At 47.0% G+C, this 57671-nt stretch carries 48 protein-coding genes and 1 pseudogene (1 of these 49 running past the window's edge); 33 read left to right on the top strand and 16 right to left on the bottom strand.

The features are described from left to right. The 8 genes from IEX62_RS04735 to IEX62_RS04700 form a co-directional block, all read left to right on the top strand. Positions 1 to 588 carry the 3' portion of a TerD family protein gene (locus tag IEX62_RS04735; RefSeq protein ID WP_188774268.1) on the top strand. Its footprint begins 696 nt before the window's first position, so the window shows 588 of its 1284 coding nt (coding positions 697-1284); the start codon falls outside the window, past its left edge; its stop codon occupies positions 586 to 588. 368 nt (positions 589 to 956) lie between these two features. After that, complete coding sequence (locus IEX62_RS04730; protein ID WP_188774267.1) at positions 957 to 2165, top strand: HpcH/HpaI aldolase/citrate lyase family protein; 1209 nt, start codon at positions 957 to 959, stop codon at positions 2163 to 2165. Then, positions 2107 to 3564 (top strand): phosphoribosyltransferase family protein, encoded by a 1458-nt coding sequence (locus IEX62_RS04725; RefSeq protein WP_229685616.1) that lies wholly within the window; start codon positions 2107 to 2109, stop codon positions 3562 to 3564. Before IEX62_RS04730 ends, IEX62_RS04725 begins: the two co-directional genes overlap by 59 nt. Then, the gene (locus IEX62_RS04720) at positions 3557 to 4723 is read left to right on the top strand and encodes a cysteine protease StiP family protein (RefSeq protein WP_188774266.1); all 1167 of its coding nucleotides are present in this window, start codon (positions 3557 to 3559) and stop codon (positions 4721 to 4723) included. The genes IEX62_RS04725 and IEX62_RS04720 overlap by 8 nt, the downstream gene beginning before the upstream one ends. Next, positions 4723 to 5562 (top strand): HAD family hydrolase, encoded by an 840-nt coding sequence (locus IEX62_RS04715; protein ID WP_188774265.1) that lies wholly within the window; start codon positions 4723 to 4725, stop codon positions 5560 to 5562. Before IEX62_RS04720 ends, IEX62_RS04715 begins: the two co-directional genes overlap by 1 nt. After that, positions 5549 to 6604, top strand: a complete 1056-nt coding sequence (locus IEX62_RS04710) for an ATP-grasp domain-containing protein (RefSeq protein WP_188774264.1) — start codon at positions 5549 to 5551, stop codon at positions 6602 to 6604. Before IEX62_RS04715 ends, IEX62_RS04710 begins: the two co-directional genes overlap by 14 nt. Positions 6605 to 6722: 118 nt before the next feature. Beyond that, positions 6723 to 7532 (top strand): hypothetical protein, encoded by an 810-nt coding sequence (locus IEX62_RS04705; protein WP_188774263.1) that lies wholly within the window; start codon positions 6723 to 6725, stop codon positions 7530 to 7532. Between the two features lie 223 nt (positions 7533 to 7755). Continuing rightward, a complete protein-coding gene (locus IEX62_RS04700; protein WP_188774262.1) occupies positions 7756 to 8868 on the top strand; it encodes a toxic anion resistance protein in 1113 nt (370 codons plus the stop codon). Between the two features lie 250 nt (positions 8869 to 9118). Here the strand turns inward: IEX62_RS04700 and IEX62_RS04695 are convergent, their stop codons facing one another. From IEX62_RS04695 to IEX62_RS04685, 3 genes are all read right to left on the bottom strand, one after another. Next, the gene (locus tag IEX62_RS04695; protein WP_188774261.1) at positions 9119 to 10327 is read right to left on the bottom strand and encodes an S-layer homology domain-containing protein; all 1209 of its coding nucleotides are present in this window, start codon (positions 10325 to 10327) and stop codon (positions 9119 to 9121) included. Between the two features lie 246 nt (positions 10328 to 10573). Then, the gene (locus IEX62_RS04690) at positions 10574 to 11305 is read right to left on the bottom strand and encodes a hypothetical protein (RefSeq protein WP_188774260.1); all 732 of its coding nucleotides are present in this window, start codon (positions 11303 to 11305) and stop codon (positions 10574 to 10576) included. Next, positions 11302 to 11865, bottom strand: coding sequence for an RNA polymerase sigma factor (locus IEX62_RS04685; protein WP_229685615.1), 564 nt, complete (start codon positions 11863 to 11865; stop codon positions 11302 to 11304). The genes IEX62_RS04690 and IEX62_RS04685 overlap by 4 nt, the downstream gene beginning before the upstream one ends. 324 nt (positions 11866 to 12189) lie before the next feature. On the opposite strand from IEX62_RS04685, the gene IEX62_RS04680 reads away from it, so the two are divergent. Continuing rightward, entirely contained in the window at positions 12190 to 15261 is a 3072-nt protein-coding gene (locus IEX62_RS04680; protein ID WP_188774259.1) for a glycoside hydrolase family 3 protein, read from the top strand. 393 nt (positions 15262 to 15654) lie between these two features. Here IEX62_RS04680 and pstB read toward each other — a convergent pair whose 3' ends face one another. From pstB to IEX62_RS04660, 4 genes are all read right to left on the bottom strand, one after another. Beyond that, positions 15655 to 16410 (bottom strand): phosphate ABC transporter ATP-binding protein PstB, encoded by a 756-nt coding sequence (gene pstB / locus IEX62_RS04675; RefSeq protein ID WP_188774581.1) that lies wholly within the window; start codon positions 16408 to 16410, stop codon positions 15655 to 15657. An 88-nt stretch (positions 16411 to 16498) separates the two neighbouring features. Further along, positions 16499 to 17434, bottom strand: coding sequence for a phosphate ABC transporter permease PstA (pstA, locus tag IEX62_RS04670; protein ID WP_188774258.1), 936 nt, complete (start codon positions 17432 to 17434; stop codon positions 16499 to 16501). Then, positions 17431 to 18357, bottom strand: coding sequence for a phosphate ABC transporter permease subunit PstC (pstC, locus tag IEX62_RS04665; RefSeq protein WP_188774257.1), 927 nt, complete (start codon positions 18355 to 18357; stop codon positions 17431 to 17433). The genes pstA and pstC overlap by 4 nt, the downstream gene beginning before the upstream one ends. A 208-nt stretch (positions 18358 to 18565) precedes the next feature. After that, positions 18566 to 19510 carry a phosphate ABC transporter substrate-binding protein gene (locus IEX62_RS04660; protein ID WP_188774256.1) on the bottom strand — a complete coding sequence of 315 codons (945 nt, stop codon included), beginning with the start codon at positions 19508 to 19510 and terminating at the stop codon, positions 18566 to 18568. Positions 19511 to 19750: 240 nt separating this feature from the next. Between IEX62_RS04660 and dcuS the strand changes: the two genes are divergently transcribed. From dcuS to IEX62_RS04645, 3 genes are all read left to right on the top strand, one after another. Further along, the gene (dcuS, locus tag IEX62_RS04655) at positions 19751 to 21346 is read left to right on the top strand and encodes a DcuS/MalK family sensor histidine kinase (RefSeq protein WP_188774255.1); all 1596 of its coding nucleotides are present in this window, start codon (positions 19751 to 19753) and stop codon (positions 21344 to 21346) included. Then, positions 21347 to 22057 (top strand): response regulator, encoded by a 711-nt coding sequence (locus tag IEX62_RS04650; RefSeq protein ID WP_188774254.1) that lies wholly within the window; start codon positions 21347 to 21349, stop codon positions 22055 to 22057. It begins immediately after the preceding gene. A gap of 341 nt (positions 22058 to 22398) precedes the next feature. Continuing rightward, positions 22399 to 23766 (top strand): 2-hydroxycarboxylate transporter family protein, encoded by a 1368-nt coding sequence (locus IEX62_RS04645; protein ID WP_188774253.1) that lies wholly within the window; start codon positions 22399 to 22401, stop codon positions 23764 to 23766. A 318-nt stretch (positions 23767 to 24084) separates the two neighbouring features. On the opposite strand, the gene IEX62_RS04640 is transcribed toward IEX62_RS04645, so the two are convergent. The 3 genes and pseudogenes from IEX62_RS04640 to IEX62_RS04630 all read right to left on the bottom strand — a co-directional run bounded on the left by IEX62_RS04640 (position 24085) and on the right by IEX62_RS04630 (position 26818). Further along, positions 24085 to 24444 (bottom strand): YtxH domain-containing protein, encoded by a 360-nt coding sequence (locus IEX62_RS04640; protein WP_188774252.1) that lies wholly within the window; start codon positions 24442 to 24444, stop codon positions 24085 to 24087. A 115-nt stretch (positions 24445 to 24559) separates the two neighbouring features. Continuing rightward, positions 24560 to 25338, bottom strand: a pseudogene (locus IEX62_RS04635) (manganese catalase family protein). Between the two features lie 382 nt (positions 25339 to 25720). Continuing rightward, positions 25721 to 26818: an AI-2E family transporter gene (locus IEX62_RS04630; protein WP_188774251.1), complete on the bottom strand. Its 1098-nt coding sequence runs from the start codon at positions 26816 to 26818 to the stop codon at positions 25721 to 25723. 424 nt (positions 26819 to 27242) lie between these two features. Between IEX62_RS04630 and IEX62_RS04625 the strand changes: the two genes are divergently transcribed. From IEX62_RS04625 to cmr6, 8 genes are all read left to right on the top strand, one after another. Beyond that, on the top strand, positions 27243 to 28187 hold the full coding sequence (locus tag IEX62_RS04625; protein WP_188774580.1) for an aldo/keto reductase family protein: 945 nt from the start codon (positions 27243 to 27245) through the stop codon (positions 28185 to 28187). Positions 28188 to 28408: 221 nt separating this feature from the next. Continuing rightward, positions 28409 to 29290: a DUF6602 domain-containing protein gene (locus IEX62_RS04620; RefSeq protein WP_188774250.1), complete on the top strand. Its 882-nt coding sequence runs from the start codon at positions 28409 to 28411 to the stop codon at positions 29288 to 29290. Between the two features lie 16 nt (positions 29291 to 29306). Further along, on the top strand, positions 29307 to 30251 hold the full coding sequence (locus IEX62_RS04615; protein ID WP_188774249.1) for an RAMP superfamily CRISPR-associated protein: 945 nt from the start codon (positions 29307 to 29309) through the stop codon (positions 30249 to 30251). Beyond that, positions 30251 to 31930 carry a type III-B CRISPR-associated protein Cas10/Cmr2 gene (cas10, locus tag IEX62_RS04610; protein WP_188774248.1) on the top strand — a complete coding sequence of 560 codons (1680 nt, stop codon included), beginning with the start codon at positions 30251 to 30253 and terminating at the stop codon, positions 31928 to 31930. The genes IEX62_RS04615 and cas10 overlap by 1 nt, the downstream gene beginning before the upstream one ends. Then, entirely contained in the window at positions 31930 to 33075 is a 1146-nt protein-coding gene (locus IEX62_RS04605) for a type III-B CRISPR module-associated Cmr3 family protein (protein WP_188774247.1), read from the top strand. The genes cas10 and IEX62_RS04605 overlap by 1 nt, the downstream gene beginning before the upstream one ends. Beyond that, positions 33068 to 33982 carry a type III-B CRISPR module RAMP protein Cmr4 gene (gene cmr4, locus IEX62_RS04600; RefSeq protein ID WP_188774246.1) on the top strand — a complete coding sequence of 305 codons (915 nt, stop codon included), beginning with the start codon at positions 33068 to 33070 and terminating at the stop codon, positions 33980 to 33982. Before IEX62_RS04605 ends, cmr4 begins: the two co-directional genes overlap by 8 nt. After that, a complete protein-coding gene (gene cmr5 / locus IEX62_RS04595; protein WP_188774245.1) occupies positions 33966 to 34343 on the top strand; it encodes a type III-B CRISPR module-associated protein Cmr5 in 378 nt (125 codons plus the stop codon). Before cmr4 ends, cmr5 begins: the two co-directional genes overlap by 17 nt. A 1-nt stretch (position 34344) precedes the next feature. Continuing rightward, positions 34345 to 35199 carry a type III-B CRISPR module RAMP protein Cmr6 gene (gene cmr6 / locus IEX62_RS04590; protein ID WP_229685642.1) on the top strand — a complete coding sequence of 285 codons (855 nt, stop codon included), beginning with the start codon at positions 34345 to 34347 and terminating at the stop codon, positions 35197 to 35199. Between the two features lie 199 nt (positions 35200 to 35398). Here the strand turns inward: cmr6 and IEX62_RS04585 are convergent, their stop codons facing one another. From IEX62_RS04585 to abnA, 6 genes are all read right to left on the bottom strand, one after another. Beyond that, a complete protein-coding gene (locus IEX62_RS04585) occupies positions 35399 to 36379 on the bottom strand; it encodes a glycoside hydrolase family 43 protein (RefSeq protein ID WP_188774243.1) in 981 nt (326 codons plus the stop codon). A gap of 137 nt (positions 36380 to 36516) precedes the next feature. Then, complete coding sequence (locus IEX62_RS04580) at positions 36517 to 37932, bottom strand: arabinan endo-1,5-alpha-L-arabinosidase (RefSeq protein WP_188774579.1); 1416 nt, start codon at positions 37930 to 37932, stop codon at positions 36517 to 36519. 45 nt (positions 37933 to 37977) lie between these two features. Next, positions 37978 to 38820 (bottom strand): carbohydrate ABC transporter permease, encoded by an 843-nt coding sequence (locus IEX62_RS04575; RefSeq protein WP_188774242.1) that lies wholly within the window; start codon positions 38818 to 38820, stop codon positions 37978 to 37980. Between the two features lie 26 nt (positions 38821 to 38846). After that, complete coding sequence (locus tag IEX62_RS04570) at positions 38847 to 39737, bottom strand: carbohydrate ABC transporter permease (RefSeq protein ID WP_188774241.1); 891 nt, start codon at positions 39735 to 39737, stop codon at positions 38847 to 38849. Between the two features lie 153 nt (positions 39738 to 39890). Beyond that, entirely contained in the window at positions 39891 to 41234 is a 1344-nt protein-coding gene (locus IEX62_RS04565) for an ABC transporter substrate-binding protein (RefSeq protein ID WP_188774240.1), read from the bottom strand. Between the two features lie 257 nt (positions 41235 to 41491). Next, positions 41492 to 42421, bottom strand: a complete 930-nt coding sequence (gene abnA / locus IEX62_RS04560; protein WP_489433905.1) for an arabinan endo-1,5-alpha-L-arabinosidase AbnA — start codon at positions 42419 to 42421, stop codon at positions 41492 to 41494. Between the two features lie 376 nt (positions 42422 to 42797). Here abnA and IEX62_RS04555 point away from each other — a divergent pair, with 376 nt between their 5' ends. The 13 genes from IEX62_RS04555 to IEX62_RS04495 all read left to right on the top strand — a co-directional run bounded on the left by IEX62_RS04555 (position 42798) and on the right by IEX62_RS04495 (position 57565). After that, entirely contained in the window at positions 42798 to 43715 is a 918-nt protein-coding gene (locus IEX62_RS04555; protein WP_188774239.1) for an ArsR/SmtB family transcription factor, read from the top strand. Positions 43716 to 44623: 908 nt separating this feature from the next. After that, positions 44624 to 45019 (top strand): Fur family transcriptional regulator, encoded by a 396-nt coding sequence (locus IEX62_RS04550; protein WP_188774238.1) that lies wholly within the window; start codon positions 44624 to 44626, stop codon positions 45017 to 45019. Continuing rightward, positions 44995 to 45810, top strand: a complete 816-nt coding sequence (locus IEX62_RS04545; protein ID WP_188774237.1) for a winged helix-turn-helix transcriptional regulator — start codon at positions 44995 to 44997, stop codon at positions 45808 to 45810. Before IEX62_RS04550 ends, IEX62_RS04545 begins: the two co-directional genes overlap by 25 nt. A 273-nt stretch (positions 45811 to 46083) precedes the next feature. Further along, positions 46084 to 47409 carry an ABC transporter substrate-binding protein gene (locus tag IEX62_RS04540; protein WP_188774236.1) on the top strand — a complete coding sequence of 442 codons (1326 nt, stop codon included), beginning with the start codon at positions 46084 to 46086 and terminating at the stop codon, positions 47407 to 47409. A gap of 104 nt (positions 47410 to 47513) precedes the next feature. Then, entirely contained in the window at positions 47514 to 48395 is an 882-nt protein-coding gene (locus tag IEX62_RS04535; protein ID WP_188774235.1) for a carbohydrate ABC transporter permease, read from the top strand. Then, positions 48395 to 49219, top strand: coding sequence for a carbohydrate ABC transporter permease (locus IEX62_RS04530; RefSeq protein ID WP_188774234.1), 825 nt, complete (start codon positions 48395 to 48397; stop codon positions 49217 to 49219). Before IEX62_RS04535 ends, IEX62_RS04530 begins: the two co-directional genes overlap by 1 nt. Before the next feature lie 75 nt (positions 49220 to 49294). Continuing rightward, complete coding sequence (locus IEX62_RS04525; protein ID WP_188774233.1) at positions 49295 to 50284, top strand: LacI family DNA-binding transcriptional regulator; 990 nt, start codon at positions 49295 to 49297, stop codon at positions 50282 to 50284. 102 nt (positions 50285 to 50386) lie between these two features. Beyond that, on the top strand, positions 50387 to 51343 hold the full coding sequence (locus IEX62_RS04520) for an alpha/beta hydrolase (RefSeq protein ID WP_188774232.1): 957 nt from the start codon (positions 50387 to 50389) through the stop codon (positions 51341 to 51343). Positions 51344 to 52453: 1110 nt separating this feature from the next. Continuing rightward, on the top strand, positions 52454 to 53914 hold the full coding sequence (locus tag IEX62_RS04515) for a catalase (RefSeq protein ID WP_308422627.1): 1461 nt from the start codon (positions 52454 to 52456) through the stop codon (positions 53912 to 53914). A gap of 543 nt (positions 53915 to 54457) precedes the next feature. Continuing rightward, the gene (locus tag IEX62_RS04510) at positions 54458 to 54913 is read left to right on the top strand and encodes a hypothetical protein (RefSeq protein ID WP_188774231.1); all 456 of its coding nucleotides are present in this window, start codon (positions 54458 to 54460) and stop codon (positions 54911 to 54913) included. An 875-nt stretch (positions 54914 to 55788) separates the two neighbouring features. After that, positions 55789 to 56205, top strand: coding sequence for a BlaI/MecI/CopY family transcriptional regulator (locus tag IEX62_RS04505; protein WP_188774230.1), 417 nt, complete (start codon positions 55789 to 55791; stop codon positions 56203 to 56205). Beyond that, the gene (locus tag IEX62_RS04500; RefSeq protein ID WP_188774229.1) at positions 56187 to 57068 is read left to right on the top strand and encodes a M56 family metallopeptidase; all 882 of its coding nucleotides are present in this window, start codon (positions 56187 to 56189) and stop codon (positions 57066 to 57068) included. Before IEX62_RS04505 ends, IEX62_RS04500 begins: the two co-directional genes overlap by 19 nt. Before the next feature lie 68 nt (positions 57069 to 57136). Then, complete coding sequence (locus IEX62_RS04495) at positions 57137 to 57565, top strand: DoxX family protein (RefSeq protein ID WP_188774228.1); 429 nt, start codon at positions 57137 to 57139, stop codon at positions 57563 to 57565. The last annotated feature ends 106 nt before the right edge of the window (positions 57566 to 57671 follow it).

Raw genomic sequence — 57671 nt, 5'->3', positions numbered from 1 at the left:
AAGGGCGATGTGATTAATCTACAGAAGAAGCCGGGCGGAGCGCTCGGTGAGCTGCTGATTAATCTGAACTGGAATCGGAAGCAGGGGAAAAGCGGTGGATTCTTTGGCTTTGGTGGTTCCAGTACGCAGGGCGCCGATCTGGATCTGGGCTGTCTGTACGAGCTACAGGATGGCAGCAAAGGTGTCGTGCAGGCGCTCGGGAATCGTTTTGGTAGTTTGACGATGGAACCGTATATTTCGCTGGATGCGGATGATCGCACAGGTGAACGTTCGAATGGTGAGAATATGCGCATCAATGGGAATCGTTTATCTGAGATTAAGCGTGTGCTGGTATTCTCCTTTATTTATGAAGGGATTAGTCGCTGGACGGAGGCAGATGGTGTAGTGACGATTCAGCAGCAGGGTGGGCCAGACATTATCGTTCGTCTGGATGAACCGGATAATCGCCGGACAATGTGTGCCGTGGCGATGATTCAAAATGTTGGTGATACGTTCAGTATTGAGAAGGTTGTACAGTATTTTAGTGGTCACAGGGAGATGGACCTTGCCTTCAACTGGAATATGCGCTGGACAGCAGGACGCAAATAATAGAGATCGAGCAAGTTACAAAACGCTCTCTACTTTGCCTTATTATCATGAGGAGTGAACGCTCAGCATGGTACGGACAAACGTCTTTGCTTGATCAAGGGTGCAGATCGTCGTTTGCCTGTTATTCAGCGCAAAAGACATGAACTGCATGAAAAGCTATACGGTATGGATTAAGCAAGTGGTATCCTTCCCGGCACCAGAACGTGCCGGATGACAAGCGTCCCTCCTGTTTGCACAAATAGGAGGGTTTTCGTGTTCGGTTGTCTGAACAAGCCGCATCGTGACAGACATCATGGAAATTGGGCTGCATGGAGAGATAGCCTTACGGAGTAGATTTATATGAGCTGGTGTATACCGGGAGGGGTAATATGCGTTATTTTAATTATTTATCGCAAGCGGAAGAACAGGAGTTATTTTATTCTTTGCCTGTAGACTATAACAATACATCGGAGCAGGAGTTACTAGCGTATGCGGTCGGCGCTGCGCTGTATTGCCCGGCTACACGTCCAACGATTGCTACGGATGTACTGTCTGGCAAGCATCTGGGCTTGACCTCATGGGTGTTCGATCTGGAGGATGCGATTGGGGATCAGCAGGTGGAAGCTGCGGAGATGTCCTTGACGGTGCAGATGCATCGTCTGCGTATGTCGCTGGAGCAGGACCCTGCGCTGTATAATCGTGTACCGCTAATGTTCATCCGCGTTCGCAGCGTGGAGCAGCTGCAGCGTGTGCTGGAGCGGATGGGGCCGTTAATGGAGATGATTACCGGGGTGATGCTGCCGAAGTTTGGCGCAGAGCAGGGTGAACGTTATTTTCAGACGATTGCGCAGTATAATCAGAGCAAGGATAGCTGTGCGCCGGTGCTGTACGGATTACCGATTCTGGAAACCGCTGAGGTGATCTATCGGGAAAGTCGGCTGGATGCACTGCTGGCAATCAAGCGTGTGCTGGATCAGTATAAGTCCTATGTACTGAATGTGCGTATTGGTGCAACGGACTTCTCCAGTCTGTTTGGATTACGTCGTAATCCAGATGTAACAATCTATGAGATTGCGCCGATTCGGGACTGCATTTCGGATATTATTAATTTGTTTGGCCGTATGGATGCACCGTATGTGATCTCGGGTCCGGTCTGGGAATATTTTGCCAGTGGAGAGCGCGTACTCAAGCCGCAGATTCGGCAGTCACCGTTCGAAGAAGCGTTGGGACCGGATGGACGTCGCCTGCGTAACGAGTATATTAATCGTCATGTGGACGGATTGATTCGCGAGGTGATGATGGATAAGGAAAATGGCATCGTAGGCAAGACGATCATTCATCCGTCACACATCCGTCTGGTGCAGTCCATGTACACCGTCACACGCGAAGAATACGATGATGCTATCGGCATTATTGAACGCAACAATGGAGAGCTGGGTGTATTTAAAAGCGGCTATTCCAACAAAATGAATGAAATCAAGCCGCATTTGAATTGGGCGAAAAAGGTGCTTGCCAGATCAAAAATATATGGGGTGCTGCATGAACAACAACATTTTATCTCCCTCCTCTCCGAGCAGGAACGAAGTGTATACGTATAATATTTTGGAGCAATTACAGGTAAAGGTGGAAGTGGAGAGCAATCCGTTTGGATTGCCGCTGGAGCGTCTATTTCAGATGGCAGCGCGCATTAATCCGAAACGCTCTTTTCTATTTGTTAGTCGCGTACTCGGCAAGCATCTGGCGGTTGATCCGTATGTATCGCTGCTAAGCGGAGCCGCCTTATCGCTGTTGCTGTATCGCGAGCTGGAGCAGACGAATGCAAATGACACCGAAGAAACGTCTGATCCACTATCTACGCTGTTGCCTGATATATTGAAGGCGTTAATGACAGGAGAAGATGCCAGGGAAGCCTATGAGCGTCTGATGGAGACCGGGCTGGTATTGACGAAGCCGGTATCATTTATCGGCTTTGCTGAGACTGCAACGGCATTAGGGCACAGCATGTATGCACCATTCCGTGGACAAGCATCCTATGTACACACCACGCGTCATGATGTAGCCGGTTTAACGCCAGTCATTACCTTTGAAGAGGAGCATTCTCATGCGGTATCCCATCGCTGTTATGCGCTGGATGCGGATATGATTGCAGGGCAACAGCCCATTGTGCTCGTCGATGATGAGGTGACGACAGGCAAAACGACACTGAATATTATTCGTGCGCTACATGAGCGTTATCCGCGCCCGACTTATTATATTGCTTCGCTGCTCGATTGGCGTAGTGAGCAGCATGTGCAGCGCTATGCTGAGCTGGAGCAGGAGTTAGACATCACGATCGTACCGTTATCGCTGGTCAAAGGGAGGATCACGGTAGACGGTCAGGCACAGCTTGTGCATCCACCATTTGCACCGATTGAGCTGGATGAGAGCGTTCCGGTTACCTATACCGAGCTGGACGATGTATTCCAGCAATTAAGCGGTTACCCGTCAGTAGATGGCGCTGGTATTCAGCATTATGCTCCATTCGTTCGCTGGACAGGTCGATTCGGTCTGACATCTGAAGAGAATGCTGTACTGGAGCAGGGCATACGTCAGACGGCTCATCAGTTATGTGCACTGCGAAAAGGAACGAATACACTCTGTCTGGGCACGGAGGAATTCATGTACATTCCGATGCGCATTGCTGCTGAGATGGGCGGGGGTGTAAAGTATCATTCCACAACACGCAGTCCGGTCTATCGCACAGCGGCAACGGATTATGCGATCTACAGCGGCAATATATTCCCATCGCCAGAGGATTCCAGTGTGACCAATTACGTCTACAATATTCCGTTTGGCGGATATGATGATGTGTTTGTTTTTCTGGAACGGAGTGTACCGGATGGGCATCTGGATGGACTGCTGAATGTATTGCGCTCACGTGGCTTCAAGCAGGTGAATGTAGTCATCTGTGGTTCGCACCGTGACTCGCAGGATGAAGGAGAGAATGGCGATGAGTGAGCCTACAGCACAGCAGGCGCAGACACAGTCTAACTGGGCAGAGCCAGCTTTGGCGGCACCTGTACCGCTCGGTAGCTACCGTGCCGACGATGTTGTCTTTTTGCTCAAGGATCTGAGTGATGTACAGCTGGAGCGTGGAACAGAGGAACGCGAGGAAGCGATTCAGACGGGTACGCATTATTCGGAGATGCTGCCAGAGGAATATCAGCCGACCGAGGAATATGTCGGGCTGTTCCATAAGGCATTGCAGCATTCGGCAACGCAGGTAGCGCTCGCAGCAGGCGTTGTGAGTGAATGTATTGTGCGCAAGCGTGGGCGACAGCTTGTCCTTGTCTCGCTGGCACGAGCAGGAACGCCGGTTGGTATTTTGATTAAACGTTATATGCAGCAGGTGTACGGACTGGATGTGCCGCATTATAGCATCTCGATTATTCGTGGTAAGGGCATTGACGAGAATGCGCTCAAATATATTTTGCAGCAGCATGGTACAGACGTGCAGCTTCAATTTGTCGATGGCTGGACAGGCAAAGGGGCGATTCGCCGCGTGCTGATGCAGGCATGTCGTCAATTTCAGGAGCGCTATGGTGTGCAGCTCAGCGATGATCTGGCAGTGCTTGCCGATCCGGGTCGCTGCTCGGATACGTATGGCACGCGTGAGGATTTTCTGATTCCAAGCGCTTGTCTGAACTCCACGGTATCGGGCTTGATGAGTCGGACAGTGCTACGCTCGGACTTGATCGGGGAACATGATTTTCATGGTTCCAAGTTTTATCGTCACTGGCTAGAGCAGGATCTATCGAATCTGTTCGTCGATCGGATTAGCGCTTGCTTCGCGACTGTGCAGCAGGAGGCCGTACAGCGTGCGACTGCACTGCTAGAGCAGCCTGAACCGGGCGATTGGCAGGGGATGGAGGATATTCGCTCGATTCAGGAGCAATTTGGACTGAGTGATATTAATCTGATCAAGCCTGGTGTAGGGGAGACGACACGCGTGTTGCTACGCCGTGTACCGTGGAAAATATTGATCGATCGCGAAGACAATCCACACTTACAGCATATCTTGCATCTGGCGCGTGAGCGTGGAGCGGATATCGAGATCAAGCCGGATATGACCTACGCCTGCTGTGGAATAATTAAACCGAGAGATGGTGACGGCTAATGCTGTTATATGCAAGTGATCTGGATCAGACGCTGATCTATTCGGAGCGTTCGCGTGGAATGGAGCTTGATCCGAATACGATGCTGCCTGCTGAGACGGTAGACGGACGAATAACGTCCCATATTTCCAAATTGGCGCTGGAGCGACTTCAGCGCATTGCCGAGCAGATTCCATTTGTACCGGTGACGACAAGGGTGATCGAGCTGTATGATCGGATTCATCTGTTTCGTGATCACGTCGTGCCTGCCTATGCGATCACCAGCAATGGCGCGCATATTTTGAAAAGTGGACAGATCGATAAGGAGTGGCACGCCTACATTATGGAGGATGTGCATAAGCTGTCTGCACCTGCGGATGAGGCGATTGCGGTGTTCCACCGGATTGCGCAGCCAGAATGGGTCGTAAGAGAGAGCTATTGGGAGGATACCTTTTTTTCCGTGCTTGTGAAACGAGAGGATATGCCCTATGAGCAGGTTATGGCGCTTGCGCCTGAGCTGGAGCAACTGGGCTGGGGGCTATCGATTCAGGGACGCAAGGTGTATCTGGTTCCTCTTCCAGTGAGCAAAAATCGTGCGATAGAGCATGTGAAGACATTATGTGGTGCAACGCATGTGATTGCCTCTGGCGATTCCTTGCTTGATCTTGGCTTGCTACAAGCGGCAGACGAAGCGATTGCGCCTGCTCATGGGGAATTATATCGTGCATATGGAACGGGAACGTTGAAGGAACTGCCGTTTGGCTTCACCGCACGCTCTGGCATTGTAGCAGCAGAGGATATTTTGCAATTTGTAGCGGATATTATGGACAGGGAAGGAAGCTATGCCAATGAGTACCGATAAAAAGATCCGAATCTGGTTTAACCGCAGCTTCGCGGTAGGCTATCATTATATTCAAGCGGTGCGTAACAATGAGGATGGTCTGCAATTTGAAATCTATGGTTCTCATCGCGATCCAGAGCATGTGTCCTTGCTGTCCTGTGATTATACGGAAGTGGAGCCGGTGCTGACAGGAGACGAGTACGCGGAGTACTGTCTTGATTTTTGCCGTCGGCATGAGATTGAGGTATTTGTTCCACGCTGGGGGATGCGTTATGTAGTTGCAGCAGCCGAGCAATTTGCGCAAATGGGCGTGAAGCTGGTGTGCTGTACAGATGCGCAATTGCTGGATGAGATCGAGGACAAGGGGAATTTCTTCCGGTCTGCGGATGAACAGCAATTGATGGTTGTACCGGAATATGAGGTTGTACATACGGCAGAGCAGTTCAAGGCTGCTTATGAACGAATTGAAGCGAAGGGATTGCGCGTATGCTTCAAGCCGACACGGATGGAGGGCGGCGTAGGCTTTCGCGTGATCAATAATGAATCCGATCCGCTGGAGGATCTATTTTCTACAGTTAGTGCGCGCGTTACATTTGACCATGTGTATCGCACATTGTCCAGCGTAGAGACATTCCCAGAGCTGATGGTGATGGAGCTGCTGGAAGGGCCGGAATATAGTATCGATTGCCTGGCTTCGCCAGAGGGCGAGCTACTCGCTGCAATTCCAAGACGCAAAAATGGCGGCAGATCAAGATTGCTGGAGCACAATGAGGAACTGCTGGCGATTGCGGCGCGGGTAGCAAGCTTCTACCGAATTCCTTATAATTATAATCTACAGCTCATTTATCAGGGGGATACTCCAAAAGCATTAGAGATCAATCCACGCATGTCCGGTGGGCTGCATATGTCCTGCTTAACAGGAATTAATTTCCCTTATCTAGCCGTGAAAATGGCGCTTGGTTATCCGGTAGAGGTTCAGCAGCCGGAATACGGGCTATTAACGACATATGTAGAGCAGCCACTTGTGATGCAGCGCGAGCATACCGAGCAGCCACAAGCCTGATCGATTCCGTTGAAGATATGTAGTATTTTTTATATTGTTTGCGCGGATGACGCAACCGACGGACATGTGTGTACGTAGCATAGTACATGAGAAATTTGCAGAGGCAGGTGTTTTTCAGATGAGTACAGGCAAAATCGTTGGCAAAACAGTGCTTGGTGGCGCTATAGGATATCTTGCCGGCTGTCTGGTCGGTATATGGACGCCCGATTACGTGACGCTGTTATTCCCGCTCGCTGGCTCCATCTATGGCGTAGTGTGGGCAGGGCGTTCGCAGCGTGATGCCGCGTTACCACCGGCACCGACACAGCCCCCTCTGTCCCAGCCACAGGCGCGACCGAATCAAGCGCCTGGTGCAAGTCCGTCCGGTCGTCCTTCGTTGCAGGAGCAATATGAGCAGGCGGCTCGTCAACGGGCTGCGGATCAGCAGCGTCATAGCGAGCAGGAAGCGGCAGCACGCTCAGCGAATACTGCACGTGTGCAGACATCGAGTGCACAGCAGGCTGCGGCAGAGTCAGCGAATAAGGGCAATATAGACGTGTTACCTATCTTCCATCCGGTGCTGGAATATCTCGGCGTACTGGAGGAAATGATTATTTCCGAGGGTCAGAAGCATAATCTGGATAACGAGATTGTGGAGAAGTCCTGCTCCTTATTTTTACGATTGCAACGTCTTATTCCGATTCTGTCTGAATTAAATAATGATGATATCAACCATACGATTAAGCGTCTAGTTATGAATGATCTGAATAGTGTGATCAATCCATTTTTACGATTAAGTGGCGAAGCAAAAACGAAAAATCGTCGTATTCTACTGGATGGATTAAAGGACGTGAACAACCGCGTGACCCAGATCGTGAAGACGATCGAGCATAAGGACCTGATGGAGCTTCAGTCCAGAGCGGAGCTATTGCATCATCGGTATTCTTGATCGGTAGTTTGAGTTATAGCACAGAGCGGTACCGATCATTCAATAATAGGAATCGTAGAGTCTCAGTAGAATGTATGCGCCATGTACGAGTAGCATCGTGGTAGCATCCAGCCATAGCATGATGAATGATGCAGTACAACATAGAGCAATAACGATGTGATAGCACTTCATTGCTACGTCATATCGATCCTGGCTGTATACCAGCCTTGAAGGAGATGATCTTATGGCAACACCTGCAATTTCGTTAAAAAAAGAAGATGAGCAAAAGGTAACCCAGGAAGCTAGCGTTATTTTGCAACAGGTATCTCGAGCGGATAATCTGAATCTGGATGGACTGATGGATGAGGTAGGCAAGCTGGGGATGCAAACGCAGGAGCGTGCTACACAGACGCTGCAAATGCTGGATCGTCCGGTTAACGATCTGATGTCCGGTAAGTCCAAGCAGGTATCGAATCTGATTCTGGCGTTGCGCGATGAATGTGAAGCGCTCCAGCAAAGTAAAAATGTAGGCTTGTTCGCCAAGCTGCTGCGTAAGTCCCCAATCAAAAACTATGTGTACAAATACCAGTCGGTTAGCAAAAACGTCGATGCGATCGTACAGGGTCTGCGCGATGGTAAAGACACACTGGAAGAAAATATGGTTAGCATGCGTACCCTCAAGCGTAACTCGCTAGAGGAAATCTACAATTTGCAATACAAGATCGCTATGGGGAACGAGCTGAAAAAGCTATTTGAGGCGGAGATCCAAAAACCGGAAAATGAGCACCGCAAAGTGTATCTGGAGCGCGGACTGCGTAAGGTCGTCACTCGCGTTCAATCGATGACCGAAAATATTATGCTGTTCAATCAGGCGATTGCCGCGACGGATATCGTGAATGATACGAATGATAAGCTGATCGACTCGGTTAACGACTCCGTTTACAAAGCGGCTAATCTGATCAAAATCTCTGCCATGATCGCGCTGGCAATTGAGGATCAGGATCGTGTAGCCAATGCGGTAGAGAGCGTCAATCAGACGATCGAGGATCAATTCCGTCAAAATGCACAGATGCTGAAAACGAACAGCGAGCGTTCAGCAGAGCTACTGAAAAAGCCGACCATGTCGCTGGAATCGGTCAATCAGGCGATTGCCGATCTGATGTCAGCACTGGATACATCCGAGCGCTCCAACCGTGAGATTATCGCTAGCTGTCAGGATTACACAGCGAAGCTGTCCACCATCAACGATCAGATGACACGTCGTCTCGGTCTGGAAAAAGCAGAGGCGAATACGCCCTCACCCTCGTCGCGTAGCATCGAGTCCACACGCGACCCGCTGGCAGACTTACTCCGTTAAGCATCGCGAGAGGCACCGCCATCGGTATAGTGAGAGCTATCAGGATGAACATACTTCTATACACCTAGAGGTAGATGTCGAGGTCGAAGTGGAAGTTGAGGTACATGTACACACTGATGCTAACATGGACGTAGAAATTGAGGTTGAAGTAGACGTTGAACCCGAGATCGAAATCAATACAAAAGACCGCTATCTGCGATGACAGAAGCGGTCTTTTTGTATTGAAATGATAATAGGAGGACGGAGAAGATTAATGGTTAATTGCGCCATCCTTTGCCTGTGCAAGCGAGCCATCGCCATTATATGAAAAGTGTACTGTATAGCCGTACTGTGCATCGGGCTTCAGATTGTTCAGTTGATCTGCTGTAAAATAACCGCATAAGTAGCGGAATTCGGACTTTTCCAACTGTCCTTGATACGTCCAGCCTGTATTCATCGCTACATCATAGCCAGCACCTTGTAGACGTTGCAGCTCGGTTTTTGCTTCCGTGCTATCTGGGTCGACAGGCTTACCGTTCTGAGTCAGGTCAATCGCGACGAAGTATAGGGCATCCTTATCGCTAGCGTGCTGAGCGATTGCCTGCTTAACATCCTGCATCAGCATCACGTCGCCATTGTTAGTGACTGCATACGATTCGCCAGCAGGCGCATCCTCGATCAGAGGAAGATCACCCGTTGCTTCCGAATTGTCGGCTGGTGGCGTGGTCTCTGGCTTGAAGCGGTTCAAATAGTTCATGCCATCATACAATAGGATCGCGGCATCGGCACGCGTAATATTTTGCTTCGGATTAAAGTTACCGTTCGCATCCAGACTTACAATTTTCAAAACGATAGCGAGCTGGATGGAGCCCATATGACTGATATCGATCTTGGATTCATCGTTGATATCTGGTGGAATGATGCGGAATACAGGCATTTTGCCGGTAAGCTGCATCGAGCTCATCACATAGTCGACGTATTGCTCGCGCGTGATGGGAGCATCTGGATTAACAGCTGTAGGAATATCCAGACCTGCGCGCGCTGCTGTAGTGAAGGTATCTGCATACCATGCTGAAGACTTCACCTTGCTAAACTCAGGGATGGCCTGCTGCTGTGCTTGATTCTCATCACCAGACAACGGGTCTGATGCAGGTCGTGTAACGGTATCAAGTTTGAAGGCTTTGACCATCATATGCAGTGCTTGTGCTTGAGTTAATGATTTGCCCGGAGCAAAGGAAGTATCGCTCATCCCGTTAATGACCTGTTGAGAGGCTAGAGCTGTAATTTTGTCCTTGCCAGGTACCCCATTCAGATCGTCAAAGCTAGCGGCAAAGGAGCTAGTGGCAATGCCACCGGATAATAACGAGAATGCCAGTGTTGAGATCGCCAGTCGTTGTCCGAGCTTGCGATTTCGTTTATTTGATGGGATTGCCTTACCTGCTGCTACGTTGCTTTTTTTCCTGCTTGTGCTTCTGTTCATCGTATATTCCTCCTTGAAAATAGGTTCATCCATCCATAACAATGGAACGTTCTATCTTAAAAGACGACAATTCGTAGGAATGGTTATGTCACTCCGTATACATTTGTGAGAATAAATCTCTGAATATCTATTTCTGAATAGCCATATCTAAACATCAATCGTTACGATCCCAAACGATACCTATTCGTATACACCCAACTAATCATCTAACCCACCGTGTTAAACAAGCACGATGAAACGAACAGGTTACTTCAAAGCTGGATCATTTGGATCGGTGAAAATTCCCTGCTCAGCCGATAGTGGTGAGCCATCGCCATTCGTAGCAAAATGAATCGAATAACCGTAATCAGGACTTGCTGCAAATTGCTCCAGCTGTGCGGCGGTTAAATAACCAGCAACCATCGTGCCTGCTGTCTGCTGCATCTCGTCACTGTATGTCCAGTAGCGTGTATAGCCAACTTGATACTGTAGTTGCTGTAGACGCTTCAACTCTGCACGCGTCTGTTCGCTATCTGGAGCGACAGGCGTACGATTGTGGAATAGATCAATGGCGACGAGGAAAACGACCTGCTTGCCCTGATTCGCTTGTAGCGCTTGCTTCACCTCATGGCTGTAAAAGAAGGTGCCATTTGCAGGCATCTGCATGGATGGTGACACATCACCGCCAGGTAGCTTCTGATTGGACACGTAGCTGTTCACAACAGGCTCGGATGCGGTATACATTGCAGACTGATTTTGCCAGAATGGGCTGAATATCAATAGACAGGCGGCAACCGCAACTGCTGCCAGAGCGGAAGCGATACCTGTACGATGCCAGCGACGGCGACGGGTATTCATCACATCGCTATCAGGCACATCCACGGTTGCAGGGGCATGCTCGATGAGCTGTAGCTGTTGCTCCAATCGCTCCAGCAGTACATCATCGACCTGACCGATCGCCTGAAACAATCGTTCCTCACGCGTAAGCGATGTCGTCATAGCTCAATCCCCTCCTGGATCAGATAGCTTTTTAGCTTGCCTCGACTGCGGAACAGGCTGGCTTTAATATTGTTTTCCTTTACCTTGAACCGTTCAGCCATCTCAGACAGCGACATGCCGTACCAGTATCTCGCCAAAAATAGATTGCACTCACGCTCTGGCAAGGTGTGCATAAACTGATTAATCGTCTGGTTCAAATCCTGATCCAGTAGCGTCTGTTCAACATTGGTGCTGTCAGGAATACACTCGGTTAGTTCTTCCAGCAAGGACGGCATATCGCCACCCCGTTTCTTCGCTTTTTTGGCTTTGTATTTATCCAGTGACAGATTGCGAGTAATGCGTCCGACAAAAAAGGCTAGCTTATTCGGTCGCTGCGGCGGAATCGCATTCCATGTGCGTAGCCATGTATCGTTGACACATTCCTCCGCATCCTCTGAGTCATGCAAAATATTGTACGAAATCGAGTAGCAGTAGCGTCCATACCGATGGGACGATTCCTCAATCGCAGATTCGTGCCGATCCCAGTATAGCTGCACAATGTCTTCATCGTTTAGCATCATATCCCTCTCTTGATCCATAGTCTCTCTATATACACAGACGACAATGAGCGGCAAAGGTTATCCTATAATTAGAATTTGCCTGAAATCATGCTGATGGTGATCACTAATTATTACGCTAATTATGACCTGAGGAACAGCTTTGAAAGGGCTTTCTTTTGCGGAGTGATTACTTTACCATTATGGATAAAGCTTACAAAATAGGCGCTTGAATAGCACAGGTTATCCCAGGTAGACGGGCTTGCGCTTCAGCAAAACGACGTCGCTAATTAACGCTTATTTTTACTGGATGACAATCCACCCTATACATAAAGGAGACGATGATAGATGGCAAAAACAACACCGTATCCGTTTCAGGATCATACGCTCGCTCTGGATCAACGAGTAGAGGATCTCGTTTCACGTTTAAACGCAGAGGAAAAGATTGAAGCGATGTTGCAATATCAGCCAGCCGTTGAGCGACTTGGGGTGAAGGCGTATAAGCATGGAACCGAAGCAGCGCATGGGATCGCCTGGCTGGGAGAAGCAACGTATTTTCCACAGCCTGTTGGGCTTGCCTGCACGTGGGATGCAGAGCTCATGCAGCGTATTGGTAACGTGATCTCGGATGAAGCCCGAGTGATGTATAAGCGCAATCCAGAAGTGCATGGCTTAACATTGTGGGCACCAACGGTGGATATGGAGCGTGATCCACGCTGGGGTCGCAATGAAGAAGCATATGGTGAAGACCCATATCTCACGGGCGAATTGACGAGTAAGCTGGTACAGGGCATTCAGGGTGATCATCCTGTTTATAAAAAAGCAGTGGCCACACTCAAGCATTTTCTCGGTAACAATAATGAAGTCGATCGTGGCTCTGGCTCGTCGAGTATTGATCCGCGTAATATGCGTGAATATTACTTAAAAGCATTCGAGCGACCATTTGTAGAGGGACAGGCAAAGTCGATGATGACTGCCTACAATTCGATTAATGGAACGCCAGCGCTGATGCATCCGCTCGTGCATGAAGTTGTGAAGAATGAATGGAAGATGGATGGCTTTATCGTCAGCGATGCAGGCGATGTGATGGGCATTATGCGCGATCATGGCTATTATGATTCTCACACTCCGGGTGTCGCTGCCTCGATCAAAGCAGGAATTGATAGCATTACAGATGATGCCGACCTGTCCAAGGCGGCGCTGCGCGAAGCATTGGAGCAAGGGTTGCTCGATTGGAACGATATCGATACGGCGCTACACAATACGTTTCGCGTGCGATTGATGCTAGGGGAGTTCGATCCAGAGGAGCTGAATCCGTATGCTGCCATCGGTGAGGAGTCGATGCTGGCAGAGACAGCACGGGCAACTGCCACCGAAGCTACTCGTAAGTCAGTTGTGCTGCTCAAAAATGACGATCATAAGCTACCCTTATCGGCAACCTCGACTGGGAACGTAGCGATCATCGGTGAGCTGGGTGGGGTCGTCTATCGGGACTGGTATTCGGGTAGCCTGCCTTATGCAGTTACAGCTGTAGAAGCGATTCGGAATAAAGTGGCTGGAGATGTTCATTATACGGATGGAAATGATCGTATCCGTCTACGTACGACAAATGGTGAGCTGCTGCACGTGCGAGTGGATGGAAGTGTCGGCACGCAAACGGAAAAAGGCACTACTGGTAGCAATCAGGATGCTGGTGCTAGCGAGTCTGCTATAGCGTCGCATTCGGCTACAGCAGACCGCTTCATTTTATCCGATTGGGGCTATGACAGCTATTGCCTACGCTCGGAAGCGACAGGAACGTATCTAGCGGCAGACGATGAGCAGCAGCGATTAGCTACAGCCACGGATGAAGTGTACGGCTGGTTTGCCAAGGAGGTGCTGCGACTGATTGAGCAGCCAGATGGTCATATCGGCATTCGTACCTGGAATGGCCGTGAGCTGTACTGGGATCAGACGGAGGGGACTGTTCGTATTGCCGAGGGTGAGCATCGCTATCCACCCGTGCAGGCAGAATGGCAAATTCCAGCTGCCGCACGCGCCACGCTGGGCGATGTAGAAGCAACCGTGTCTGTAGAGGAGATTGCTCCTTCATCGATCATCCCAGAGCCTGCTTCGGCACAAGCGATAGGTTCCACAGAAGCCTTTCATTTTAGCAAAGAAGTGCTGGAGAATGGCGTCGAACGCGCTGCACAACTGGCAACCGAAGCCGAAACCGCGATTGTATTTGTCGGCAACCATCCGCTCATCAACGGCAAAGAAGAGGTAGATCGTCCAGGGCTGGAGCTGGCAGCTTCACAGCTTCGCATGGTGCAACAGGTCTATGCTGCTAACCCAAATACGGTAGTCGTTGTGGTCGGTAGTTATCCATTTACGATGGATTGGATTCAACAGCATATCCCAGCGATTGTCTACATCACCCATGCCGGGCCAGAGCTGGGCAATGCCATTGCAGATGTACTATATGGCGATTATGCGCCAGCAGGTCGACTGAATATGACGTGGTATCGTTCTGCCGAGCAGCTAGGGAATCTGCTGGACTATGATATCATTCGCTCCGGTCGTACGTATCAGTATTTTGAGGGAGAGGTGCTCTATCCATTCGGTCACGGATTGACCTATTCACCGATGAGCTATAGCGAGCTCAAGCTGTCTGCCAATACGCTACAAGCCGATGCAATGCTAACCGTACAGGTAACGATCCAAAACGAAGGCGGATTGGACAGCGATGAAGTCGTACAGCTCTACACCCGTAGTAGACAATCACGAGTCAAGCAACCGCTCAAAACACTACGCGCATTCCAGCGTGTGCATATCCAAGCAGGACAATCCATTCAGGTACAGCTACAGCTTCCAGTACAGGAGCTTGCCTTCTGGGACGTGACACGCAGCAAGTATGTAGTCGAAACTGGAGCCTATGACGTGCTTATCGGACGTTCCTCCAGCGATATTCGTTTAGAGCAAAGTATACAGATCGAAGGCGAAACCATCCCGCCACGCGATCCATACCAGACCATACGAGCAGAAAATTACGATAACTATCAGGCTATCCATCTGATCGAAGCTAACGACGGAGGTGCAGCAACAGAAGCCATCAACGACAACGCATGGCTACTCTATACCGATATGAACTTCAATTCCAGCGTATCCAGCCTAACCGCATGTCTTAGCAGTCAAACAAATACACCTGAGATTAAGGTCTATATCGACAACATCGATTCTGAGCCTATCGCTAGCCTATCAGTTCCTGTTACAGAGGAGTCAACAAGCACAGTCAATGCTGCAAACAGTACAACTAAAGACTGGCAAGAGGTAACCGCAGATATAAAAAATCCAAGCCTATACAGCATCCAAGCCGTATACCTCGTCCCAGCTCAAGGTACACGGATTAGCGAATTCCGATTCAATCCAGCCAAGCTGTAATTGCTTTGAGAAGAAGAATGCCCGCTTAAATCATATCAAAGCGTGAAAATATATTTACCAGTATATAAAACAATAAATATCATTTGAAAGGTTTGAGGTTTGAGGTTTGAGGTTTGAGGTTTGAGGTTCAAATTCACCAATTTGCTGCAAGCCGCACAGAACGAAGGGAAGGAAATAAGGGGTAAGGACGACTTACAGTGTTAGTGCTTTTCTAACACGGGGTTCAATGGAAAGTGATTTTTGCGCCAGCAAAATATCTTACTGCTTCAGAGGGGCGGGAATCTTCATGTACTCCTAATCGGTAGATTCCCGCCCCTCCACTGAGTCCGTCCCCTTATTCCTTCCCGGAGTGGTGTACGCTCAAGCACCCCACCACAGCATAAAAAAGACGCTTCAACCGAAGCGCCCCATAATATATTCCTGCGTCGAATTCTTCTCAGGATTCGTGAAAATCTGATCCGTCTCTCCATGCTCAACAAGCGTCCCTAGATAGAAGTAAGCCGTGTAGTCGGATACACGCGCCGCCTGCTGCATATTGTGCGTTACGATAACGATACGCAGATCCTTTTTCAGCTCCGTGATGAGCTCCTCGATTTTCCCTGTAGATACTGGATCAAGTGCCGAAGCAGGCTCATCCAGCAGTAGAATCTGTGGATTAACCGACAGCGCACGCGCGATACAAAGACGCTGCTGCTGACCACCGGATAGTGCCAGTGCTGATTCCTTCAAACGATCCTTAACCTCGTCCCATAATGCTGCACGACGCAGACTCGTTTCCACAATCTCGTCAAGCTGTTTACGGTTTTTGATGCCATAGTAGCGTGGGCCAAAGGCGATATTTTCATAGATTGATTTGTAAAAAGGATTCGGACGCTGCCATACCATACCAATCCGTTGACGCAGCTTGATCACGTCGGTGCCTGACGCGGTGAGGTCGATCCCGTCCATCCAGATATGTCCGGTGGAGCGAGAGCCGGCGATCTCATCGTTCATACGATTAAGAGAGCGCAGGAACGTCGATTTACCGCAGCCAGAAGGGCCGATAAGTGCAGTTACACTTGCAGCAGGGAAACCCATGCTAATATTTTTAATGGCTTGAAACTCACCATAATAGATACTTAAATCTTCGGTACTGAAGGGCATTGGCATGACCATAATTGAAAGTTCCTCCTTGAGTGGTTGCCTGACCCGTAAGATCATAGATGTATGAGCTTACGGGCGGCAGCATTGTGCCAGATCAGTTCATCCGTTTGGATGCAGTCATGTAGCGGTACAGTGTACGTCCACCCCAGCGTGCGAACAGGTTGAACAGCAATACCATGATCACGAGTACAGCGGAAGCGCCAGCCGCGATCTGAATCGCATCCGGTGCCAGACCTTCACTGTTTACTTTCCAGATGTGCGTTGCCAGTGTCTCAGCAGGACGCAGCGGATTCAGCGGTGAACGCGGATGCAGTGGATTCCAATCTGAGAAGTTCAGCGGTGGAGTTGTCATACCGGATGTGAACAGCAATGCTGCCGCTTCACCGAATACACGACCAGCAGCCAGAATCGTACCTGTTACAAGTGACGGAATCGCTACAGGAAGCATGATCGATGTGATGATCTTCCATTTGGACAAACCGAGTGCCAGACCTGCTTCTTTTTGTTCACGTGGAACACCAGCAAATGCCTGTTCCGTAATCCGAACCATCAGTGGCAGGTTGAAAATGGTCAGCGCCAGTGCACCAGCCAGCAGGGAGAAGCCCAGCTCAAAGGTATTTACAAATACGAGCAAGCCGAACAGACCGATAACGATCGACGGGAAGGAAGACAATACTTCAACAACCAGTCGGATAAAGCTAGTGATTTTACCAGGCTTTGCGTACTCCGACATATAGATACCGCCACCAAGTCCAAGCGGAATGGTGATGATCATCGTCAATACGAGCAGGTAGAGCGAGTTAAACAGTGGTGGACCGATACCGCCGCCCTCACGAATCGTTTGCGGATTCGAGGTCAGGAAGTGCCAGCTAATATGTCCAAGTCCACGGAACATAATAAATCCAATCAAGCCAAGCAAAATAGCGACGATCGACAGAGCAAACACGATAATGACAACCGTGGCGACTTTATCAGCGGTTTTAGCCCGTTTGCGTGCTTTGCTACGTAGGATTTGGGTCTGGGTTGTCATATCCGGTTTCTCCTTTCAAGCAGACGGATGATCATGATGAAGACAAACGTCATCAGCATAAGTACAAGCGCCATACTCCACAATGCGTTATTTTGAATGGAATTCATTGCTGTGTTACCCATACCAAGCGTAATGATACTGGTTAGTGTGGACGCAGATTCCAGCAGGGATGTTGGGATAAATGGAGCATTACCAATAACCATTTGTACCGCCAGTGCTTCACCGAAGGCACGTGCCATACCGAGTACGATACCTGTCAAAAGCGCAGGCAGCACGGTTGGAAGCACGACGCGGTAGATCGTTTGCCAGCGTGTAGCACCCAGTGCGTAGGAAGCTTCGCGTTGACCGCGTTGCAGATTCGCCAGTGCGTCAGCCGCGACGCTTGTAATCGTCGGCAGGATCATGATCGACAGTACGAGCGCACCCGCACCTACACCGATACCCTGACCGCCTACATGGTCACGCAGGAAAGGCACGATCAGTGTTAAACCGATAAAGCCGTATACAACAGACGGAATACCCGACAACAACTCAATCGCTGGTTGCAGGATACGTTTACCAAATGTCGGTACGATCTCGGTCATGAACAATGCAGCTGCGATACTCAGCGGGCTTGCGATCAATGCGGCTAGCAGCGTGACGAGGAATGAACCCGCAATCGCTGGCATCGCACCAAAGGCTGGCGGTGATGCATCAGGTGCCCAGCGTGTGCCAAACAGGAAGTCCATGATGCCAACACCATTCACAGCAAAGGTCGCTACACCCTTCGATGTAACAAAGTAAACGATCGATACGATGGTCGCAATCAGAAAGACAACACAGACCGAAGTATAAATACGACCGATCCAGTCCTCAATCCGATGTTTTTCGAGTGGCAGTCTGCGACGCTGCGCTTCTCTTGGAGTAACCTTGGAATGCTCCATAAATAAAAAACCTCTTTTCTACAAAGCGTTTAAAATCCGTTTTTTGCCATTGCCCAGTCTATGTCTATATGTGTAGGAACAGGGAGAATAGACCTCTTGCAAAGGAGGTATGTGGTGCTAACGTGAAAAGAGAGGCGGAGTATCCGCCTCTTTTCGCTGCGGTTGACCGACAGCCGAATCTTTTCACTCGTTCTATTGGAAGTAAGGCTTATTTTTGAGTTACTTTACCTTCTGCATCACGTTGTACTTGCATGCCAGAGATTGGAATGTAGCCCAGTTGCGTTACATCGCTCTTTTGAACGTCATCGCTCAGCATGTAGTCGAGGAATGCTTTTGTGGAAGCATCTGGCTCGCCTTTTGTATACATATGCTCGTAAGCCCATACTGGGTATTTACCAGCTTCAACGTTTTCTACCGTTGGCTCTACGCCGTCATAGCTCAGTTCAGCTACGCTGTCGTCCAGGTAGGACAGTGCCAGGTAACCGATAGCGCCAGGTGTTTCAGCGATCAGCTTTTTAACTGTACCTGAGGAATCCTGTTGGATCGAACCAGCTGGATCTTCTGTTTTTTGACCCAGTGCATATTTTTCAAATGTTGCACGAGTACCGGAGCTGCTTGGACGGTTGATGATTACGATCTTCTGGTCAGCACCACCAACATCTTTCCAGTTCGTTACTTTACCAGTGAAGATATCAACCAGTTGTTGTTTCGTCAGACCTTTTACGTTAGCATCTTTGTTAGCAACTGCTGCCATAGCAACAACGGCTACTTGATGGTCAACCAGCTCAGCTGCTTTGTCAGCATCCAGCTTTTCAGCAGCGAACACGTCGGAGTTACCGATTGTAGCTTGACCTTCGGACACTTGAGTCAGACCAGTACCACTACCGCCACCCTGTACCTGTACAGAGATGTTTGCATATTTGGAGTCTGCCATGAATTTCTGTGCGACCTGGTCAACCAGTGGTTGCAGTGCAGTGGAACCTACAGCGAGAATCGAGCCGCTATCTGTACTGGTTGCAGCTGCTTCTCCCGAAGCATCAGTACCTGTTGTAGTCGAGCCTGTAGTTGTTGAGCCGCTGTTCCCAGATCCGCAGGCAGCAAGCACCAGAATCATCGTCAGCGTGAAAAGCATAATTGGCAGTTTCTTAAACATTTGTAAAGTCTCCTCCCCCTAATTAAAGGCGCAATACTTGTATGTTTTTGTTGATCACAAAACATATTTTAGGAGTCCAGTGTTAGCTTTAAGTCGTAGTTTTGTAAACTCTGTATTAAAATTTTGCGAAAATGTATACGAAATGTAAGATGAAGATTGTGTTTCTTCTTTATAGAAATTGTCATCGTAGAGATAGAATTGATCTGCATGTGATGCAAAAAACAGGCTGAGGTGAGGTCGGTGAGAAAAGGAATTCGCTTACGCTTACAAACGACGATCACATTGCTCGTCTGTCTGGTCGTCGCGCTGGTGCTGCTTTGCGTGTATATTTTATACAGCATCGAGGTATCCGGGCAGACGCGTGAAGGACTGGAGCAGCGCGCGGTTGCAATTGCGCGTACAGCGGCGTATACACCGCTTGTATATAAAGCGCTTGATGGAGAAGCTGATCCCCGAGAGGTACAGACGTATGCGGAGCATGTACGGCAGATTAACGGGGTTGAATTTGTCGTAGTTATGAATATGCAGGGCATTCGCCTATCCCATCCAGATCCAGCGCAGATCGGCAAGCATTTTCGCGGTGGAGATGAGGTATCTGCGCTTCACGGACAGGAGACGGTATCGATTGCAGATGGCTCGCTCGGGCGATCGATTCGAGCTTTCGAACCGATCTATAATGCGAATGGCAAGCAGGTTGGTGCCGTCGCGGTGGGGATGTCGATCGGAACGCTGATGACAGCGATTAGTGATAACAAATGGATACTGTACTGGGGAATCGCGTTGGGCGCATTGCTCGGTACGATCGGCGCTGTACTGCTGGCACGTAAGTTCAAGCGACTCATGTTTGGCATGGAACCGGAGCAGATTGCACGTCTGCTGGAGGAACGTAGTGCGATGCTACAATCGGCAAAAGAAGGCATTTTATCGGTCGATCAGCGATTTCAAATTACGCTTGCCAATGCGGAAGCAAGTCGATTGATTGGAGCGGCTGGCGATCGTGAAGGGGACGAGCGGCGCTTTCGTGAATTTTTGCGGTTGTTACAGATGGAACGAGCACTGGCAGGTGAACCGCTCAAGGATGTGGAGATTGCCGCTAATGGGCATCGACTGCTAGTTAATGTTGAACCTGTTCAGGTGAACGGACAGACCGAGGGAGCGATTGCGACCTTCCGGGATATGACGGAGATTAGCAGGTTGATGGAGCGTTTATCGGGGATTTCGATGTATGCCGATACATTACGCGCACAGACGCATGAATTTATGAATAAGCTCCATATTATGATGGGACTGCTACATATGAAGCAGTATGATCGGTTGGAGGAATACGTTCGCAGTATCGTGCCAAGTCTGCAAATGGAAGCAGGCACCGTTAGACAGCAGATCAAGGACCCGGTCGTCGCAGGCTTTCTGATCGGTAAGCTGAGCCGTGCACGCGAGCTGCATGTACGCATGACGTTAAAGGAAGATGCGCTATTACCAGAGTCGGCAGAGCCACAAGTAGCGTATGAGCTTGTAACCATCGTCGGCAATCTGCTCGAAAATGCGATGGAGGCATCGCGTCAATCCGCAGAGCCAGAGATCGAGCTGGGCTTCGATTATGATGACGAGGAGCTGGCTGTTACAGTGCGCGATAACGGGATCGGCATACCGGACGAGCTACTAGAGCAGATGTATGAGCAGGGCTTTTCTACCAAAGGGCCAAATCGCGGCGTTGGCTTATATCTCGTACGCCGTAGTGTCGATAAGCTGGGCGGCGATATTCGTGTGATCAGTGATGAGCATCAGGGCACGACCTTTGAATTCACGATTCCTTATTCTATCAAGCGTGGTGATTAGATGATTAACGTACTGATTGTAGAAGACGATCCAATGGTAGCCGAAATGAATAAATTCTACCTCGGTCAGGTAGATGGCTTTCACTGTGCAGGCTGGGCAGGCTCTACTGAACAGGCATTGGAGATATTACAACAGCCAGAGCATGATATCGATCTGGTGCTACTCGATATTTACATGAAAGAGCATAGCGGACTAGACCTGCTTGCCGATATCCGACACGCGAATATCGAGGTGGATGTGATCATCATCTCAGCAGCCAGCGACAAGACAAGTATTCGGTATGCCCTGCAAAACGGCGCTGTCGACTATCTGATCAAGCCCTTTGAATTTGAGCGCCTGCGAGCCGCACTATCCGCCTACCGTGAGCGCCATTCTCTGTTATATAACAGCAGTAGCCTTGCTCAGGCAGAGCTCGATTTACTCACCCAGCCTGGGCAGGCACCGGAAAAAACAGAGCTGGGCAAAGGGCTCACCCGCGTCACACTCAAGCTCATCTGGGACACGATCAGCGCACACGCCGCTCCCATCTTCTCTAGCGAGGAAATCGCCGGACAAACCGGACTATCCCGCGTATCTGTTGGCAAATACCTGACCGCGATGGAGGAGCTAGGGATTCTGGAGCTGGAAACCACCTATGGCACGATCGGCCGACCTGTCAAACGCTATCGCACTACATCCGGTGCAGATGCGATTATTGGTAAATATATTTGAAGAGCGATAGAGTGAGTGGATAAGTGAACTTGAAAGAATGCTAGTAGCAGAGCCGCTGAAGTGAAAAAAGATTATGGATACGCATGGGGTGGAACTGCTACAGATTGTATGCAGTTCTTTTTGTATGTAATTCTGGATGAACTTCGGTAGACAGATAAGTGAGAATGGAAGTGTATATCTATTCCACATGTCATAACTAACGTCCACTTTAAAAAGTTTAAAAAAGATATCGATACTTAGAAAAATATTAAAGCGCTTTCAAAAAGTTTACTATGATCTTGTAACGAGCAAGCACCATCACATAAACAGAACGCTTGCCCGACAAAGGAGGTAAACTAAAGATGGAAAAGTCAATTCAGCATCCGATTCATAATCATGTAGAAGAGCGACATGTCCCGGCTAACGAAGGCAAGCTCAAGCTTCCCGCTCCGCTCAAGCAGCTTGGACACATCCGAATCGGAGCGATTCCGCTACCGTTATATGTGCTGCTGGCAGTGATCGTTTTTGCTGCGGCTGCGCTAGGGGAGTTGCCTAACGATATGATCGGCGGTCTGGCTGTCATTATGGTGATGGGGGTGCTGCTCAGTGAGCTGGGCTTCAAGCTACCGTTGCTCAAGCATATCGGCGGGCCAGCGATTCTATCGCTGATGGTTCCTTCGTTCCTCGTCTTCTGGCATGTATTGAATCCACCAGTGATTGACTCGGTGCAGACGCTGATGAAGACATCCAACTTTTTGTACTTATATATATCGTGTCTGGTGGCAGGTAGTATTACTGGCATGAACCGTAAAACATTAATTCATGGCTTTATTCGCATCTTTATTCCGATGATTGCAGGTACACTGGCAGCGGTTGCGGTTGGTCTGGCGGTAGCGATGCTGTTCGGCTACAGTGCGTATCATGCCTTTTTCTACATTATCGTACCGATCATTGCAGGTGGAGTAGGCGAAGGCATTCTGCCGCTATCGATTGCCTTCTCGCAAATTCTCGGTGGTGAATCGGCAAGCTATGTTGCTCAAATGATTCCAGCCGCTGTGATCGGAAATGTATTCGCGATTATCGGTGCAGGCGTACTGAAAAAAATGGCGGATAACAACAGCGCCATTACGGGCAATGGCGTATTGGTCAAAGAGAAGAATGGTAAAATGATGAGTGGTAGTGTATATGACGGCTTAAAGCCAGATTTTGCCCTGATGGGAGCGGGATTACTGTTTGCCTGTGGATTGTTCATTACCGGGCACTTGCTGTCTCCATTTGTTGGCATTCCAGGGCCGATTTTGATGATTTTTGGTGCGGCACTGCTCAAGGTCACCAATCTACTGCCGCAAAAAATCGAACAGGGTGCCTACCAGCTATATAAATTCGTTTCCGGTACGTTGACGTGGCCGATCATGGTGGGGCTGGGGATTTTGTACATTCCACTGGGTGATGTGGCAGCGATTCTATCGGTTTCGTACATTCTCGTCTGTGCGTCGGTCATTCTAGCGATGATCGTGAGTGGTTATGTTGTCGGGAAGTGGGTACGGATGTATCCGGTGGAAGCGGCGATTGTTACCGGCTGTCGAGGTGGTCTGGGTGGAACGGGCGATGTAGCGATTTTATCCGCTTCCGGTCGAATGGAGCTGATGCCTTTTGCACAGATTTCCACTCGAATTGGTGGGGCGCTTACTGTCGTTATTGCCACTGTACTACTATCCATGTGGAGCTGATCGGTCATGCGATGCAGGCTATAATAGAAGCGGCAGATTGTACTGGTGCGTCACGCCATATAATGCCGCAAAATCAGCTTGCTCGATTAATGTAATCAACGCTTCACAGATCCATTGCGGTGTTCGCAACACGTGAGACTGATTCCTTTTTACCATGTAGGTTCAACAGCCTTGCTGATGACTATATTAAAATAGAAAAACCGCTCTATACGATCATAGAGCGGTTTTTTGATGATATCTATTGTTAAATATTAATAATGAGCGCTGCTGTGTAACGAGCGATACATAGTACATTTTTGTTGATGATGGTAACGAAAGTTAGCTTTGGATGCTACGTACGTTGGAGGAGTTGCCGATTTTATTTTGCTGATTGTTTTGCTGGAAGTCTTTTACCTCTGACTTCACTTCGCTGATCGCAGCGCCTGCTTCGGATTTGAAATCTTGAGCGGTATGCAGTGATTCCTTGATCGCACCGACCACTTCCTGCCCTTTCTCAGCGATTTCATGACCTTTTTCGTTAATCAATGGCCCCTTTTCCTTTACCAGCTCGGATACTTCAGCGAGCTTCTCGCGTACCTTCTGTCCTTGCTGTGGAGCGACGAGTACAGCAACTCCAGCTCCGACCAGCGCACCTGTTACAGCTCCGATAGCAATCGTTTTGGTTGTTTGAGAGTCCATTATTCATTCTCCTTTGCAACTGGTATAGTATAACGACAAATGACATGATTGGAATAAGGAATTCCCCGGAATCATGCCGTTCTGCTTCGCTGCATGCTCCGAGGAATCAGTTGTACTATTTGCTCAGCGTACCGACATTAATAATGCTCGGTGCCTGCTCTGGACGGGAATGCATAATATCAGGCGCTGGTTTGAGAATTGGCGCCTGGCCATAGGCTTTAGGTTGTTGTACGTATTCAAATGTGCCTGTACCGTCCATCGATGGGCCGCTTGCCCAGCATCCGGCTGCACTTTCCTCCCCCTGTGAGAAGTTCATGAACTGGTGAGCGACCTCGCGTTTTTCCAGTTCTAGCGGGAAGGATGCAGGCGTGATCGTGCCCTGTTTGGCTTCGATCTCAGAAATGGCGGCCAGCCACTGATTCTGGTGCATCGTATCGCGTGCGATCATAAAGGAGAGCAGATCGCGTACGCCCGGATCGGTCGTTTGTTCATACAGACGGATAACCTGTAAACGACCCTGAGATTCCGCATTCAGATTGGCACGGAAATCGGACAGCAAATCGCCGCTCGCTACAATATAGCGAGAGTTCCATGGGTAGCCTACGCTATCCGATGGAAGAGCGCCCAGACTGGATACGATCGCGTGTTGTGGATTCATACCGCCCAGTATGGCTCCAATGGCAGGGTCTTTGGCAGCGGCTTCGACCTGATCGAGCGGTGCGTCATCGAGTAACTGAGCAATCATCGTTGCCAGCATTTCCACGTGACCGATCTCCTCGGTACCGACATCTCGCCATACTGTCCACCTAGCACCTCTTGCAGCTTGCGTGCATAGACGGGATCTGGCTTATCCGGTTTGGCTGTGTATTGTAATTCTTTAATGTGAAAGAACATAATGTAACGCCTCCTTATACTTGGTTGTTATCGCTTGAAGTGGGTCAGGATTTGTACGTGTATGGTGATTTCACTTAAAGTCTGCCAGGTGTCGGGACAGCTACCACGGTACGGCAGCACAATTGCATATCCATGATGTGCTCTACCGAATCGGCCATAACGTATAACCGCTACTGCCACACACTAACAATAATGCCTTCTATGGAAAGAGTGGTCACGATGGCCATCGCATAACCCTATTAACATATCATTTCCGAGATAACCGAATATTTGACCATAAAATTGCATTTATGGAGTGTAATGTTGTTAGCTCTGTTTTAGCCGCATCAAACAAAAAAAGACCGGAGCGAGAGCAAGTAAGCTCATTCACTCCGGTCTGTATTCATTCTAATTCACTGCTAACCTTCTGTTTAAGATACATGCGGTACAGATGTACGATGCTAATTTTGGCTGCCATATAGATTGGAATAACGAGCAGCATCCCAAGAATACCACCCATATCGCCACCAACGAGCAATAGCACGATGATCGTAAATGGATGAATATCCAGCTGATTCCCGAAAATGATCGGCTCCAGCAGATTGTTCTGAATCAATTGAGCGACAATCACGATGACGATCGACCATACTCCCATCATCGGTGACTCGATCAGACCGACGATCGCTACGGGAACTGCCGACAGAATCGCCCCGATGTACGGAATGAAGTTCAGGAAAAAGGCGAGAAAGACGAGCAGCAACGAGTACGGCAGATCAATGATCAGAAACCCGATATACAGCAGTACACAGAGCGCGAAGTTCACAAGTACACGACCCGCGATAAAGCTGCTCAATGCATCGTCGATTTCATTTAGCATCGTTTTGCCATCTTCACGGTATTTGCCTGGAAATAACTGCTGCAAGCGAGTCGCCAGCTTGTGGTCGTCCTTGAGCAAATAATAGAGCATGATCGGCACAGTTGCGACAACGAGCACGAAGTTCGATACAAACGAGAACATGCCGGAAATATGCACAGACAGCCAATCAAATACTGTGTTCAGGTACTCGGTTAGCTTTTGCAGCATTTCCGAGCTATTGGCACTGCTACCCGCAGGCATAAACTGCTGTACAAATGGTTGTTTTTCCAGAACCTGCACCTGCGCGATAATACTGCGTGTGAAGTCAGGCGCGCTTGTAATAAAGCTTTTCACCTGGTCGCGAAGCGTTGGCCAGCCAATAATGCTGAATACCACGAGAATCACAATCACGAGTAGATAGAGTAATAAAATAGACCAGGAGCGCCGCAGCTTTTTCTTTTCTAAATAATTCACGAGCGGACGCAGCGGATAGTACAGAAATGCTGTAATCAACAGCGGTACAATGGTCAGACTAATCAGTGAGCGAATCGGTACGAAAATAAAATCAACTAACGTACCCAGATAAATAATGAGTAAAATGAGTGCAATACCCGCACCAAGGCGGAAAAAGCGGTTTTGCAGCATGTAGGAATGCCCCCTTGAATCGAATTGAGTAGTGTGGAGTAATGATGAGGTGTATATCTAAGATCGTATCGCTGTATGTATGCTGCCATATGCCGTATTTGCAAGCGGAACATATGGAATCACAGGCAAGCTGCGGCAGTTATCTGTTATATTACGCAGCTCACTTGCAGAACGATTCATCAGAATCTAAAAAGCTTCCAATATCACATGTCTGCTACTTCAGCACCATAGGCTTATATACTTATAAACACAAGCATTGCTTGCCTAATCGCCATCTACAGCACTACAATGGGGGTGGAGAGTTGTTGTAAGCGTATACCTGCTGCTGGATCAACGATTTAGAGAGTTAAAATTGCCAGGGTCAGACAGGCACATACATCTGCAACTAACTGGATTACATATATGGGAGGGAAAAGCAATGACAATGAACTACAGAAGATTAGGTGGAAGTGGACTGAAGGTAAGTGAGATCAGTCTGGGCAGCTGGCTTACATACGGAGGCTATGTCGAGCGTGAAAATGCAGTGCAATCGATTCGCCGTGCGTATGAGCTGGGCATCAACTTTTTCGATACAGCCAATGTATACGAGCGTGGCGAAGCGGAAAAGGTCGTCGGTGCTACGCTGAATGAATATCCGCGTGAATCGTATGTGCTTGCTACCAAAGTATTCGGTAATATGGGCGATGGCCCTAACGACCATGGTTTGTCTCGCAAGCATATTATGGAGCAGTGCGATGCCAGCCTGAAGCGTCTTGGACATGATTATATCGATCTGTACTATTGCCATCGCTTCTCCCCGGAAAGCCCCATCGAAGAAACGCTACGCGCGCTGGATGATCTCGTCCGTCAGGGCAAGGTGCTGTATGTAGGCGTAAGCCAGTGGACAGCGGCGCAGATGCAAGCAGTCGTCGGTGTCGCCGATCGCTACCTGCTGGATCGCATCGTCGTGAACCAGCCCGTCTATAATATGTTCAACCGTTATATTGAAGAAGAAGTGATCCCGCTAGGTGAGAAATACGGTATCGGTCAGGTTGTGTATTCGCCACTGGCGCAGGGGTTGTTGACAGGTAAATATATATCCACTACGGATATCCCAGCCGATAGCCGCGCCGCTAAGCTGGGCTGGGATGATAAGCGCATTACGGAAGCACGGTTGGAGCAGGTACGCCAGCTGCAATCGATTGCCGATGAAGCAGGCATCTCACTGACACACCTAGCTCTGGCATGGATTTTGCGTCAGGATAATGTATCCAGTGCGCTCGTTGGCGCGAGCCGTCCAGAGCAGGTGGAGCAGAATGCCGGGGCGTCAGGGATGAAGCTGAGTAGTGATGTGGTGGATGCGGTGGAGAAGGTGTTGAGCGGGGAGTAAAGAGCTTGACATTGACTAAAACTCAAAATAATTAGTTCAAGACCTTGAGATGATCATCTCAAGGTCTTCTTTTTTATTTGATATTGAAACTTCTGTTTTAGTTACATTCATGAAATGTTTGTAGACTCAAATACCTTTAGAGTTGTATAGTGTGAATCAGGTACTAAATAATCAATTTTATGATAAAAAAGTATTATTTACATATAAAAGGAGGATATTGTATGTCGGAGGTAAATAAGAACAAGAAATTAGAACCAGATATGCGAACTATCAATGAAATTATTGATAATTATGTGGAAATGGAAAGCTCTCAAGTAAGCCAATTACTTTTTAAATTTAAACCACATGGCACAACTATTGGTGGGTTTAGAGAAGATATTTGGTCAGAATTATTTACTCAAATTGTTCCTAAAAAATTTGTGGTAGAACAGTCGGTGTTTATTATTGACTCCAAAGGACATGTTTCTCCAGAAGTGGATTTGGCTATTTTGGATGAGATGTACACACCGTATATTTTCCGTAAAGGTAGACTGAAATTTATTCCTATTGAAGCTGTCGCTGTGGCTATAGAATGCAAGAGTTTATCTGCAAGCTATGGATCTTTAGAAACTTGGACGAGTACCATTAAGAATATGGAAACTTCTCGTCAATCGATTGCTAGAATAAACGGTAATATAGTAACTGGAGATACGGGTGATGTACCGCAGACCCAAACCTCTACACGGCCGATTCTGATTTATTGTTGTCTTGGAGATGCGCACAACACAAACATGAATCTATTTGATTTTACATTACAGGTAGACTTAGAAAGTAAAAAAATTAAGATTCATCGCAATGAAGGAATAGATAAATTACGTGAATGGTATTACGCTCTCAATCATAATGACACTACAGTTGATGAAAGCTTAAAACACGATCCGAAGTCTAAATTAGACGCTTCAATTGATGATTATCAAGTCAAAAGAATTATTAACAATGAAGAAACTGAAGTTTCTTTACTATCCTTTACTTTTCAGCTAAATCAATTGCTTATGCTTATTAATAATCCAATGTGGTTTCCACACAAAGCTTATGTAGATCTGTTTAACAAAACCAATTCCTAACGTCTGGAGGTGTCTTATGGAGAAGCTCGTAATGAAGGGTGATATTATTACTCCAATGTTCAGTGCTGGTGGAAATAATAGAAAAGCAGAGTTTCGTCTATCTGAACTAAAAGCATTGATGCGTTCTACCTTTAGAATAGCTAGCCATATCGTCGAAACAAAAGAGTTATATAAAAAAGAGTCTCAATTATTCGGCGATGCTGAGCATCATGCTTCTCCAATTCGTTTGCAGGTAACTGAAACCAATTGGAATGTGCAAAAAAAACCGATGCTACTGCATAAAACAGATACACGAGATAGTATGATGGAATGTCTAGAGGTAGGTGGGACTTATCGTATTGTACTTCGCAAAATTTTAAATCAAGGTGAATCGATAGCTTTTTACCAAAATTGGTTAATTCTTTCTTCCATACTTGGCGGACTCGGAAAGCGCAGTCGTAGAGCAAGGGGCTGTATTACACTAGCTACAGAGATGGAACCCAAACTGCATTTAACGAAAGAAACATTATTACCCTGGATTGTGGAACAATTGAATTCGTTAAATACTTCAACAGCTTCTTTAGAAAATCTGCCTTCGCCTTACATCATTCAAAATGGAAAAATTAGAATCAACTCTAACTCTCAAATCATTACGATTTGGAAGAAGCATAAAAGACCTGTTATTGAACAGATTTACTTAGGGAAACCAATAATCAATATTCAATCATATTTGCGAAATGTAGATGAAGCATCGCATAAGATCAAAAAATTCTATATCCTGCCCCAAGGCGAATCTTTTGCAACAGGACATGTAAATAAAGGGAAATTTGCATCTTCTTTAATTATCAGTGTCACCCGAACGAGTGACGGTATATTGATTCCAGTATATACATTTGTAAAAGCAGTAGATCGCAATAGAATACTGGATGAAGAACATGAGGAACGCAACCAAATGATCTCCTATATTGAGGAGGCACCATAATGGACACTACTTTATTTTTGTTTGCAATTGGTCCAGTTAAACCTTTCATTGAGAATTCTAGGAAGGCAAGAGATCTATATGCTGGAAGCTACCTATTATCTTATTTAATGAAAGAAGTCATCAAAGAGCTACATAATCGTGATGCACGTCTTAAAATTGTATTTCCTCTTGAAGCGCAAAGCAATGTTCCCAATCGTTTAATTGCGCAAGTTGATCAGTACAGTCAAACAGAGAAGGAACAGCTTGGGCAACAAATAAGCAAGTTTGTACAACAGCGATTCGTAGACATATGTAGGAACGTGTTCTCGGCAAGTAATGTGTCTCCCAACCCAATGGCTATGCAACAAATCGAACATTTTCTTGAAGTGTACTGGGTATTTGAGCAGCAACCGACTTATGAACTTGCATATAAATATATCAATGCCAGCTTGAATAACATTAAAAGGCTTCGTTATTTTAAGCAAATGAACGAGCCAGTTGGGCGTAAATGTGACCTGTACCCTGAATATAATGCAATCATTGTAAAACGTAGAGCGAATGGCATGCTGCCTTCTTTCGTAGATGCGAGCAGCGCAATTGATGTGACGAATATAGGTACTTGCAAATATGCACTCAAACTAGGAGAGGGATTATCAGCTATTGCTTTTGTTAAACGAATGCTACATCTTCTCCACGTAAAAGAATTGCCTGATTACAAATTAAATATTAGTTCTGTGGCTTATATGTTATTAAAAAATAGTTTGGGCGAGGAAAAGTATAACGAGTTACCTTTGTTGCAAAATGAAGCGTCTGAAGCTTTATTCGATTTACAAAATGGACAGCAATTATCTACAGATGAATATAGCCTTGAACACATTCGAATTTCACAAGCCTTAAATCAGCAGATTAGTCTAAGTTCGGTTAGAACCAGTCCATATTATGCAATTGTGAAGTTTGATGGAGATGGTATGGGGCAAGTGTATAACGATTACGCCGACCAGCAGATACAGGAGAAATTAAGTAAGGAGACCAGTCAATTCTCTAATGAAGTTAGAAGAATTATAGTCGAGCAAGGCGGCATTTGTATTTATGCAGGTGGGGAAGATTTTTTAGGTTTTCTTCCTCTAGATAAACTATTCCAAACCATGTATGAGCTTAGACAAGATTTTCTTGCCAATGTTAAAGCGCCTGTCTCGTATGGTAAACCGTTAACCTTTTCAGCAGGTATTGTGATTGCACATTTGATGCAACCCCTTAATAGGATACTTGCCAAAACAGGTGACATGGAGAAACGAGCAAAAGAATCATTTGCTGACAAAAACGCATTTGCGATTGGATTGGTAAAGCGGAGCGGAGATCAGCTGGTTTTCCAATCTAGCTTCGGAAATGATGGAAAAATCCTACTACTTATAAACCAGGTTATTGTCTCCTTAGCTCAAAAAGAATATTCTAAATCCTTTGTTTATAATTTGAATCAAACATTAACCAGACTGGGATCAGTGAAAAGTGACAATAAACAACGAATCATTCAGGTTTTGATTGAACAAGCCCTGCAACAAAGCACATCATTGCTTACTAAGGATGAGTTTAACCAACAATCTAGCATGTTATATCAATTATATTTAGATTTTGAGAGTGATATTGAGAGGTTTCAGTCCTTTTTGCAGTTTGTAGCTTTTGTTTCAAGGGAGGTAAACTGATGTTTTATAAAATCGATGCCATAGATACTCTTTTTTTTAGAAATGCCTCTCCATTTGATGCTGAACTTAGTCAGAGTGCTGTAAGTCTATTTCCTCCTTTTCCATCCGTATATGCAGGAGCATTAAGGTATGCAGATACATCGGATCATCCCGATAAGACAGTGATTAGTAGAAAATTAAAAATAGGGTTTAATGGAATTATGGTAGATGGAAGGATTATGTTACCTAGACCATTAGATACCATCGTATTACCAACTAATGAAATTCAGATCATGCCACTTATAACTGCTCCAATAGGTAGTTACTCACTTCCATTTGTATTGTCTGGAGAAGGACTAGGAAAAGGTAAAGAGCCAGAACTGAAAGGTGGCGGTTACCTGGATGAGGGTGGGATTAATCAGTATTTGCAGAGCAATCTAGGAAATATACCGTGTACGTCATTAGCGAGACTTATAGATCGTGAGAGGCATGTGGGTATACAAATAGATTCAGCTACAGGAGCTACACAAGCTGGCTTATGGTATGCCATTGAGAAGGTACGTCCAATCAGCCTAAATCAAAAGAAGCAGGGAAGTCTCCAAGAGCAGAAGTGTAGTCTGGTTGTAGAAGCAGATGGTATAGCTATCACGACTCCGAGTGTGATTAGACTTGGTGGAGAAGCGAAAGCAGCAAGTATTAACGTATTAGGAACTACGCCTGCGATTAGAACAATATCTTCCACTAAAAAATATTTTAAGTTGTATTTAGCGACACCTTCTATATTCAAGCATGGCTGGATTCCGTGGTGGATTGATCCTGATTCCAAAGAAGGTGTATTTGCGTACAAAAAGCGTCGAATTCGAGTTCGACTTATCAGTGCGGCTGTAGGTCGTCATATTGCTATTGGTGGATTTGCTTTTGAGCAACGTAAACCTAAAGAAATGCGTTATGCCGTTCCAGCCGGAAGCGTCTACTTTTTTGAAATTCTTGAAGGAGAATTTGATGATGCTGTTAAGTTGTTTCATCAGAAATGTATTAGTGACTATCGAGAAGGATATGGTTTTGTATATGAAAATTGGAATCGCATGAGATATTGTGACAGAGGTTTGGGATACAGTTTGATAGGGGCAATTGGAGCAAACCAAGGGGGACATATGGATGTATAAACAATCAAGCGCGTTATTTTTTCAAGTTTTAACCTCTATGCATGCCGGCGGAGATAGTCAGTTAGGTGTAGTCGACTTACCGATTCAACGAGAAGGACATACACGTTTTCCAAAAGTTGAAGCTTCTAGTCTCAAAGGAAGCATACGGCGTGCAGTTGGACAGCATGCAGAGCAATCAGAAGTGGCACGCTTTTTTGGTCCAACCGATCAAGGAGAACTTTATGCTTCTGCGCTTTCATTTTCAGATGCACGCTTATTATTTTTTCCAGTACGTTCGGTAAAAGGGGTATTTGCATGGGTTACCTGTCCATTTGTACTACAGCGCTTTATTGATGATATGAAGCTAGTTCATATTAATGATCTGGTTCTGCCGGATCTGGAGAACAGTATTCCGTTAGTAACTAATTCACCCAGTCGTATTGTGAGTGATAATAAAGTTATGCTAGAAGAATATGTTTTTGATGTGAATACAGATACCAGTGGTGTATTCTCTACATTTATTCAGCAATTGATATCTAAATTGCCTGCTAGTGAGCTTATAAAGCGTCATTTAGAGAGTCATGCCATCATCGTATCGGATGATGACTTTGCTGATTTTGTGCAACTGTCTACAGAGATCATAACGCGTATTCGAATCAACGACGAAACCGGAACTGTTGATGGGAATGGATTATTTAATGAAGAGTATTTGCCATCAGAAAGTATTTTATATAGTTTAGTATTCGTTTCAGATGAACATAAAGCGACATCAGCCCAATACCAGGCAGAAAAAGCAGAAAATATTAATGTGATCATCGAAAAATGGATTCCAGAGACAATGCAAATTGGAGCGAATCTTACATTGGGTAAAGGATTTGTTGCTGTAAAAATGGAGAGAGGAGGTAGCGGACATGATAAAGCAGATTGAGAATGGTAGAGCAGCATATGCTTATGAGCAAGTGAAAAATTTTTGTGTTAAGCCTCAATCTGTTCAAAAAGAATATCGTTCACTGGTACGTTCGCTCCCATCCATGATTCAAACGAACGGTTATGCTGCCGTTATTGCGTTTTTGTATGCTAAAAAAAATGGAAGTGTTGCTCATGAAGCCATTTACAGGACGATTGATGAATGGATGCAAAAGCAGGGGATTTTGAGTAGTGGCAATCATGAGCTTATAGAGGCGATTACTCAGCAAACTCGTGACGGATACAAGCGTATGACATGGGAAACCATGAGTCTGCTAGACTGGATTAAGCGGTTTGCAGAGGGGATGATTGAAGTTGAATAAAATGAACAATCGGAAAAATGATCCAAAGCCTAAAGATTTTTTACCAATAGATGCTGTGGAGTTTCTAAAGAAAAGTGGCGGATGTGAGAACGACTATTTATCTTTTCATCGTTTTGGAAATTATGCGATAAAAGAGCGTAAAGATAAAAAAGTGATATCAGTCTCACCTCGGTTATCTTTTCTTAATGATAAGAAGAATGACGAATTCTCAAAGTTAACTTTACAATCTATTCATTCTAGACAGCAATTGATTATGAATGATCTCCCTGATTATTTGAAATTTAAATATAAAGTAGATGGAAGGCTCTTACTTGGTGTTGGCGGAGGTACTCCATATACAACTATAAGTCCAATGAAGCTTCATCCTTTGTATGGTATTCCGTATATACCTGCAAGTTCTTTAAAAGGAGTAGTTCACCATTGTTGGCTGCATGAGCATACAGCTGAAATGTTAGATGAGCAACAGCGGATATCAGTAAAGAATGATCTGGATTTGTGTTTTGGAAAGGGTAGCGATGAGGAGCAAAGTGCTTCTGGAAAGTTGATTTTTTTAGATGCATATCCTGTCGGGAAATATAATATCGTCAATGATGTCATGACACCGCATTATAAAGAGTACTACAATTCAAAGGGTATGAAAGCACCCCTGGATAATGATTCTCCTAATATTATTTCTATTCCAGCTATTGAGAATACCGAATTTATGATCTATATCGGTTTGAATTTTAAAAAGAACGAATTGCGTGCTGAACTGCGTAAACAAATTATACAGACTGTGATAAGTACAATCGAAGATTATGGTATCGGTGCTAAGACGGCTATTGGTTACGGATTAGGCAGAGCTACTATTATGTAAAAGAATAGTCAATGAAATCAACATATATAATATTGATCGTGCATAATTAGCACTGTATTCCGCACTGCCCTTAATGACGAAAAGAAGCTTAAAGGAACTAACCTTTAGGCTTCTTCTCATTGAGATAATGAAAGTGATGGATTTTGTAAAAATCAACTATAGCCTGTACTTATAAACTAAGTGGGCTTGATAACTGTAACTATCCTTTCACTTCTACATCAGCACGTCCATCCGGCAACGGCACCCCAAACTCCGGCGTTCCATCTGCCTTCCACTGCACCACCTGCGCACGCGCATGACGGTTCGGGTCATACAGCGGATCGCCTACAATCTCCTTATAATTCCGGGCATGGTATACGATAATATCCGTCTCGCCATCCGGTGATACGGTAAAGCTGTTATGTCCTGGGCCGTATTGTCCATTCTCTTCATTCGTCTGGAATACGGGCTTTTCCGACTTTGTCCAGCTTGCTGGATCAAGCAGATTAGCATTCTCATCCGCAGTCAGCAGACCCATGCAATAATTATAGTCTGTTGCACTGGCAGAGTAGCTGATAAATAAGCGACCGTTGCGATGCAGTACAGCAGGGCCTTCGTTTACCTTGAAGCCGATAATCTCCCAATCGTATTCTGGTGTCGAGATCATGACCTGTTCGCCGCGCAGTGTCCAAGGATTTTCCATTTCGGCGATATACAGATTAGAATTGCCTACGATATCCGGGTCTTTTTGCGCCCAGACGAGGTAGCGGATACCTTTGTGCTCGAAGGTGGTAGCATCCAGTGCGAAGGTTTCCCATTTGGTACGAATCTGTCCTTTTTCTACCCATGTGCCTTCCAATGGATTGGCAGATTCATTTTCTAATACATACATACGATGATCGAACAGGCCGTCGTTTGTCTCGGCTGTACGTGCAGCAGCATAGTGAATGTACCATTTGCCATCGATATAGTGAATTTCGGGTGCCCAGATGTTGGCGCGATTAGCTGGCTTTCTCCATGCGACTACAGGTGTAGCCTCGCGAAGCTCTTCCAACGTTTGTGCACGGCGAATTTCGATCAGGTCGAATTCGGGAACGGAAGCGGAGAAGTAGTAGTAGCCGTCCGTGTGGCGGTATACCCACGGATCTGCGCGTTGCTCCAGAATAGGGTTATTGAAGGTAATGGAAGTTGCGTTGGTCATGAGAGTAGTCCCCTTTCAAAGTGGATGAATTATAGTTGTTTCTGTGTACCGCTTTACCAGGTATTTCATTATGAGAACTATTCCATAGGAACAGCACCACAAGCATGAGTAATTGCGAATATTGCCTATTTGCAGTCCTATTTACGAGCAGCCTGAATTTGCTTGCCCCATACTGCAATACCATGGTCGCTCATGCCTGTCATCACCAGCGCTGGCTGCTCGCGTTCCCAATCCCAGGCAGGTAACAGCTTCATTTCTTCGGTGGATGCACCGCCCCACGGACTTTCTGTCCATGTCAGTGTCAGCGTTTGTTTACCGTCAAATGTCCAGGTGCCAGCGCCTTGCTCTGCTTCGATCTTACCCTTGTCGGTGAGCGTGTACGGTAGCGCCTGTACCTGTCCATCGACAGACGGGTCCATCGCCATGCCTTCCCATGTACCGGCTAGCATGGATGCAAGGATGTTTTGCTCCTGTTCGCCGGCATAGCGTTCAGGTGAAACGACCGGCCAGCCGCCACTCGTCCAGAGCATTTTGCGTACATGCAGATACGGCCAGTGCTTATCGGTTTCACCGCGAGCATGATGGACGATGTAATAGTCTTCGCCATCCTCCAGCACGGAATTATGGCCTGGTGCGACCCAGCCTTCTCCCTCGGAGAATCGATAGCCACCGATTAGCTTCGTACCGACCTCGTATTGTGGCAAATGATCAGTGTCGAGTAAGTCTCTGCCATTGGCATCGGTGTAGGGGCCTGTAATGGAATCTGAACGCCCGACGCGCACATTGTAATCCTCAAATAGTGAATCATAGGAGACGAACAGGTAATACTTTTTAAATGTCGGATTATAAACGATATAAGGGCCTTCTACTGCACCATCTGCGGTGGCGCGATCTCTAGCGGCAATCCGTGTACCGTAGCCGTTTTCCTTGAACTTGCCTGTGTCTGGATCAAGCTCAGCGATATAGATTCCATCGAAGAATGAGCCATATACCATCCACATTTTACCGTCCGCATCGACAATTGGATTGGCGTCGATCGCATTGAGACGATCTTTTTCTTGAGCTGCGGTTTTGACAACGATGCCTTCATCTGTCCATGGGCCTTCGGGTGAGGTGGACGTTTGTAAGCCGATAGCCGACTGTGTACTGCCAAAGCTGGAAGCGGAATAATACATTCGATATGTATCGCCAACCTTGGTCACATCCGGTGCCCAGAGATTGGTGGCACCTGTCCAGTCGCGTGCTTCCTGCGGAATGCCCGGTAGTGCCTGACCGACCCATGTCCAGTTGATCAGGTCGGTCGATTTGCGTACCATGACGCCAGGCTTTGGTTCGCCAGCAACACGCACATCGGTGGAATAGACGTAGTAGCCCAGATCGGTTTTGATAATCGCTGGATCATGGGCATTGTTCACTGTCCATTCCGATTCGTCATTCAGAATGGACGTGTCGTATAGCTTTGTATCCTTAGGAGCTTCGGGAAATGTAGGCGGTGGCGTTGATTCTTCTTCTCCGCCACAACCGGTTGCACCGACTACGAATAACAGCATCAAAGCCGCCACACTTTTGTATGATTTCACACCCATCTTCCTTTCCCGTTATCCTTTTACGCCAGAGATCGCAACCGACTCAATAATTTGCTTTTGGAAAATAAGGAATACGATCAGCACCGGCAGTAGTGCGACGATCGATGCTGCCATAATGAGTGGATAATCGGTCTGGATTGCATAGGTCGCGTTAAAATTGGCAATCACGAGCTGTAGTGTCTGATTTTCCGGCGAGTTCAGATAAATGATCGGCGCCAGATAATCGTTCCAGATGCCCATGAACCAGAGGATCAATTGCGCCGCTACCGCAGGCTTGATCAGTGGGAAGGTGATGCTGGAATACAGACGGAAGTAGGAGCTACCGTCGATTTTGGCGGCTTCGATGATCGCATCCGGTACGCTCAGCAGATACTGACGCAGGAAGAAGATCATGAACACATTACCGAACAAACCCGGTATGATCAGCGGTAACAGCGTATCCACCCAGCCCAGCTTCGAGAACATCATGAACTGTGGAATCATTAGCGTTGGATACGGAATCATGATCGACGTGAGCAAAGCGAGAAAGAGCTTGCCCTTGTGCGGGAATCTGAGCTTTGCAAAAGCAAAGGCAGCGATACTGGATGTGAATGTACCGATAACCGTAACACTGACCGCTACGATCAGACTGTTCTGAATACCGCTCAGCAGAGGCCCGGCTTCCCAGATTGCTGTATAATTGCTAAATTGGAATACTTCAGGAATCCAGATGGGCGGTAGAGCGAATACATCCTGCTTCTCCTTGAGAGAGGTGGATAGCATCCAGAGAAGCGGTGCGATCATCGCCACCGCGCCGATCAAAAGCACGATAAATATGATTGAATTCGTTAATTTTCGTTTTTGACTGTAAGACATGCTGGGTTTGCTCCTTTCCTGGTTCATCAATCTCCATCGTAGGCCGAACGTTCATTCATTTTGAATTGCACCAGAGTAATGATAAAGATGAAGATACCAAGAATCATCGCCATTGCGGAGGCATAGCCCATTTGCAGGTTACCAAATGCCTTTTGCCAGATATAGAAGACAATCGATGCCGAAGAATACTCGGGACCGCCCGTAGGTGTCATAATGTTCATCTCGGTAAAAATCTGAGAGCCGCCAATGATGTTCGTGACGACGAGGAAGAAGGTAACTGGCTGTACCATCGGCCAGGTGATATTGCGGAAAATCTGCCAGCCATTCGCACCGTCCAGCTCTGCCGCTTCATAATAGGTGCGCGAGATGCTTTGCAGTGCTGCCAGATAGAGCAGCATCGTATAGCCCAGACCTTTCCAGACGGTCATGATGATCAGCGCAGGCTTAACGGTGTCTTTATTCGCAAGCCAGTTCGGGCCTTCAATGCCAAACAATGCTAGAAATTGATTGACCAGTCCATAGTCTCCGTTATATGCCCAGTTCCACATGATGGATACGGCAGCAAGCGAGGAGATGACCGGTATGTAGTAAATGACGCGAAATGTCGTCGTACCCGGAATTTTCCGATTCAGACCAAGCGCCAGCAGCAGTGCGAGCAGCAAGCCGATCGGGATGCCAAGCATCAGGAAAAAGGTGTTAAACATCGCTTTGTAAAACAGATCGTCAGTCAGCAGATCCTTATAGTTGTCCAGACCGATAAAGTTCATCTGACCGAGTCCATCCCAATCGGTAAATGAGCCGTAGAGAGAGTAGAGGAACGGGAACAGGACAAAGATCAGAAAGCCGATCAACGGAGGTAAAATAAACAAATATCCATAAATCATTTCCTTACGATACAAACTGGATTTGATATTCATGACGGTCACCCCTGTTTCTAGTATGAGCAGGTGGGATGTATGGAACTTTCCAATGCTCGTGTGGACGATGGCAAAATAGGTGCCAGCAGCACATGTACAGGCTGCTGGCATTACCTTTCGTGCTACTTGTTCATGTGCTCTTGCTACGTAAAACTACTTTTTCGAACGATTTTCCTGTTCTACTGCTTTATCGAGCAGCTTTTGCATCTTCGGCTGTTGCTGCTTCACATAGTCTGCCGCTGTCATTTTACCGTCCAGTACAGGCTGGATATCAGTAAAGAATAGATCGTACCACTCGGAGTTGTACGTGTAGTTAGCTGGAAGCGCACGACCATAATCGTCGATAATATTGATGAATTCTTGCTTATTAGCTGGCTTGGTGGACTTGTCGCTTGCCCATGTTTTCGCCATATCGAGCAGGTTTGGAATTTGTACCTTTGCATCTACCAGCTGCTGCATACCTTCTTTGGAAGCGGTCAGGTAGTTGACCAGTTCGGCTGCTTCTTTTGGATATTTGGTTTTGGCAGATACACCGATACCAAGTGAACCGATCCAGGTTGCTGGTTTGCCAGTGGAGCCTACTGGATATGGAATCAGGTCATAGTCGAATGGCAGCTTTTCAAATGTACTCATATCCCACGGGCCAACAGGGAAGAATGCCATCTCACCCTTCATCCAGCGCTGATACGTATCCAGTGTTTGTGCTTCTTCAATCGAAGGCGTGATTTTATACTTGTTCTGCATATCCGCAAAAAATTGCAGCGCTTCGGCGAACTTCGGATCGTCGATCGTTACTTTTGTTTTGCTAGCATCAAGCCAGTCTGCACCATTACTCCAGACAAAGGCTTGCAGTGCCCACTGTACGTTAAAGCCTGTACCGAATACATCCGGTTTACCGTCTCCGTTCGTATCCTTCGTTACCTGCTGGTTCACTTTCACGAACTCTTCCCAGGTGTACGGCTTTTTCGGGTCTGGTAACGGAATGCCCGCTTTTTCAAGCAGTGTTTTGTTGTAGCCAAGTGCGAATGGCCCCAGATCCTTTGGCATGCCGTAAATGTCGCCTTTACCTGCCATCTGACCATCATAGCGGTACAGATCGACGCCATATTTCCAGATATTCTTGAGGTCGACGTCCTTATTGTTCTCTACATATGGAGTCAGATTCATCAGCACATTGCTGTTCACATATGCCTTCAGATCCCCTGGTCCAAAGTAAAATACGTCAGGCATACTGTTACCGGTGATCGCTGCTCTGATTTTAGTTGCATACTGATCAGCAGCGGTTACGATGATTTTGACCTTCACATCAGGGTGCTTTTCTTCGAACTTTTTCACAACAGCTTGATAGGCCTTTTGCTCATCTGTTCCACCGCGGAACATAAAGGTTAGCTCTTTTTTGCCACTGCTGGAGCCGCTATTGCCACCACAGCCTGCCAGTACAAGGGCGCTTACGAGCATAAGTAGCATACTCGTCACCCAGAATTTTTTCGTAAACATAACGATACCTCCTGATCCGTATATGTAACCGTATACAAAATAGTAAAAGATTGAGGAACAACAGATGCTTGCTTTTGAGCGTACAGGGATCAACATCAGCCGATAGCTACATAGTATGGTTTGGCGCTATAGCGATGTGAATCGAAATGGATTGTGATAATGAGTTGTTAGAGGATTAAATATAATATTTCCTCATTCCGCAATGACGTAAGCTGGTTGTCCGCACAGCCATCGTCCAATGCTGATCCCTTATTCATTTAGTAGGTAGGCCAGCCACTGGAATCCCATAATAGATCACTAATCAGTAGCTTTGGATTACCGTTGTCGGTCGCATCGTAGGCATGACGTGCAATAATGTTACCATTGTAAACGTCCTGACCACCCGGACCTTTCCAGCGATCATTCCCTGTATCAAAGATTGTGCCGCCACCGTTCAGCATGTTGACACCATTTTTGTCGACATAAGGGCCGGTGATGCTGGTGGAGCGTCCATACACCATTTTGTAGGTGCTATTCACGCCTTTGCAGCAGGAATCGATCGAAGCGAATAAATAATAATAGCCACCACGGTAAATGATACTTGGTGCTTCAATCGCCCCGTTATTGTTCGGACGAGCGGCGATCGAGCTAATGTTGCCGGTTGGCTTCATCGTATTCTTATCCAGCTTCACAATCTTCAGGCCGCTCCAGAATGAACCGAATGCCATCCATGGGTTGCCTGCTGCATCAATCACCAGATTCGGATCGATCGCATTGTAATTGTTAGCACTTGTCGATTGAAGAACGATACCCTCGTCCTTCCACTGTCCTGCACCGATACTGCTTGCACTTGCCAGACCGATCGCTGAACGATTTTCGCCAAAGGCGGAGATGGAGTAGTACAGCCATACTTTACCGTTATACTGCTGGATATCCGGTGCCCATACATCCATTTGTTTATGATTAGGCACGGCTGTTTTCCACCACGCTGGCTCGCTCAGGAAAATCTGTGGTACACGATACCATGAGGTGCCATTGTCTGACTTCAACACTTGCAGACCGGGTCCTGTAGAGAACGTATACCACGAATTGCCCTCCTTGATGATCGAAGGATCATGGACTGCGATATCACCCGACAAACTCCAGAATGCTGCAATTGCCCGCGACTGACCGGTTAGCATCATAACGACAACAAGGAATAGCGGCAAAGCTAAGCGTACAACCTTAAATCCTTTCGTCTTGCGGATTTTTTCCAAATGGAACGCCACCTCTCTGGGGATGATCATGATTTGGTTTAGTAAATGCTGAATCAATTTAGATATAATCACATTATAAAAGCGGTTACATGATATTTCAATGGTATATTTTAAATATATATTAATCAGTTTAGATTGATATATTGGTGGTTTACAAATCGAAAAAGGGATAAAATTGCAAAAAACAGCCGTTTTATAAGGATTTTAAGCTTTTTTGCTTTGTCTTTCTTTCCTGTTTGTAATGCTTTATAATTATCTGAAATAAAACATAAATGTGCATAGTCTAAAATGATAGGCTTTGCTCAGAACGGAGAAAGGACATCCATCTATGATTTATATTAAGGACCTGATGTCAGGCGTTAATATTTTCAAGGCGCTTAGTTCGGAGATTCGTATTCAAATTATCGAGCTGCTTGCACAAAATCAGAGTCTCAACCTGAATGATCTGGCAACCAAGCTCGGACTGAGCAACGGTGCCATCACCATGCACATCAAAAAGCTAGAAGAAAGCGGCCTGATTGAGATCAATACCGCTGTAGGCAAGCACGGCATACAGAAAATATGCTACCTCAACGAGGAAAAGCTCATGGTCGACCTGCGTTCCAAGGAGATTCATAATCGCTATGAGGTTGAGATTCAGGTCGGGCACTACAGCGATTATCAGGCAGCGCCAACCTGCGGTCTGGCAACGCGCGATAGCATCATCGGTGAATTCGATGACCCACGCTACTTTGCCGATCCATTGCGCATCGATGCCGAGATGATCTGGCTAAACGATGGCTATCTGGAATACCGCATCCCTAACTATTTGAAGCCCAACCAGACGTTTAACGAAATCCAGCTATCCATGGAGCTAGGCTCCGAAGCGCCTGGCTTCTGCGATAACTATCCGTCTGATATTTTCTTTTACATTAATGGAAAACAAATCGGCTGCTGGACAAGTCCTGGTGATTTTGGCGATACCCGCGGCACGTTCAACCCTGACTGGTGGCCGCCACACCTGAACCAGTACGGCATGCTAAAGCTGATCCGAATCACCCAGGACGGCAGCTACATCGACGGCTGCCGCATCTCCGACGTCACCCTGAGCGACATCGACCTGGATTACAAAAGCAACATCCATTTCCGAATCGCCGTAACCGACGGCCCCGCCAACAAACGCGGCCTCACGATCTTCGGCAAAAACTTCGGAAACTACGGCCAAAACCTGCTCGCAAGAGTACTGTATGATGTAAAGGATGACTAGGTGATCAATTCACAGCAACGACGTGCCCATAACAAGCCCTGTCACTCACAATCATTCCTACCATACGAAACGCATGTAGTGTAGCAACGTCATCGTACCGATGATATATGATAACGCGCATACTAAAGCCAGATCATAACTGAAAGTGAACGACAGCCATAGGATAGAGCGACTATAAATAAAGCTGGATAAACAGCAACACAGCAAGCCCAACCATAAATAAAACAAAGCACGAATAAAACAAGTCAAGTCACTCTACCTTAATTCCTTAGAAAATAGCTAGCAAATCGCCCAGCTTCCACACTAAACCAAACACCCAAACGAAGAGAATCACACCTGACTTTTTTTCAAGCTCTTTCTCTTCTCAAAACCTTATTCAACCCACCTCACTACAGGATAAATAAAAGTAAATACAAATCCCAAAAAGGAGTGCACCCAGCACTCCTTTTATTTTAAAAAGATAGTAAACACTATTAAAAAAACGCTGAACATTTTAAATGCTAAAGTTCTTAACTGCAAAGACCATAACTGCAAAAATCTTAAATACAAAGACCTTAAATGCCGCACCCCCTAAAGATGAAAACAATATTACGCTTGCTGCGAAAGCACACTTCTATGATGCCAACAGCACAGAACGGAGGGAAGGAAATAAGGGAAAAGGACGCCTTTGGAGCCCAGGAATCTACCTTCACTCCTAATCCGTAGATTTCTGGGCTCCACCGAAGGACGTTCCCTTATTCCTTACCGGAAGTGGATGATGCTCCCCCACACAATCTGCTAAATACCACCCCAGTAACATTTTTTCCATCCCCACCGATAACCATTATCACTTTAATTTCTAAAGCTATTGACCCGAATTTAAAATGGATTTATACTTATTCTAAAATCAAATTAAGGGAATGATCCATGTGAAAACCATCAATCTGACGACACAGCGTAAAGCTGTATATGATATCGTCTATCATGCTGATGATCACCCGACTGCCGCTGACGTCATGAATCGGTTGGTAGAGCGTGGTCATAATTTCGCTTATGGAACGGTATATAATTCGCTTCGCTACCTGACTGACAATGGATTGATCCGCGAGCTCAAGCTCGGTGAGGCTGCCAGCCGTTACGACGGCAAAATGGATGATCACCAGCATATTGTATGCGAATCCTGTGGTCGAGTAGACGAGGTTATGACAGGTGCACCGCTTCAATGGTATGCAGATGTAGCGGAGGAGACCGGGTACGATGTTCATCATGCACATGTTGTATTTAAAGGAGTGTGTACTGAATGCAAAAACAAATCGAAAAAGTAATTGAGAATGATTATCTTTCTGGCTCCCATTCAGCACTGAACTGGGGAACAGTGACCGATGAAGTTGATGCCGATACGATGGGGCTTGCTTGTCCAGTGACACGCCGCGTCGTAATTATTAGTCCAACTCCGAGCCGTGTGCACGAGCTGACACGCACATTATCCGATAGCTGCTTTGATGTGATGGTATTCCATCGCTGGGAAAATAGTGGCTCCGGTGCGATCAGTGCAGACCTGTACATCTTCGATATGATCTCATCGGCAGGCAGTACCGACATTGAACAGGCAAAGTCACGCATTAATGAGAATAATTCTCATGTACCTGCAATCTTCCTCGTTCGTGAAGAGATGCTTGCCCTGGGGATGAAGGAATGGACAGAAGAAGAATTGCTCATCTGGCCAATGCGTCCACAGGAAGGGCTATATCATGTGGAGCGTGTTATTCGTTCAAGTGCTAGCCGTCCAGTGGCTCCGGCTGCGGATGATGCACAGCATCGTATTGTGTTCAAGGATCTGTGGATCGATCGCAAAAAGATGACCGTTTACCGTGGTCAACGCCGTATCGATCTGACCAAAACAGAATACGATCTGCTGCAAATGCTAGTCGAGAGCGAGGGCGGCGTCCTGTCACGTGAGCAATTGATGAGTGAAATCTGGGGCACGCAATTTTTCGGCGGTAGCAATGTGGTGGATGTGCACGTCAAAAGCTTGCGTAAAAAGATCGGAGATAATGCGTCCGCACCGCAATACATTGCGACTGTGCGTGGTGTAGGATACCGTTTGGCAGATTAATGATGGAATAGACGGATAATCCAGGCACGTCGATATCGAGGGCGCCTGATATGTCCTGAACCACCTGTTAAGATAATATTTGTTCATTTGCTTGATATAACAAGCATACACATATACGATATCGCTCTGTCGGAAGCAGAAATGACGCTTCTGAGGCAGAGCGATTTTATTTTTATTTTCATATGTCAATCGATTGACATATACCCTAGTCAGCCGTTATTATAAAGCTGAATTTAAAATGTAAACGTATTCATCAATAGAGGGGGTTGCTACATGCTTAAAAAAGTTGCGCCATGGCTGGCTCTGCTGCTGATCCTGTCGCTCCTGGCTGCTTGTTCACAGGGAAAAGGGAAATCTGGAGCGTCATCCGATGCAAATGGTGAGGTCAAGCTGACATTTTTCAATACGTCTGCTGAGGTGAATAGTGTATTTGAGAAGCTGTTTGAAACGTATCATGAGCAGAATCCAAAGGTTACGATTGAATTGATTCCGACACCGATCGGTGGGGCGCAGCTAGAAAAGTTTCAATCCCTCCTCGCTTCAAACAACCCGCCAACCATCTCCAACCTCGATCCAGGGACGATTTTGCAATACAAGGATAAGTTCCTTGATCTCGATTCGGAAAAGTCGAAGTACGAAGGATTGACGAAGGCAGGCGCGGTAGAGAATGCGTTATTAGACGGCAAGTTCCTCGGTATTCCGTGGACAGCTCAGGGCTATGGTCTGCTGTACAACAAACGTGCTGTAGAGGAAGCGATCGGCGGTACATTTGACCCGGCATCGATCAAGACGCGCGATGATCTGGAAGCACTTTTTCAAAAAATACAGGCAGCAGGTAAGGCGCCCGTTATGCTTCACGGTGCAGATTGGTCGCTCGGCGCGCATTATCTTGGGCTGACGTATTCGCTACAGTCGAAAGATGTGGATACGAATCTGAAGTTTGTCAAAGGGCTGGAGGACGGTACGCAGTCGCTGGCGAATAACGCTGCTTTTAATGGCTTGATGGATACATTTGATGTATTGAAAAAATATAATGCTCGTAGCAAAGACCCACTTACTGCGGATTACAACAAGGATAGCTCTGATTTTGCGAAAGGCAATGCAGCCTTTTATTTTATGGGCGACTGGACATGGGCGGTCATTGGCTCCCTGCAAGGACGCGATCAGGACTTTGGAGTGATTCCTGTGCCGATCAGCAACAATCCAGCTGATTATGGCAATACGCAGATTGCCTATAGTGAGCCCAAGCTACTGGCGATCGACAATTCCGGTTCTTCTCCCGCACAGCAGGAAGCGGCGAAGAAGTTTATCGAGTGGCTGGTGACGAGCGATCAAGGGCAGAAGGCGATTGTGTCCGACATGGGGCTGGCGCTACCGTACAAGGATGTGAAGGTGAAGAGCACGAATGTGATCTCCAATGCGGTGAACGAATACGTCGATCAAGAGAAAACGATTAATATCGGTGTGATCAACTATTTACCGCAGGATTACTGGGCAAAAACGGGGGCATCGATGCAGAAATATCTGGCTAATGTGATCGACCGTCAGGGCTTGATCGATGAGGTGCAGGCATACTGGAAGTCGCAAGCAGGTAAATAACGCCATGCGCTCGCTCACAGGTAGAAGTGGGATGGAATAGGTACAATTTACGATATGCCTGTGAGCGAACCAGCGGTAGGATGACGGCTGAAAGAGAGGTCCACATGACTAGAAAACAATGGATGCGCAATACGGGCATATTTCTTCTGTTTGGCGGCCCTTCGGTGATTGCATTTATGGCGGTCGTCGTGATTCCATTTGTGGTAGGTCTGTATTTAACCTTTACAAATTGGGATGTGAATACCGGGGATAGTTCCCTGGTGGGGCTCGCTAATTATAAGCAGGTCTGGCTGGATACGGTATTCTGGCAGCAGCTCTGGTTCACGCTGCGCTATGTATTTTGCACGGTTGTACTCGCCAATGTGGCGGCTTTCTTTATCGCGCTGGCATTAACAGGTGGCAGACGGGGAGAGCAGTGGCTCCGCACTGGATTTTTCACGCCTAATCTGATCGGGGGGATCGTGCTCGGTTATTTGTGGCAGACGCTGTTCTCGCAGGTGCTGCCGTACCTCGGGGAAAAGTATGGCTGGTCACTGTTTGCTACATCGTGGCTGACAGATACAGACAAGGCATTCTGGGCACTGGTGATCGTCACTGCATGGCAGCTGATCGGCTATCTGATGATTATTTACATCGCAGGCTTTGCTGGTGTACCTGGCGATATATTAGAAGCAGCCAATATGGATGGAGCGAGCCGGATGGCGATTATTCGAAAAATTATGTTGCCGCTTACTGTGCCTGCGATCGTGATCTGTATCTTTGTCTCGTTATCGCGTTCATTTCTTACGTATGATATCAATCTGGCATTGACCAAGGGTGGGCCATTTAACTCGACCGAGCTGGCTACGTATCATATTGTACAAAAGGCATTCCTGTCGAATGAATATGGAGTCGGTCAGGCAGAAGCGGTTGTCTTATTTGCAGTCGTTGCTATCGTGGCATTGACACAATCGTATCTATTGAAGCGTTTGGAGGTGGAGTCATAATGACTGCGCAGCGCTGGCTAGTTTCGCTGAAAACGATCGTGTTATACGTATTGCTGCTGGTGTTTTTGACTCCATTTCTGATCATTATTATGAATTCATTCAAGACGACAGAGCAATTCGTTGATAATCCATTATCTTTACCGCAGGGGCTAACGCTGGATAATTATACGAGCGCCTGGGATAGTATGAATTTTTGGGATGGATTTATGAATTCGCTGACGATTACGGTGCTGTCGGTGCTGGTGATTTTGTTATTTTCGTCGATGACTGGTTATTTGTTTGTGCGTTTTAAGTGGCGGGTCAATGGCTGGCTCTTTTTTGCAATGCTGGCGTCACTGGCTTTGCCGTTTCAGGTGCTGATGATTCCGCTGGTCATGCTGTATGGGAATCTGGGACTGCTGGATTCGAAGGCGATCTTAATTTTTATGTATGCGGGATTTGGGGTGCCGTTCGGAGTATTCACCTTTCACGGCTTTATTAAAGGGATTCCGTATGAACTGGAGGAATCTGCATTTATGGAGGGAAGCTCCAGAGTGCATACCTTTTTCCGAATTGTGCTGCCGTTGCTCAAGCCTGTGTTTGTCACGCTGATCGTGCTGGATGTATTATGGATTTGGAACGATTATTTGCTGCCGAGTCTGGTGCTGCTGTCGCCGGATTATCGAACACTGCCACTATCCACCTATAATTTCTTCTCCTCCTATTCAGTAGACTTTTCCCCACTGATGGCAGGCTTGATTATGACGATCATTCCGGTGCTGGTGATGTATCTGTTCCTGCAAAAGCAGATCATTAAAGGGATTACGGAGGGTGCGCTCAAGTAAAGCATCGGTCGTTATACTGTATACGTGGCAATAACCGTTTATAATGAAGGTAAACAGCAAGGTGGTCTGAAGCAAATGCCCAAAATCGAAGATGTAGCAAGACATGCAGGTGTATCGGTAACAACGGTGTCCCGCGTTCTGAATGACCGCGGCTATATTAGCCAGAAGACGCGGGATAATGTACACCGAGCGATGAAGGAGCTGAATTATCAGCCCAATGAAATGGCGCGTGCATTGTTCAGAAGAAAGTCGAATATGATTGGCTTGATCGTTCCAGACGTGTCGCATCCCTTTTTCAGTGAGTTGACGTATCATCTGGAGTATGTAGCTGACCAGTACGGGTACAAGCTGATGCTGTGTAACTCCAATCGCGATGTAGCAAAGGAAAAGCAGTACATTGATATGCTGAAAAAGAATCAGGCAGATGGCATCATTATGGGCAGCTCGGTGCTGGAGATCGATCACTACCTGAATCTGGAGTTACCGATCGTATCACTGGATCGACAGCTATCCAAGGACATTCCTGTAGTCACCTCAGATAATGTGCTGGGTGGACAGCTTGCGGCGCAGCATCTGCTGGATAAGGGATGCAAGCATCCTGCCTATGTGTATCGTGGTCTTGGCGGCCCGCATCATGAAGCGATGCTAGCAAGCGGACGTGTGCAGGGCTATGGTGCTGTGTTAACCGCAGCGGATGTACAATCACTACATGTACAGCTTACCATAACAGAGCCGCAGGAGCAGATCGTTAATGGAGAACTGGTGCAATTTTTGCAGGAGCATCCCGAGGTGGATGGGATCTTCGCCAGCAGTGATGTGATTGCTGCCGAGATCATTCAAGCCTGTTATCAATGTGGGAAAAGTGTGCCGGACGATCTGTGTGTGATCGGATATGACGATGTGAAAATGGCTTCACTGATCACGCCTCGCCTGAGTACGATCCGCCAGCCGATCCGTGAGATGGCAACACACATGATTGAATTGCTGGTGCAGCATATGGCAGGTGAGATTGTTCCACATGAAACGATGCTGCCTGTATACCTGATCGAACGCGAAACGACTTGATCTGTACCGGAGCAGGTTGGATAGCGGAAAAGCAAGTCTGCTTTTCCACATTCGGTGTCATCCGGTTAACATAGATAATCTCGTAGTAGAGGATGGAATAAGATGAATAATGAAAAGTTCGAACATGCGCTTCACCCTGAATTGAAGGCAAGTCTTGGTTTGTTACAGCCGTTACAGCTACCGGAGCAGCTAGAGCAGGCGCGTCAGCTCAGACCACCCGCAATGGAGCCGAATGAACGGGTCACGATTCAGGAATACCATATTGTCGGAGGAAGTGATCAGTCTCTACGCATTCGTGTATATGTGCCTGTTAGTAGCACAGATTCCGAAATGACGTTACCTGGACTGTTATGGACACATGGTGGTGGCTATATACTCGGTACCCCCGAAGGCGAAGATCAGCTATGTGTGGACATCGCAGACACCGCAGGCTGCATCATCGTCTCGCCCGATTATCGCCTTGCACCAGAGCACCCTTATCCAGCCGGATTAGAGGATGCTTATGCAGCACTATGCTGGATGGTTGATCCTGCCTGTCCACTACCGATTCGTGCTGACCGACTCGCTGTCGGCGGAGCCAGCGCTGGCGGAGGACTCGCAGCCGCACTTGCTCTATTAGCCCGCGACCGTAGAGGCCCTAAGCTTTGCTTCCAGCTACTGCTGTATCCGATGATCGACTACCGCAACGATACCGCATCCAGCTACGAGATTCATCACCCACTCGTCTGGAACCGTGAATATAACTTGATCGCCTGGAAGCTCTACCTGGGTCACGACCCAGCAAATCATGCAGCATCGATCACCTACTATGAATCACCGAGCCTTGCACCCGATCTGACGGGCTTACCCCCAGCCTACCTGTGCGTCGGCCAGCTCGACCCTTTCCGCGACGAAACGATCCAGTACGCGACCCGCTTAGCTCAATCCAGCATCGCCACCGAACTACACGTCCAACCCGGCGCCTACCACGGCTTCGAAAACGTCGCCCCCACCGCCACCCCCAGCCAACGCTTCCGCAACGCCTACATCCAGGCACTGGTGAGAGCATTGAATGAGTAAATCGTAAAACTCCAATATACAAACTTCACCTCACAAGGATGAGCAGCTACGGTTGCTCATTTTCTTTTTGATAGATTTGCACAAGAACGGGATAGAAAGTTTCAAACTAACAATGCCAATCGCATCATCTTAAATGATCTATGATCTATATCAGGAGGTTTGCAATTACACTGAATAAAATGACTTAAATATGAAAAAGTTAAATTTGATAAAAATGCTCTATTTTAAAACAAAGGCTACTTTTCAAAGGCAAAGCTGCAACAAGTATAAGTATTATTGAATGCGTAGTTGATTGTAAATGTAAGTAATTACAACAAGTAGTACAAATGAATGCCAGTAAATGCCAGTGAATAAAGGCGAATACCTTTAATTACAGGTGATTAAAGACAAGTATAGGTAAGTATAAGTGATTGCAAATAAAGGGGAAGCTAGCATTTCATAAAGTATACTTACACTTCAGATCATTCAATCATCACGCCTCACATCGCTAAATGTTATTAAAAAATGCTATTAAACGCTTTTAGATGTGTAATTTAGATGTGTACTCAGGTCAACATGTTGCGAGCAGCACAGAACGGAGGGAAGGAAATAAGGGAAAAGGACGATTTTGGAGCCTGGGAATCTTCATTTACTCCTAAAATTAAAAGATTCCCGGGCTCCACCCGAGTCCGTTCCCTTATTCCTTCCCGCAAGTGATGGATGCCCCAACCACTCCACCAACTTAGCAAGCGAAAGAACTAAAGAACTAAAGAACTAAAGAACTTAAAAGACTTAAAAGACTTAAAAGACTTAAAAGACTTAAAAGACTTAAAAGGCTTCAAGAACTCAAAATAAATCATTTGATCACCTTCACCCCTTCTTCATCCAAGCCTCACAAAAGCATCACCCAACACTCATCCTTCGCTCATGAACGCCCCCACCACCGATGCTAAAATAACACTACATTCAAATTTTGAAATCAGTCTAAATGCAAGTCTAATGACTACCCAGTATTTTACGCTACTATGCGATCGCACGATTCCTAAGCATTTCCCATCATCAGACCGTAAAATACCCGGCGGTACATTAGACCGAGCCGAGCATGATTTCCGCTTCGAAAGGATGATAACGATGGATAACCGTTTGACGACTAACCAGGGAGCTCCGGTAGGAGATAACCAGAATTCCCGTACTGCTGGACGCCGAGGACCAACGCTGCTGGAGGATTACCATCTGCTCGAAAAGATTGCTCATTTTGACCGTGAACGTATTCCAGAGCGTGTTGTACACGCAAGAGGTGCAGGTGCACATGGCGTATTCCGTGTAGAGAACAGCATGAAGGAATACACCCGGGCTGCTTTCCTGCAAGAGGTAGGTGCAGAAACGCCAGTCTTTGTCCGCTTTTCCACTGTTATTCATGGAGTAGGCTCACCAGAGACAGCACGCGATCCGCGCGGCTTTGCAACCAAGTTCTATACGCAGGAAGGTAACTATGATCTGGTCGGTAACCATCTGCCTGTCTTCTTTATCCGCGATGCGATCAAATTCCCGGATATGGTGCACTCGCTCAAGCCCGATCCACAGACCAATATCCAGAATCCTGGACGTTACTGGGACTTTATGACACTCACGCCAGAGTCGACACATATGCTAACCTGGTTGTTCTCTGATCATGGAACACCAGCTAATTACCGTGAAATGGACGGCTTTAGCGTCCATGCCTTCAAATGGGTGAATGCTGAAGGTAAAGTGACCTATGTAAAATACAAATGGGAATCACTACAGGGTGTACGTAGCTTCTCCGCTGGCGAAGCAGAGCAGCAGCAAGGCAAAGACTTCAACCATGCGACTCGTGATCTGTTTGACCATATCGAAAAGGGCGAGTTCCCGCAGTGGCAGCTCAAGGTACAATTGATCCAGCCAGCTGACATCGACAACTATTCGTTCGATCCGCTAGATCCAACCAAGGTATGGCCGGAAGAGCAATTCCCATTCCATATCGTGGGAACGATGACATTGAATAAAAATCCAGATAACTTCTTTGCTGAGGTGGAGCAGTCCGCATTTTCACCAAGTGCACTCGTACCAGGCATTGAGCCGTCCGAGGATAAGCTGCTACAGGGTCGTCTGTTCTCCTATCCAGACACGCAGCGCCATCGTCTGGGACCGAACTATTTACAAATTCCAGTGAACTGCCCGTATGCTCCGGTACGCAATCACCAGCGCGATGGCTTCATGAATGTGAACCAGGATACGAGCCGTTATAACTACGAGCCGAACAGCTATACAGAGGGACCTGTTGAAGATCCAGCCTATACAGAAACCGAAGTCGAGCTGCAAGGTCACGTAACACGTCAGAAAATTGAAAAGACAGACGATTTTGCCCAGGCGGGTGAACAATATCGTTCATATAATTCGTCGGAGAAGGATAATTTACTGTCCAATCTGGTTAATGATTTACAGGGAGTGAAAAAGGATATTCAGCTGCGAGCGATTTGCAACTTTATCCGTGCTGACCGTGAATACGGCATGCGTCTCGCTCAGGGACTCGGCGTGGATATTAGCGAATTCATGTCCCAGCTACACTCCTGATCAGTGAACCATTGATTCGCACCCTGCGTATATGAGGGTAGGAGGTCAAGCTTCAGTGTATACAGGCTCGGTCTTCTTCCGGTAAGGTCCGCATAACGCGGATTGGTGTGATCCAGTGTCCGGCTTATCGACCATGCAAGGGGTGGCCTTTAAACGGTTAAAGTCGGATGCTTTTATATACAGCCTGTTGAATCGCTCCTGGTAAGTATGTGCAGCCTAAATAGAAGCAGAGGATACGGAGCTGTTCGACAAGCCCACAGCAAAGCTGTCTGCGGCGCATGAAGCCGGGTACTGCGGAGCCTGAATGAAGTCGGATGATGTATCGCTATCATTCAGCAGCCGCCTGAGCCCGTAAGCCGCAGCGGACAAGGCCATATGGCCATCATATAGATGTACTGGCAGGGGGAAGCGTTGCATAATGAGTTTGCGCTTCTCCCTGTTTGTTTCTCTCACCGCAGGGTCTGTTAGTCGTTCAATGCCGATTCAGCTTTACAGGAATGCAGGCTTTTGATTCACGATGGAACAGTAGAGGAGAGATCGCCCATGAACAAATGGACAGTTCGGAGTATGGTTAGTGTGCTGGCGGCTGTGTGTCTCATCGGTTCAGTTGCTGTTCAGCCTGCTAGGGTAGACGCGGCAAGCCTGGCTGCACAGCAAGTAGTAGAACGTACCCAAAACGGAGGCTTGCCATCCGATTTCCCCATTCCAGATGATGCCACCGTGGTCACCGCTGCGCGTAGTGATAACAATCAGGAGCACTTTGTTCGTTTGACGCTACGCACGATGCTGAGTATGGAGCTGCTCGCCAAAACATATAGTGAATATTTCCGCAGCGTAGATATGCCAGATGCCATCAAGAAGATCAGCGAGGAAGGCCTACTCATTCAAGGCGATAATGCACAGACCGGCGAAAGCTGGATTTTGATAGCTAACCCCGTCGACCCCAGCGCAACCAACGGAGAAGTACAGATGACCTTAGTCTGGAACGATGCCCGGTAATGCTAGGTTGTAATAGCATAGATAAAATAAATGAACAATGTAACGCAATAAAATCCCACATTGTCCCCAATCATAACCCCTTACGTTATCCTACCGAACGCCCACCTGTTACAACGTCCATGTAACAAACGGCGTTCGGATAGAATAGCGTTTACCAATGCCTGCGATAAGGTGCAGATGCACACCACTCGTCAATTTGTCTCTATAAAACCAACGCTCAAAGAACCCCACATCTACCTCCATAACAAGCCTATATACAGATGTATACATGTACACAGAGCTATATAAACCAGACATCTCTACATAAAATAGACATTAAACTATCGAACAACATATCAATTCCCGAAGTATACTTTGCCAAAGAAACAAGAAACAAGAAACAAGAAACAAGAAACAAGAAACAAGAAAATAAAAATTAAAATAAAAATGAAGAAATAAAGGCAGGAATGAGAAAACAAATAAAGCATTGAATGAGGAAATCAAGATATAAAATGTAGCGATTGCCCAATCCCTACCCTGCCCACCACCCGGGGGATATAAGCAAGCGCGTAGGGATGCACCATGCACGGAACGAAGGCAAGGAAATAAGGGGAAAGGACGACTTTTGAGCACGGGAATCTACATTTCACTCCTACTCCGTAGATTCCTGTGCGAGACCGGAGTCCGTCCCCTTATTCCTTGCCGGAGTGGCCCCATGCCCATCCCCCCAAGCCTTCTCATCCCCACCAAAAAACATTTATTTCCAAAAAAATAACTCAGAAGCTATCAAAAAGTATAGACTGATACGCAAAATGTGTTAATATACAATTAACTATATGAGTTTGACTTGCTCTAAAGGTCAGCACTACAATAAGTAGTGTGAGGTGGCGAGCAGAATGAAAATTAAAAAGTTTAATGTAGGTACGACGGGATTGGATCGTTTCTTTGGCCCATTGGAAGCTAAAATTATGAATGTGCTCTGGGATGCGGAGCATCCGCTAACGATCAAGGAGGTTCAGCAGTCGCTCGATCATGAAAAGTCGCTTAGCTTTAACACGGTCATGACGGTCATGAATCGACTGGTGGAAAAAGGGGCGCTACAGAAGCAAATGGAAGGCAAAAGCTTCCACTATGTGCCACTGGAAAGCCGTGAGGACTTTCTGGATCATCAATCCAGAGAATTAACCCATGAACTGATGGAGGAATTTGGCTCGCTTGCTGTCAACCATATGGTCGATGTGCTGGAGGAGGTTGACCCCAAACTTATTCAAGCCTTGGAGGACAAAATCAGACAATGGAAAAACAACGGGTAGAATGGTGGAAACGTCGCTCTGATCGTCTGCTAGGCACAGGGATGGGCATGGCTGGTTTTACGTTTGTACTGATGAGTATGTATGCCATGCATATGCTGTTTGGCTGGAATATTCCGTTTGATGTGCTGCGTATTTGCAATATGTGGATGCAGGAGCATGGCTGGTTTTCGGTGAGTCATCTGCTAGCAGGGCTGGTGATCTGTACATTCGTGCTATTTACAGGCTATGCGATGGATCAGTGCCATGGCTCCTATCGTGCAGCACGACGTTGCCGTAAGCTGGAAAACCGTGCGTTATCGGAGCGCTTTAATCAGCGCTATCGTCCACATGATGAACCGATCTTTATGATTGTGCGTCATCCTGAACCGCTGGCTTTGACGATGGGGATACTACATCGACGTATTATCCTGTCCGAGGGACTACTACATCTGCTGGATCATGAGGAGCTAGAGGCGGTCGTGTATCATGAGCTGTTTCATTATGAACAGCGTGATCCGCTGCGAACCTTTTTGCTGACGCAGGCTGCATTTGCACTGTGGTTTCTACCTATGCTACGCAATGTAGCGAATCATTACAAAATCTCACGCGAGGTGCTTGCCGATCATGCTGCGATTCAGCAATTAGGCACCCCCGCAGGTATTGGAGGCGCATTGCTCAAGCTGGTGAAAAGCTCACGAGCACGTATGCAGCTTCCATCGCGAATGATCTATTCTTCATTCGCGGAGACATCGCTCAACTACCGCATTCACCGGATTATCGAGCCTGATAGTGGTCATTCACCACGTCTTGCTTTATGGTCGGTCGTCATTTCATTGCCTATTTTAATCGTACTTAGCGTATTGGTGTTATGGTCGCTCGTATAACGATACAGGGCGGCTTTTCATAAAATAAAACTACAAACTGTAGTGTAACGACAAAGGAGGCATTTATAATGAATTTGCTTAGAAGAAATGCGGAGGTAGGTCTGCTGATCGTGCGTGTGCTGACGGGTATTATTTTCCTGGTACATGGTATCTCCAAATTCCAGGGTGGTATTGCAGGCACGCAGGGGTTTTTCCAGAGCGTAGGGATTCCAACCTTCCTCGCGCCAATCGTCGGTGGTCTGGAGATCGTTGGCGGTATTGCGTTGATCCTCGGTCTGTTCACGCGTATTGCGGGTGTCGTGCTGGCAGTGATTATCGTAGGTGCTTTGCTGACAGCGAAGATGGGGCAGCCGTTTATGATGGGAACCGAGTTCGATTATCTGGTGCTGTTCACTAGCTTGCAAATGGCACTGGCAGGTAGTGCGCTGCTGTCACTCGATAGTGTGATTTTCGGCAAAAAGGCACGCGGTGAGAATAGACGTCTGGCGGAGAACTAATCCTCGTTATTCGTTTAGCTGCTGCATGGCGTACAGCGTTTAGCAGGTAGGGAGCTAGTCTAACAGCATTATTTTATAGCTCAACGATTATGTTTCTTGTCGAAAA

Source organism: Paenibacillus hunanensis, assembly GCF_014645615.1.
GTDB lineage: Bacteria > Bacillota > Bacilli > Paenibacillales > Paenibacillaceae > Saccharibacillus > Saccharibacillus hunanensis.
The sequence above is the reverse complement of the archived record's forward strand: the minus strand, read 5'-3'. Positions and strand labels throughout refer to the sequence as shown.

Coding starts and splice junctions, on each gene's coding strand:
- IEX62_RS04510 (WP_188774231.1), top strand. CDS start 54,458: ATGAACAAATGGACAGTTCGGAGTATGGTTAGTGTGCTGGCGGCTGTG.
- IEX62_RS04640 (WP_188774252.1), bottom strand. CDS start 24,444: ATGGACTCTCAAACAACCAAAACGATTGCTATCGGAGCTGTAACAGGT.
- cmr6 (WP_229685642.1), top strand. CDS start 34,345: ATGAACAATCGGAAAAATGATCCAAAGCCTAAAGATTTTTTACCAATA.
- IEX62_RS04570 (WP_188774241.1), bottom strand. CDS start 39,737: ATGAATATCAAATCCAGTTTGTATCGTAAGGAAATGATTTATGGATAT.
- IEX62_RS04730 (WP_188774267.1), top strand. CDS start 957: ATGCGTTATTTTAATTATTTATCGCAAGCGGAAGAACAGGAGTTATTT.
- IEX62_RS04500 (WP_188774229.1), top strand. CDS start 56,187: ATGGAAAAACAACGGGTAGAATGGTGGAAACGTCGCTCTGATCGTCTG.
- IEX62_RS04725 (WP_229685616.1), top strand. CDS start 2,107: ATGAACAACAACATTTTATCTCCCTCCTCTCCGAGCAGGAACGAAGTG.
- IEX62_RS04715 (WP_188774265.1), top strand. CDS start 4,723: ATGCTGTTATATGCAAGTGATCTGGATCAGACGCTGATCTATTCGGAG.
- IEX62_RS04515 (WP_308422627.1), top strand. CDS start 52,454: ATGGATAACCGTTTGACGACTAACCAGGGAGCTCCGGTAGGAGATAAC.
- IEX62_RS04520 (WP_188774232.1), top strand. CDS start 50,387: ATGAATAATGAAAAGTTCGAACATGCGCTTCACCCTGAATTGAAGGCA.
- IEX62_RS04650 (WP_188774254.1), top strand. CDS start 21,347: ATGATTAACGTACTGATTGTAGAAGACGATCCAATGGTAGCCGAAATG.
- cmr4 (WP_188774246.1), top strand. CDS start 33,068: ATGTATAAACAATCAAGCGCGTTATTTTTTCAAGTTTTAACCTCTATG.
- IEX62_RS04540 (WP_188774236.1), top strand. CDS start 46,084: ATGCTTAAAAAAGTTGCGCCATGGCTGGCTCTGCTGCTGATCCTGTCG.
- IEX62_RS04625 (WP_188774580.1), top strand. CDS start 27,243: ATGAACTACAGAAGATTAGGTGGAAGTGGACTGAAGGTAAGTGAGATC.
- IEX62_RS04530 (WP_188774234.1), top strand. CDS start 48,395: ATGACTGCGCAGCGCTGGCTAGTTTCGCTGAAAACGATCGTGTTATAC.
- IEX62_RS04720 (WP_188774266.1), top strand. CDS start 3,557: ATGAGTGAGCCTACAGCACAGCAGGCGCAGACACAGTCTAACTGGGCA.
- IEX62_RS04645 (WP_188774253.1), top strand. CDS start 22,399: ATGGAAAAGTCAATTCAGCATCCGATTCATAATCATGTAGAAGAGCGA.
- cmr5 (WP_188774245.1), top strand. CDS start 33,966: ATGATAAAGCAGATTGAGAATGGTAGAGCAGCATATGCTTATGAGCAA.
- pstB (WP_188774581.1), bottom strand. CDS start 16,410: ATGCCAATGCCCTTCAGTACCGAAGATTTAAGTATCTATTATGGTGAG.
- IEX62_RS04535 (WP_188774235.1), top strand. CDS start 47,514: ATGACTAGAAAACAATGGATGCGCAATACGGGCATATTTCTTCTGTTT.
- IEX62_RS04700 (WP_188774262.1), top strand. CDS start 7,756: ATGGCAACACCTGCAATTTCGTTAAAAAAAGAAGATGAGCAAAAGGTA.
- IEX62_RS04585 (WP_188774243.1), bottom strand. CDS start 36,379: ATGACCAACGCAACTTCCATTACCTTCAATAACCCTATTCTGGAGCAA.
- IEX62_RS04565 (WP_188774240.1), bottom strand. CDS start 41,234: ATGTTTACGAAAAAATTCTGGGTGACGAGTATGCTACTTATGCTCGTA.
- pstA (WP_188774258.1), bottom strand. CDS start 17,434: ATGACAACCCAGACCCAAATCCTACGTAGCAAAGCACGCAAACGGGCT.
- IEX62_RS04555 (WP_188774239.1), top strand. CDS start 42,798: ATGATTTATATTAAGGACCTGATGTCAGGCGTTAATATTTTCAAGGCG.
- IEX62_RS04545 (WP_188774237.1), top strand. CDS start 44,995: ATGCAAAAACAAATCGAAAAAGTAATTGAGAATGATTATCTTTCTGGC.
- IEX62_RS04690 (WP_188774260.1), bottom strand. CDS start 11,305: ATGACGACATCGCTTACGCGTGAGGAACGATTGTTTCAGGCGATCGGT.
- IEX62_RS04710 (WP_188774264.1), top strand. CDS start 5,549: ATGAGTACCGATAAAAAGATCCGAATCTGGTTTAACCGCAGCTTCGCG.
- IEX62_RS04495 (WP_188774228.1), top strand. CDS start 57,137: ATGAATTTGCTTAGAAGAAATGCGGAGGTAGGTCTGCTGATCGTGCGT.
- IEX62_RS04575 (WP_188774242.1), bottom strand. CDS start 38,820: ATGTCTTACAGTCAAAAACGAAAATTAACGAATTCAATCATATTTATC.
- IEX62_RS04620 (WP_188774250.1), top strand. CDS start 28,409: ATGTCGGAGGTAAATAAGAACAAGAAATTAGAACCAGATATGCGAACT.
- IEX62_RS04680 (WP_188774259.1), top strand. CDS start 12,190: ATGGCAAAAACAACACCGTATCCGTTTCAGGATCATACGCTCGCTCTG.
- IEX62_RS04505 (WP_188774230.1), top strand. CDS start 55,789: ATGAAAATTAAAAAGTTTAATGTAGGTACGACGGGATTGGATCGTTTC.
- IEX62_RS04605 (WP_188774247.1), top strand. CDS start 31,930: ATGTTTTATAAAATCGATGCCATAGATACTCTTTTTTTTAGAAATGCC.
- IEX62_RS04525 (WP_188774233.1), top strand. CDS start 49,295: ATGCCCAAAATCGAAGATGTAGCAAGACATGCAGGTGTATCGGTAACA.
- IEX62_RS04685 (WP_229685615.1), bottom strand. CDS start 11,865: ATGATGCTAAACGATGAAGACATTGTGCAGCTATACTGGGATCGGCAC.
- IEX62_RS04705 (WP_188774263.1), top strand. CDS start 6,723: ATGAGTACAGGCAAAATCGTTGGCAAAACAGTGCTTGGTGGCGCTATA.
- cas10 (WP_188774248.1), top strand. CDS start 30,251: ATGGACACTACTTTATTTTTGTTTGCAATTGGTCCAGTTAAACCTTTC.
- IEX62_RS04615 (WP_188774249.1), top strand. CDS start 29,307: ATGGAGAAGCTCGTAATGAAGGGTGATATTATTACTCCAATGTTCAGT.
- IEX62_RS04695 (WP_188774261.1), bottom strand. CDS start 10,327: ATGAACAGAAGCACAAGCAGGAAAAAAAGCAACGTAGCAGCAGGTAAG.
- pstC (WP_188774257.1), bottom strand. CDS start 18,357: ATGGAGCATTCCAAGGTTACTCCAAGAGAAGCGCAGCGTCGCAGACTG.
- IEX62_RS04660 (WP_188774256.1), bottom strand. CDS start 19,510: ATGTTTAAGAAACTGCCAATTATGCTTTTCACGCTGACGATGATTCTG.
- IEX62_RS04630 (WP_188774251.1), bottom strand. CDS start 26,818: ATGCTGCAAAACCGCTTTTTCCGCCTTGGTGCGGGTATTGCACTCATT.